The organism is Pseudoalteromonas phenolica (assembly GCF_005876835.1).
In the GTDB taxonomy this organism is placed as follows: Bacteria; Pseudomonadota; Gammaproteobacteria; order Enterobacterales; family Alteromonadaceae; genus Pseudoalteromonas; species Pseudoalteromonas phenolica_B.
The window spans coordinates 173,015-230,685 of record NZ_PPSW01000007.1; the positions used below are offsets into that span (position 1 = coordinate 173,015).

Genomic DNA, 57,671 nt, shown 5'->3' on the forward strand with positions numbered 1-57,671 from the left:
AGCTCATTATTTGAAAGTGAGCTATTTGGTCATGCCAAAGGCGCATTCACCGATGCCAAAGAAAACAAACAAGGTCGCTTTGAGTTAGCCGACACCGGCACCCTCTTTTTAGATGAAATCGGGAATATTCCGCTCGAATTACAAGGCAAGCTGTTAACTGCCATTCAAAACCGTGTGATCACTCCAGTTGGCGGCAGCAAAGAAATCTCGGTCGATATTCGTTTGATCACAGCGACCAACATGAATTTATACGACATGGTGCGTGAAGGCTCGTTCAGACAAGACTTGTTGTATCGCATCAATACCGTCGAGATCACACTGCCGGCACTGCGCGATAGACCGCAAGATATTCCCTTGCTGATAGAGTTTTATGCTGACCTTTACTGCAAAAAATACAAACTAGATCATAAAACGGTGAGCGATAAAACCATGGCGCAGTTACTTGCCTATGATTGGCCGGGCAATATTCGTGAGCTACAGCACTTAGTTGAGCGCTCAGTAATTTTGTCAGACGGTGAACAACTGCAATTTCAGCTCATGCCTAACCAAGAGACGCAAAGCGGTGCTGCGCAGCTCGACACCTATAATCTTGCTGACATTGAACAAATGACCATAGAGCGTGCTATTGCTGACTTTAAAGGCAACATCAGCCATGCAGCTAAAGCACTCGGTATCACCCGTGCGTCGTTATATCGCAAAATGGAGAAGTACGGTGTTTAATAAAAACAGCGCGGCGGTGTTAGGTTACTTTGTCTCGGCGGTTGGTTTTGCTTGTATTGGACTCTATGGTTTTACATTCAGTCATGCCACCTTGCTCAGCATTTTGGCTTTATTTGGCTCTGCCCTATTTGCAGCCCTAACACTCAAACTTTTTGCCAAACAGCAACAGCAGTTCAACGAAGTCATCAACGCACTGAAATATCAAGACTGTAGTTTTCGCCTCAGTGAAACCCACACCCTAGGTGCTAAAGAGCAGCAAATCTGCAATGACTTGATCAAAAAAGTACAAGACGATAAATTCAAGCAAGCAGAGCAAGTCGCTATTTTTGAGACCATGTTACAACACATTGATGCTGGGGTGATCCTCATCAAAAATCAGCAAGACGTAGTAGTGTGTAACAATACCGCTAAGCGAAGCCTAGACATTCGAACGTTTAGCGATGCGAAAGAACTCCTAAGCGCAAAGCCTATTCTTGAACAAACCAAACAAGGTGCCAGTGTCGAAGACGACATGTTGTTTAAATATTTCGCCTTTAATTATCATAACAATCGCTACGAGCTTTGGCTGTTTACTGCCATTTCAGAGCAAATAGAAAGTACGCAAATGGATTCCTGGCAAAAGCTTATTCGTGTATTAATTCACGAAATTGGTAACTCTGTCGCCCCAATTTATTCGCTCTCAAACACCCTAGCCACCATCACAGAGCAACAACTTGCAAACCATATAGATGACCAAGATTTAGTCGACGATTACCTGCAAAGCCTGAACGCCATTGGCATTCGCAGCCAGTCTTTGCTTGGTTTTATTGAAGACTACCGTAAGCTCACGCATATTCCTCATTTAGAGTTGCAACCGATTTCAGTGCAAAACCTGTTTGATGATTTACAACCACTAGTGAAACCACAATTTGATGAGGCTAATATCGCTTTAACGATTTCGATTGAGCCCGAAAACTTAACTGTCTCAGGCGATAAAAAGATGCTTGAACAGGTGCTGGTTAACTTAATCACCAATGCTCTAGATGCCTTAAAATTGAGTCAAAAAAATGAGAAAGCAGTGAATATCACTGCGAGTATTAACCGTTATGGAAAATGCGAAATTGCCATACGAGACAGCGGCGATGGCATCGAACCGAGTGCACTTGAGAAGATTTTCGTGCCTTTCTTTACCACTAAACCTAAAGGCTCAGGTATAGGCTTAGCGCTTAGTCAGCAAATTATTCATCGCCATAAAGGGCGTATAAAAGTGGCCTCTGAGGTAGGCGAAGGGGCAAGATTTACACTGGTTTTATAATAGCTTCTAAGCGGAATCTGAGTGAAAAGCGTTAGAAGGCGCTAACGCTTTCTCTTTTAATCAGTTTTGTGTTGGCTGATAAATCAAAGTGCTTGATAGAGTTTCTTGCGGACCAATTTTAGCAGCACCACCGAGCACATATACTTCTCCGTTTAGGCTCACTTTACCGTGACCATGACGCGGAGCCGGTAAAGGTTCAATTTCCTGCCACTCGTCAATGTTAGGATCATACAAAAACACAGAGTTAAACACTTTGCCATCTTGCCAATTGCCGGTGTTTGAAAAAGCTTCGCCGCCCGAGACAATAATCTTGCCATCGATTACGGCAGCAGCAAGGCCCGCCGCGGCAATAGGTAAAGGTGCGCGAGTTTGCCAAGTTTCGGTTTGAGCATCGTACACTTCAACGGTGTTTAAGTTTTGTCGGTTTTCACCGCTAGTGCGACCACCTATCACATAAATATTATTCCCAATCACCGCACCAGCCGCTGAGGCGCGGGCTGTCGGTGCTGGCTTTGCTTTTCGCCAGTATGCATTATTCACCAACACATAGTGGGCGTTGGTGTCGATGTTTTGCGTCTCACCTCGTTTACGCGTTTTCCCGCCAATCACATGAATATTTTTACCGACATTTGCATAAACTGACTCGGCCATAGGAATAGGTAAAGAAGACGCACTCATCCAGCGACTCTTTCTGCTGTCTAGACGATACACAGCCCGCTGCGGCTGCCATGCATCCTCTTTAGGACCAGTAAAACCACCGATGGCATATACATAATGAATATTGCTCGTCATCCCCAAATGATGCCGTGACTCTGGTAAATCGGGCGCTTTTTCCCAAAACTGCTCTGAGGGATTTAAGATAAATACCTTTCGTGTCGGTCCTAAACCATAAAAACTGTCAGAATCTGTCTTGGTAAAGCCACCACCTATGAACACTCTATCCATAAATACTGCCGGATAGACTTCTTGAAAAGTAATCGGCAAGTCTGGTGCAGACTTCCACTGCGAAGGCGTGGGAGAGTCAGCCGCTAATGACTTTGCGCCTACTAGCATGCAAGTTAACAGTACTAATTTGTTTAAAAGCCTCACTAAAACTCCTTCGTCTCTGATCTGTTCATACATGATTATCACAAACATAACCGTCAATGTATTTATTTGGGTCCAACAACCAAATAAGTCATACAGAATTCTTTCATCTGAATGATTATAGAGCGAAATTTAGAAAACAGATCTCAATGAATGCAAACTCTAAGGTACAATCTCGCCTAATACAGAATGAGGAACTTTTAATGCAAGATGCTATTTATTTAATTTTGCCGACAGACCAGGTGGCAGTAACACTCAGTAAAGCTTTTTACACCACGCCTTCAGTTGACACTGAAGGTTTTATTCATGCATGTTCGGAGACGCAAATTAGTTACGTGTTGGCGCGCTTTTATAAAGACCAAGGTCCTTTATCATTGTTGAGAGTTGACCCAAACCTCATCAAATCTGAAGTTAAGTACGAAGGGGCTACTAATAACCCTGAGCTTGGGCTTTTTCCACATATTTATGGCCAGCTCAATACTGATGCGATTGTTGAAGTCACTGAGATTTAAGCTGTACAGTAGTAACGTGTTTGCCAGCCTCATATTTTTAAAACAAGTTTAGGAATAACATGAAAACCTTAACGATCGCGCTTATTATTTTGGGCTTTTTTCTTTCACTAAAATTTATCGACTCTTTGATCCATCGTTATGGCAATAAAAAAGGCGTCAGCATTTTCCGTATTAAATACATCAGTAAAACCATTTATATCGTCGCGCTGCTGTTTATTATTCCGCTAATTGTGAGTATTTCGGGGCTAGCCTACTCGCAAGTGGCGTTATTTATGTCGTCAGTGTTTGCTGTATTAGGTGTGGCACTTTTCGCCCAGTGGTCGATTTTAAGTAATATCACAGCCAGCTTAATCATCTTCTTCGGCTTTCCATATCGTGTTGGTGACAGAATTAAAGTCATGGACAAAGACGACGATATTTCAGGTGTAATTGAAGAGATTTCGCTGTTTCATATACTTATTCGCCGTGAAGATGAACTGATCACCTATCCAAATACACTGATTCTGCAAAAAGGGGTGATTAAAAACCCAAAGAAAGTAGAAGTTAAAAAACCGACGAGTTCAGATCAAAAGCTTGAAGATAAAAAGTCGGTTGATTCTAAAAGCTAATTAATCCGTTGAGAAATTAGTGTAGTGAACAAATTAGTTTGTTCACCACAAAAATACTTCATTCATAATGAAACGTATTGCTCTATAAAAACAAACTAACCTTTAGGCTTAGCTACAAAGGTCTTGTTTACGATTTTCCATGCATCATTAAATTTATAAAGCACCAAATAATCTATGTAATGGGTTTTTGATGTTTCGAAATTCAACTTAACCATGGCCATATGTTGGTCAACAACATCAATAGAAAGAATATGGGCTTGCCAATGGTCTTTAGTCGGCTGCTTAAATATCTTGGCAAAATCACCCAAAGTTTGACTGCGAATGCTTTGCTTGCCAGTTTCTTTATCTGTCACGATAGACTTTATATGACCATTTTCTAGCTCAAAAGCTTGCGCGATTAAGACTTCATCAGACTCTGCGATGCCTTTAAAGTAACTGTTTACCGTTTTAACAATATCGTTATGTTCAGCATTAAAGGTGGCTTTTGCACTACTTGCGCCAGAGAAAGACACCATAGCTACAAGCGCAATCGCTTGTAGACTAGATTTTAAATTCAACATAGGTGTTCCTTGAAAGTTAAGCACCTAGCCTCTCTCACCCTACTTACTATGTAAACGGCTAATAAGTAACAATTTATGTGTTTCTTTCTACAGAAGCTTGGTACAAATACTCAAAGAAAATAAGACGCACCAATGCTCACTAATAACAGCAATGCAAACGCAATTCTCAACCATTTTGCTTGCTCGGGTTTTGCAAAGAAAGGCCTGAGTTTACTGCCGATTGCCATCCATAATCCATCAACGATAACAGCAACAACAAAGCTAACCGTAGCAGTTAACATAGCACTGTAAACAGGAGAACTTGCTGGGATCATAAAGTTTGCAAAAATAGCTAAAAACGCGGCGTACGCTTTTGGGTTGATTAAATTTAATATAAAGCCATCTTTAAAGCTTGGCGCTGTCCCTGCTCTTTGCTCTATGCCGCTGGTGTTACTCGCGATCTTATACGCCACATAAATTAAGTAAGCGGTTGCGATACCTTGGCAGATGAGTTTGACCGTTGCGAATTGCTCAAACAAGCTACCTAACCCCAATGCCACTAAGCTAATTGCCACCAGCAAGCCGAGTAGAATACCAGCAAGAAATCCTAAACCTTGCTTAAAACCAAAACTGGCACCGACACCAGCGAGGGCAAGCGGTGCTGGCCCAGGTGAGCCTAATAGAAGTGCGGTAGTGAGTGCGAGGGTGGTAACTGCTTCTATCATTTATTCCTAATCCCTTTACTTTTAAAATATAAATACGGAGTGATTCAGTCATTAAAAAAGGCCCTCTCGGGCCTTGGGAGTATCACAACTCATGAACAATTTGCTTAAATTAACTTGAGTTCGAATTAACCTGAACTTGGGTTAAGAGATTTACCAATGCATAGAAGATTAAATAAACCTTTTCCAACTAAGTCTCCAGCCGGAAACTTTTAGAGATAACAAGGCGAATTTACGCGTCAATAGCTAGCCTATTGCAAGTGAATTCAACGCAGTTAGCATTAAAAGTAGCCGCTGGAGATAAGTTTATTATTCCTAGTTCAGGTTAACCTAGTCCTGCGGTACGCGTACTGAGCCTTCCATTAGCACTCTTGCGCTTCGGCTCATGACCGCTTTTTCAGCTAGCCATTTACCATCAACAGGTTTTGCAGCTGCACCGACTTTTAATGTGCCCGATGGGTGACCAAAGGTGACGCTTTCACGCTCAGTGCCACCAGCAGCCAAATTCACTATGGTGCCAGGAATTGCAGCAGCCGTCGCAATTGCAACAGCCGCTGTGCCCATCATGGCGTGGTGAAGCTTGCCCATAGAAAGTGCACGGACACACACATCGATATCAGACTCAGCAATCGCTTTACCACTTGAGGCGGTGTAAGCCTGAGCAGGTGCAGCAAACGCAATTTTAGGCGTATGCTGACGCACTTTTGCTTCTGCGATATCTTTGATCAAACCCATTTTCACTGCACCATGAGCACGAATGGTTTCAAAGCGTTCAAGCACGGCTGCATCGCTGTTAATGGCTTCTTGTAACTCTGTGCCTGTGTAACCTAAGTCTTCTGCATTGAAAAATAGGGTTGGAATACCTGCGTTGATCATGGTCACAGGAAAAGTACCAATACCTGGCACTTCAAGACTGTCAATCAAGTTACCTGATGGGAACATATCGCCTTCACCGTCAGCTGGGTCCATAAACTCAACCACGACTTCGGCAGCAGGGAAAGTCACGCCATCTAACTCAAAATCACCGGTTTCTTGCACCTCACCATTGGTCATAGGAATGTGCGCAATAATGGTTTTTTTGATGTTGGCTTGCCAAATACGCACAACCGCGATGCCGTTTTCAGGCACACGTTCAGCGTCAACTAAGCCGTTACTGATCGCAAATGCGCCTACCGCAGCGGTTAAGTTACCGCAATTTCCGCTCCAATCGATAAAAGGCTTATCAATTGCAACCTGACCAAATAGGTAATCTACATCGTGATCTGGCACATCACTTTTTGCCAGAATCACAGTTTTACTGGTGCTTGACGTTGCACCGCCCATACCATCGGTGTGTTTTGCGTATGGATCAGGGCTGCCAATCACGCGCAGCAATAAATTGTCGCGTGCCTCACCTGCAACTTGCGCCGCGGCTGGTAAATCAGCAAGGTTAAAAAAGACGCCCTTACTGGTGCCGCCACGCATATAAGTTGCAGGCACTTTAATTTGTGGTTTGAAAGCCATTTAAAAATCCTTCAAAAGCGAATGAGAAAGCCTCATTCACTTATTTATTAATTATTAGCTTCTAAAAAGTCTTGTGCGAATCTTTGAAGAACACCACCTGCCGCGTAAATTGATACTTCTTCTGCTGTATCAAGACGACATAGCATAGGCACTTCTACACGCTCGCCATTTTGACGATTAACCAATAAAGTTAATGTTGCACCCGGGCTTGGCTCACCAATAACGTCATAGGTTTCAGTACCGTCAAGACCCAGTGTTTTTCGGGTTGTACCGGCTGCGAATTGCAGAGGTAATACACCCATTCCGATTAAGTTTGTACGGTGAATACGCTCAAAACCTTCTGCTGCAATCACTTCAACACCCGCTAAACGCACACCTTTGGCCGCCCAGTCACGTGATGAACCCTGACCATAGTCCGCACCTGCAACAATAATCAACGGTTGCTTGCGTTCCATGTAGGTTTCGATGGCTTCCCACATGCGCGTTACTTTGCCCTCAGGCTCAATACGTGCCAGTGAGCCTTGCTTCACTTCACCGTTTTCGTCTAACACCATTTCGTTAAACAATTTCGGGTTTGCAAAGGTTGCACGTTGCGCCGTTAAGTGGTCGCCACGGTGGGTTGCGTAAGAGTTAAAGTCTTCTTCTGGCAGACCCATTTTCGCCAAGTATTCACCAGCAGCACTACTTGCCATAATTGCATTTGAAGGAGATAGGTGATCGGTGGTGATGTTGTCACCTAGTACGGCAAGTGGACGCATGCCTTTCATGGTACGCTCAGCTGCCAATGCACCTTCCCAATAAGGAGGACGGCGAATGTAGGTACTCATTTTGCGCCAATCATATAGCGGGTCGTTCTTCTCGCCATAATCGACGTTTAAGTCAAACATTGGCTCATATACTTGGCGGAATTGCTCTGGCTTCACGCTTTTAGCGATAACTGCATCGATCTCTTCATCCGTTGGCCACAAATCTTTGAGGGTAACAGGGTTACCGTTTTGGTCATGTCCCAGTACATCTTTTTCGATGTCAAAACGAATGGTTCCTGCAATCGCATACGCCACAACCAGTGGTGGAGACGCTAAGAAAGCTTGTTTTGCATAAGGGTGAATACGACCATCAAAGTTACGGTTACCCGACAGTACCGCCGTTGAGTATAAGTCACGGTCGATGATCTCTTGTTGGATTTTCGGGTCTAACGCACCGCTCATACCGTTACAAGTTGTACACGCAAATGCCACAACACCAAAACCAAGTTGCTCTAATTCAGGTAATAACTCTGCATCTTCAAGATACATTTTTACCGTCTTAGAACCTGGCGCCAGTGATGATTTAACCCAAGGCTTACGAGTTAAACCCTTTGCGTTGGCATTACGTGCAAGTAGGCCAGCGGCAATTACGTTGCGCGGGTTAGAAGTATTGGTACAGCTGGTGATAGCTGCGATGATCACCGCGCCATCTGGCATTTTGCCTTCTTCGTTTTCAACTGTGCCTGCAATACCCGCTGCAGCAAGTTCTGAAGTAGATACACGGCGGTGTGGGTTAGAAGGGCCTGCGATATTACGACCAACTGTTGATAAATCAAAAGTTAAAACGCGCTCATATTCAGCGGTTTCTAAGCTGTCTGCCCAAAGGCCAGTTTCTTTCGCATAGCTTTCAACAAGCTGAACTTGCTCGTCGTCACGACCTGTGATCTTTAAATAATCGATGGTGTGTTGGTCGATGTAGAACATCGCCGCTGTTGCACCATATTCTGGCGTCATGTTTGAGATGGTTGCACGGTCGCCAAGTGTTAAGCTTGCCGCACCTTCACCATAAAACTCTAAGTAAGCGCCGACTACTTTTTCAGCTCTTAAAAATTCAGTGATTGCGAGTACGATATCCGTTGCGGTTATGCCCGGTTGTGCTTTACCTGTTAGCTCAACACCGACAATATCTGGTAGGCGCATGTAAGAAGCACGACCTAACATGACGCTTTCGGCTTCAAGACCACCTACACCTACTGCAATTACACCGAGTGCATCAACGTGTGGCGTATGGCTGTCAGTACCAACCAGTGTATCTGGGAATGCTACACCGTCGCGGGCATGGATAACCGGCGACATTTTCTCTAGGTTGATTTGGTGCATGATGCCGTTACCCGGTTGGATAACGTCAACGTTTTTAAATGCAGTTTTTGTCCAGTTAATAAAGTGGAAGCGGTCTTCGTTACGACGGTCTTCAATGGCACGGTTTTTCTCGAATGCATCTTTTTCAAAACCAGCGTGCTCAACCGCCAGCGAGTGGTCGACGATAAGCTGAGTCGGAACCACTGGATTAACTTTAGAAGGATCACCGCCTTTTGCAGCAATTGCATCACGTAAGCCGGCAAGGTCAACAAGGGCGGTTTGGCCCAAGATATCGTGACACACAACACGTGCAGGAAACCAAGGGAAATCAAGGTCACGCTTTCTGTCAATTAACTGAGATAAACTTGCATCTAGCTTTTCAGGCTCACAACGGCGAACTAGGTTTTCTGCAAGTACACGCGATGTGTAAGGGAGTGTGGCGTACGCGCCCGGTTTAATGGCATCAACAGCTTCACGGGTATCGTAATAAGCGAGTTGTGAGTTGGGTAAGATCTTACGGTATTTGGTATTCATAACTTTCTGACTTCTTTATCCCATCGTCTTTCAAATTACATAGGTTTTAGCTGCCTACGTGAAATATAAAATCCATAGGGTAAAACTTAAACACTTGGCTTAAGTTGGAGTGACGGTAGTGAGTGACAAAGTCAAACTCTGTCACTCGAACTTTAAATTAACGCTCTGAAATTGGCGTTACAGGGCGTAGCTCTTCACCTGTATATTCCGCAGAAGGACGGATAATACGGTTGTCAGCACGTTGTTCCATCACGTGTGCAGCCCAGCCAGTTAGACGAGACATTACGAAGATAGGCGTGAATAGCTTAGTCGGAATACCCATGAAGTTGTATGCAGATGCGTGGAAGAAATCAGCGTTACAAAAAAGCTTCTTCTCACGCCACATGACTTCTTCACAACGTACTGATACAGGGTAAAGTACGTCATCACCCACATCTGCCGCTAGCTTTTCAGACCAGTCTTTGATGATTTCATTACGAGGATCTGATTCTGAGTAAATCGCGTGACCGAAGCCCATGATTTTTTCTTTACGCTCAAGTTTACCCATCATTTCAGCTTCAGCATGATCTGGTGAAGTAAAGCCTTCAATTAGCTCCATCGCTGCTTCGTTAGCACCACCGTGTAGTGGACCACGAAGTGAACCAATCGCACCCGTTACACATGAGTGCATATCAGAAAGCGTCGATGCACACACGCGCGCTGTGAAGGTAGACGCATTAAACTCATGCTCTGCATAAAGAATTAAAGACACATGCATAACTTGCTCGTGTAATTCTTTGGCTTTTTCGCCGTGTAGCATTGTAAGGAAGTGACCACCAATTGAATCATCATCGGTTTCAACGTCAACACGCACGCCATCATGGCTAAAACGGTACCAATAACAAATGATACTTGGGAAAACCGCTAGCATGCGATCAGTTACTTGGTCTTGCTCATCAAATGTTGCTTCACCTTCAAGGTTGCCTAGCATTGAACAACCCGTGCGTAACACATCCATTGGGTGTGCATCTGCTGGAATGCGCTCTAGTACATCTTTAAGGGCTTGAGGCAGACCGCGCATTGCACGTAGTTTGTCTTTATACGCGTCTAGCTCTGTTTGAGTTGGTAGGTGACCTTTTAAAATAAGGTGCGCCACTTCTTCAAACTGACAATTTGCTGCTAAATCTTTTACGTCGTAACCACGGTAAGTTAGGCCAGAACCTGATACGCCTACTGTTGATAATGCTGTTTTACCCGCTACTTGTCCGCGTAGGCCTGCACCGCTTAGTACTTTTGCCATGATGTTGTCTCCTGAAATTTTTACCTGCTAATGGTGAATTTTTTTGGGTAAGCCTCATTGTGCTCACCTCATAATTACTGCTTTTAATTATTTATTTTTGCCTTCGGCGAACAACGCATCAAGCTTCTGCTCGTAGTCGTGATAGCCAAGGTAATCATAAAGATCCATACGCGTTTGCATGGTATCGATAACAGCTTTTTGATCGCCGTTTTGTAAAATGCTTTGATAAACTAACTCTGCCGCTTTGTTCATTGCACGGAAAGCACTTAATGGGTAAAGCACCATATCTACGCCCCACTCACCAAGCTCTTCTTTATTCCAAAGCTCTGTTTTACCAAATTCTGTGATGTTCGCTAAAATTGGCACATCAAGCGCTTCGCTAAATGCACGATAGTGCTCTTCCGTTTGTACGGCTTCTGCAAAAATGCCATCAGCACCCGCTGCAACATAGGCTTTTGCACGCTTAATCGCCGCATCTAAGCCTTCTTGTGCGAATGAATCTGTACGCGCCATGATGAAGAAATCAGGATCGGTACGCGCATCGACTGCCGCTTTAATACGATCAACCATTTCTTCTGTTGAAACGATCTCTTTATTTGGGCGGTGACCACAACGTTTTTGTGCAACTTGGTCTTCCATATGCACGGCTGCAGCACCGGATTTTTCCATATCACGAACTGTTTTTGCGATATTGAACGCACCGCCCCAGCCGGTGTCGATATCAACCATCAGAGGCAGGTCACATGCAGAGGTAATACGCTGTACGTCAGCAATAACGTCGTTTAGAGAAGTCATACCTAAATCAGGAAGGCCATAAGAGGCATTTGCAACACCGCCACCTGATAAGTAAATTGCTTGGTGGCCAATTTTCTTCGCCATCATTGCACTGTAGGCATTAATTGTGCCCACGATCTGCAGTGGTTGGTTGGCTTTTAATGCATCGCGGAATTTTTTACCCGCACTGATAGTTCCTGTTGTCATCTTGATGATCTCTCTGGTTATCCTGAAAATGTGTGTAAGAAGCTCACTGGTTTAGCTTGGCTTCGATATTATTTTTTGAATACATAATGTGTCGGCGCATCAACATTTCGGCGAGCTCTGGGTCGCGATTGCTGATGGCTTGCACTATATGTTTATGCTCATCAAAAGCGGTACTCACACGAGGACCCGCCATGCCTAACTGCACGCGATACATACGCACTAAGTGATATAGGCCATTGACCAACATATTAATTAAATGATTATTTTTGCTGCCGAGAATAATGCGGTAATGAAAATCTAAATCGCCCGCTTCTTGATAATAGCGCTCAGTGGTTTTGATATTTTCTGATTGGCTATTTAGGAGTAATTTCAACTCTGCCACTTCCTCATCAGACATATTAGTTGCAGCAAGGCGCGCCGCCATGCCCTCAAGTGACTCACGCACTTGGTAAAGTTCAATTAACCCCTCAGGGCTTAATGCCACTACACGTGCACCCACATTTGGCTTGCGCTCAACCAAGTTACAGCTTTCTAAACGGTTAATTGCTTCTCGAACTACTGCACGGCTCACTTCATATTTTGTCGACAACTCAGTTTCACTGAGTTTTGCTGATGCTGGGATTTCCCCCTCTACAATCTCTTTTCTTAAGCGAAAAAACGCTTTATCTGAGGCTGTTACAGCATTTTCTTGAAAAATCGACATAGTAAATCTTAAAAGCCGTGTTTAATAAGTTGTAGACAATATAGTAGTGCTTTACGTGCACGTCAACCTAGAAACGACAAGATTGTCGACAATACTTGGGTATAGTGTTTATAAGTTTGGTGAATATTGGGGTGGTGGGGGGTGTATAGATTAGATTATAGGTAAAGAGGTTTTTGTTGGGGGTTTAAGTTAAGAAGCTAAGTTCACTCTATTGAGAAATGAAATAAGTGAGTTTAATGTTGTAATACATCCATGTAGCTACGCCCATCGGGTATCCATACCCTCACTTCCTCGTGCTGCGAAACTTCGTTTCGGTCTTGATAAGAGTTGATTTGTAATACTTCCATGTAGCTTGGGTTGGGTCCGGTTCGGCCATCCGAGGCCTCACGCTCAACGCTAGTCTTGCTGCGCGCACTATAAATGAAAAATTTTGGATGCTGTGTTGTTTTACATCCATGTAGCTACGTCCATCGGGTATCCATACCCTCACCTCCTCGTGCTGCGAAACTTCGTTTCGGTCACTCGTCGCCCTTGCGCAAGAGTAACCTTGCTTCGATAGGGTGTCTGGTTCTAATGTAGTTAAATCTGCTCTTTTCACCTTGAACTTCTGATCTGAGAAAAGCTCAAACCCGGCTAAAATTGCTCTCTTCACCTTGCGCAAAAGTAACCTACTCCGTAGGTATATTTTGCACGGACATAAAAAAAGCAAGCTAGTGCTTGCTTTCTTGTTAAGTGATTAACACTTAAAGTACAGTGATGTTCTCAGCTTGTGGGCCTTTTTGACCTGTAGCTAATGTGAACTCTACTTTCTGACCTTCAACTAAAGTGCGGAAACCGTCACCTTTGATAGCGCTGAAGTGTGCGAAAACATCTGGACCATTTTCTTGTGCAATGAAACCAAAACCTTTTGACTCGTTAAACCACTTAACGGTACCAGTAACTGTATTAGACATAATATGTATATCCTGATCTTTAAAATTAACTATGCCCTTGTGGGCGCATAGAGCAAAAACTAGACGGTACTTAAAAACTTCAGGACGGTACTACAAGTATGACTCATACAATAACGTGGTGGAAATTTATAAACACTGACAAATTTTTGTCTGTCTTCATAGTAAAGCCCTCTCAAGCTAAGTCAAACGATTTTAGGTCAAAAAATGATTAATTTTTAATTACAGGTAGATCTCTCACACAGTATAAGGCATACGCTTACATGCGCTATTATTGTATATAAATCAATATAGTTATGATCCGTCAATTAAACCGGGTGATAAATTGGCTTAAGTCACAGGCGTTTTAAAGCTGAATACTTATTGAGCACATTAAGTTCTAAGCTTGCTTATTTATTTAGAGCATAAGGGCGGTTTAAGGCAAAATTAAATCTGATATCATGCCATTTAAAATAGCCTTAATTTTTGTGTATCCGATGACCTACCAGCATGACTTTATAGACTCTATTTCAAATATTTCGGAGCATACTTGGAACTCACTGACAAATGACCATGTATTTTCCGGTTATGCTTGGCTAAGTGCGTTAGAAAAAAGCGGATGCGTCAATCTACAAACAGGTTGGCAGCCTCAGCACCTTGTCATTAAACAAAGCGATCATATTGTGGCTATCTTACCTGGCTATTTAAAAGACCACTCTTATGGTGAATACGTCTTTGATTGGGCATTTGCTGAAGCCTATGAAAGATATGGGCTAGAGTATTACCCTAAATGGCTATGTGGTGTGCCTTTTACCCCAGTGCAAGGTCCTCGCATTCTTTGCAAACACATCACGCCTGAATTAATAAGTTACATAGAGACAGCATTACTTGCGTTAAGAGAGGAACACTTCAGTGGCATTCATCTTAACTTTTTATCTGAACACACACATTTTACCAATACCACATTGATCCCAAGACGCAATGTGCAATTTCACTGGCAAAATAAAGGTTATCAAAACTTCAGTGACTTTTTATCAGCGCTTAATGCTCGAAAGCGAAAAATGCTCAGTAAAGAGCGATTAAAAGTACAACAACAAAATTTAACCATTCGCTGGTTTTCTGGTGACGAGATTAATGACGCCTTACTTGACGCTTTTTACTTAAGTTACCGTCTCACCTATTTAAAACGCTCGGGTCATAACGGTTATTTAAATCGCGAATTTTTCGCCTTGATAATAAAAAACTTACCGCATGACGTTCGTTTATGCTGCGCGTTCAAAGATGATGCTATTGTCGCCACAAGCCTTTATTTTGTTTCAGGCGACACTTTGTACGGCCGCTATTGGGGCGCAATTGAATCTCAGTATGACTCTCTACACTTTGAGCTCTGTTATTACCAAGGCATTGAACTTGCGATAAAAGAAGGCATTGTTACTTTTGATGCCGGCGCGCAAGGCGAGCATAAGCTCGCCCGTGGCTTTGAACCCGTTTGGCGCCACTCTTACCACACCTTGTTTAGACCTGAGTTTAAAATCGCGCTACAAGACTATTGCGAAAGAGAAACCCAAGCCTTACAGCAGTACTTTATTGAATGTGAAGCGAAATTACCGTTTAAACACCAATAGTCGGTTATTCGCTGGCATTTCATGGTCTTGAACTAACTCAAAGCCTTGTTTCTTTGCCAAAGACACAACCCATTCTTGATCTCGAATACCACTTTGTGAGTCTCTTGCCCTTAACATGGCATCGAAGCCTTGATTGCTTTCACTGGTAAACTGCCCATTGTAGTTAAACGGGCCATAAATGAATAAATGACTTTGCGAATGACTGTGTTTAGCGGCACCTATGATTAGCTTTTCAACCAAAAGCTCAGACACAATATGAAGTGTGTTCGCGGTGTAAATTGCATCGTACTTTTCAGTCACAGGCCAATCATGGTTTAAATCTAGTGTCATTGGTGCAATTAAATTACTCAGCTTAGCCTCATCTAACCATGCGTTAATCCCTTCATGATGTATGGCTTGATCTGCCGTTTGCCAAATTATATTCGGTAGATGCTTTGCAAAATGCACCGCATGCTGTCCGGTACCGCTTCCTATTTCTAAAATATCTTCTTTGCCAATTAGATAAGATTTTAACTTACTCAGAATTGGGTCTTTATTGTTTTCACACGCTTGAGAATATGGCTTTGTCATAGTCGTTTTGCACTAAATTGAGGAGTTATTGCCCGTTATTGATGCAATTAATTTAAGAAATAGCAAGCGAGATCAATAAATCTTTTCTATAACTACTTAAAGTGTCTACATAAGTTTTTCTTGGTACAACTTCTGCAAAACAAACTACACAGAAATACCAATACTTCAAAGCGTGCAACTCGAGGAGAGATAAGATGAAGATTTCAGAGATCACCCAAATGCCATCTGAATTAAAAAGCCAAGGCGTCATTAAAGAGAATAACGAAGAAGACTTAAAGAAAAGTAATTCTTACAAACAAGAAGTCGCGAATCTTATGCAGCTCGAAGAGCAAGAGAAAGAACATACAGAGCAAAGCTTTTTGTATGGTTATAATTAATACCATTACGCCAAATCAAAAAAAGCGCAGCCAATTGGCTGCGCATTTAGGTTGGAAGAAATTTAATACTTGCTAATAAGAATTAGCCAACAAGTGCTAGCAGAATACCTGCTGCCACGGCACTTCCGAGTACGCCTGCCACGTTTGGTCCCATAGCATGCATTAATAAGAAGTTATGCGGATTATTCTCTAGGCCCACTTTGTTCACTACACGTGCCGCCATTGGTACCGCTGATACCCCTGCCGCACCGACGAGTGGGTTAATTGGGTGTTTAGAGAACTTATTCATTATTTTAGCCATGAATACACCCGACGCTGTACCTATTGAGAAAGCCAAGGCACCAAGCACTAAAATACCTAACGTCTCAACCGTTAAGAATTCAGTCGCTGATAACTTAGAGCCCACCGCTAAGCCTAAGAAAATAGTCACGATATTGATAAGCTCATTCTGTGCTGTGTTGCTTAATCTATCAACTACACCACACTCACGCATTAAGTTACCTAAACAGAACATACCAACCAGCGGCGATGCTGACGGTAAGAACATAATCGCTAAACCAAGTACCGCCAATGGGAAGATAATTTTCTCTCGCTTAGTTACATGACGCAGTTGTGGCATTTCAATCTTTCTATCTTCTTCAGACGTTAGCGCACGCATGATCGGTGGCTGGATGATTGGTACTAATGCCATGTAAGAGTATGCTGCTACTGCAATCGCGCCCAGAAGTTCTGGTGCAAGCTTTGAGGCTAAGAAAATAGCTGTTGGGCCATCTGCACCACCAATGATGGCAATTGCTGAGGCATCCTGTAGGGTAAACTCAAAGCCCGGCACAAAATTCAGCGCAATAGCGCCAAATAGTGTCGCGAAAATACCAAACTGCGCTGCAGCCCCCAGTAATAACATACGTGGGTTTGCAATCAGTGCACTAAAATCTGTCATCGCGCCCACGCCCATAAATATCAACAGCGGAAAAACACCACTATCAATACCGATATAGTAAACGTAGTACAACAAGCCACCTGGCTCTGCTAAGCCTGCAACTGGAATATTCGTTAAGATTGCACCAAAGCCAATTGGCACAAGGAGCAAAGGTTCAAACCCTTTTGCTATAGCAAGGTAGAGTAAACCACAGCCCACCGCCATCATGACTAGAGCTGGCACGGTAAAGTTGGCAAGGCCCGTTGCTTGCCATAAATTTAACAACCCGTCCATGTGACCTCCTATGCAAGCTCAATCATGGCATCGCCCGTTGCGACAGAGTCACCTTCAGAGACTAAGACATTTGCAACCGTACCGCTGTGCGTCGCACGCACTTCTGTTTCCATCTTCATGGCTTCCATGATCATGACTACATCGCCTTCAGCGACTGCATCACCTGCACGTACCAATAACTTAAAGATGTTGCCAGCAAGCGGTGCATTCAGTGTTTCGCTCGTACTGACCGATGCTGACTGTGGAATAAGCTCACTATCTTTGACTTGTACTTCTTTAAGTTCACCACCTGGTGCAACGACAACATCATAAACTTTGCCGTCAACTTGCACGCTGTAACGCTCTGTTGATTGTTTTTGTGGAGAAGCCAGTTTTGCAGCAGGCGCAGGCTTTTCAGTGGTAACTAGAGTTGGTTTCGGCTCAAATGCATCTGGATTATTGCGATTCTTAAGGAACTTAAGACCAATTTGCGGGAATAACGCATAAGTTAACACGTCATCGACTTGCTCTTCAGCCAACTCAATGTTGTCTTCTTTGGCTTTCGCAACTAGATCAGCCTCAAGGCTATCAAGCTCAGCATCGATTAAATCAGCAGGGCGACACGTGATCGCTTCTGCACCATCTAATACGCGTTGTTGTAATTGTGAGTCAACTTCAGCTGGTGTCGAACCATACTCACCTTTTAATACACCTGCAGTCTCTTTTGTGATGGTCTTATAACGCTCACCTGTTAGAACGTTTAGTACCGCCTGAGTACCGACAATTTGCGAGGTTGGAGTAACGAGTGGAATAAAGCCAAGATCTTTACGAACAGCCGGGATCTCTTTTAGCACTTCATCTAGTTTATCGCCCGCGCCTTGTTCTTTGAGCTGGTTTTCCATATTAGTTAACATGCCGCCAGGCACTTGAGCGAGTAAGATACGACCATCAACGCCTTTTAAGCTACCTTCAAATGCCGCATATTTCTTTCGAACTTCACGGAAGTAACCTGCAATTTCTTCAAGCTCACCAAGGTTTAAACCTGTATCACGCGCTGTACCTTCAGTAATTGCGACCATTGTTTCTGTAGCGCTATGACCATAAGTCATACTCATAGACGAAATAGCGGTATCAAGCATATCAATACCCGCATCGATTGCTTTTTGGTATGTCGCTGTGCTTAAACCCGTGGTCGCGTGACACTGCATGGCAATTGGCACTGATACGGTATTTTTAAGTTCAGTGATCAACTCTTCTGCATCATACGGCTTTAATAAACCTGCCATATCTTTAATACAAATTGAGTGACAGCCCATGGCTTCAAGCTTTTTCGCCTGATCTAACCACATTTCTAAAGTGTGAACCGGGCTGACGGTATAAGAAATGGTGCCTTGCGCGTGCGCCCCTACTTTAATGGCTGCTTTAATCGCAGTTTCGAGGTTTCTGACATCATTCATGGCATCGAAAATACGGAAAACATCAACACCATTATGATGTGCACGTTCTACAAACTTCTCTACCACGTCATCGGCATAATGGCGATAACCCAGTAAATTTTGACCACGCAAAAGCATCTGCTGCTTGGTATTTGGCATGGCTTCTTTTAAAGCACGAATGCGATACCAAGGATCTTCGCCCAAATAACGAATACAAGAATCAAAGGTTGCACCACCCCAAGACTCAACAGACCAATAACCGGCTTTATCTAGTTTCTCTGCGATTGGCAGCATATCTTCTAGGCGCATTCGCGTAGCAAGCAATGATTGGTGTGCGTCTCTTAAAACCAATTCAGTTAATTTTAACTTTGACATAGTGGACCCCTTTATTATTTTGATCTGTACTGAGCGATAGCTGCACTGATTGCAGCAATGTGCGCGTTAGATACGCCTGTTGATGCTGGGCGTTTAGTAGGTTGACGTTGTGGCTTTGCTGGTTCATCACCACCTGCGATAAGTGATAACTTGCTTACGGCAAAAATTAAGATAGATAAGAAGGCAAAAACCCCAACCATGCCGGTAAGCATTAAGCTGGCTGCCTCTAGCAACAATGCACCTATATCCATGTTCTCCCCCTTTTTCACAACGCGCTTTGCGTCATTAATCATTTTTTATAAATATTTATTCAACATCATAACAAACGAGCTCAACTTGTAAACAACATTGTAAATTGGTAATACCAATATTAAAAGTTGAACAATAGCAATAACTTAACTGTAAAACACTGATAAAACGAATGAATTACTGAGATAAATATGAAAAATATTCAAAATAGCGCAGGCTTATTTAAATACTTTTAAATAAAAGTGATAAATAGGTTACAAAGATAAGTTTTAAAAACGGAAGCAAAAAATGGTAAGACCAAGGGAACACTAAACAAAACAACGTTATGACTGAATAAAAAATGTATATTCATACTTAATGCAAGTCACATTAAAAAATTTCAAATACGCATACACCATTCTTTTTTGATAAAATTGGCAGCAAATAAAGATTAATGAGTTGCTATGTATAAACACGAATTTACCCTTGATAAGCCTTACTATCAGGAATGCTTTGATGAGTCCGAAAAATTTGAGAAAGCTAACAAACCTAAGTATGCGTTAGTCGGTTTTCTAACCCTGCTCGGTTTAGTGTCTATTTATGGTTTAGAGAATGGCTACCTGGGAAATTTCTTAATCATTTTGGCAGTCATTGAATGCATTTCATATTACTATCGCCGTCCTTGGTGGGTTGCCAGACAGATGATCAGCAGAGCAAGTGGCTCCAATGTGATTGTTGAGATTGACGAAGAAAAAATTAAAGCAGCTAACCCATACAAATCGTTTGTATTTAATTGGCAAGACATCACCAAAGTTATAAAAACAGACAGAGGTCTACTGATCTATTCACTAAGAGGTGCACAATATTTATCTTTAAGTGCATTGGATGAGAAGACAGTTGAATTTATCTTAGCGCAAAAAAAAGCCACTAATGAATAGTGGCTCCTTAAATCATTCGCTAAAAGCTGATCAGATGTTACCTGTTGCAGGACCAGACTTTTCAGCCTGAATTCGCATGTAAATCTCTTCACGGTGAACTGAAACATCTTTAGGTGCATTAACACCAATACGTACCTGGTTACCTTTAACACCTAGTACAGTTACAGTTACCTCATCACCAATCATTAGGGTTTCACCCACTCGACGAGTTAGTATTAGCATTCTATTGCTCCTGTTATTCCAAAAATTAGAAGATTCCGCGTCAATTTCATTTTAATGAAAAGTATTCATAAAAGTAAGCAAAAAAACCATTTTACTCAATACTTTCCAATAAAAATGTGCTGTGCAATGCTCTAACAGCCAATTCTAAGTACTTTTGTGGCAGTAAAACCGAAATTTTCATTTCGGATGTTGTCACTAAGTCAGTTCTAATATTCTCGTGAGACATTGCCGTATAAAACTGTGCGATAACTTCCACATGAGATTTTAAGCCGATCCCAATAACAGAAATTTTAGCCATTTCAGTATCACACGTTAACTCGACAAAACCGAGATTTTCTTGCTGGTGTGTCAAAAGCTCAATAACTTGATGATGATCATTACTGTGCACAGTAAAAGCATAGTCTATTTTATCAAGTTGGTGATTTAATTGACTCAACATATCTACCGCAATGCCTGCATCAGCCAATACGTTGAGCAAGCTTGCAAAGATCTGTGGCTGGTTTGGTAACTGTTTTAAGGTAATTAGTACCTCGTCTTTACTGGCTGCCACACCTGAAACAGGGGCTTTATTCATATCTGGCTCCTCGTAAGTAATTAACGTGCCTTTTGAATGGCAAAAACTCGATAGCACTCTAAGTGGTAAGCGATAGTGACCTGCAGCTTCAACCGAGCGTAAGTGTAAGACTTTCGCACCAAGGCTTGCCATCTCTAACATTTCATCAAAGGTAATTTGCTCTAAACGACGCGCATTCGGCTCAATGCGAGGATCTGTGGTGTAAACACCATCTACGTCTGTGAATATCTGACATTCAGCCGCTTTCAAAGCACCCGCTAACTCAACTGCCGTTGTGTCTGTGCCACCACGACCTAACGTTGTAATATTGCCTTCCCGATCTCGCCCCTGAAAACCTGCCACAATCACGATACGGTTATGTTCCATTTCTTGATTTAAGCGGTCGGTACAGATGGACTCAATTCTTGCTTTACCAAACATGTTATCGGTTTGAATACCAATTTGATCGGCAAGTAAGCTAATTGCAGGATGTCCACGACGAATGATGGCCATAGCCAAAAGCGACGCAGTCACTTGTTCGCCAGTAGTCACCAAAACATCAAGTTCACGGCTGCTAGGACGGCTGTCAATTTCGTGTGCGAGAGAGATTAAACGATTGGTTTCACCAGACATTGCAGAGACAACAGCAACGACTTGATGACCCTGTTGTTGGGTTTTTATGATGATATCGGCGACAGCCTCGATACGCTCAATTGAGCCTACCGAAGTGCCACCAAATTTTTGAACAATTAATGCCACGAGTTACATCGCAATTATTGCGTCTTTTCGCTCACCCATGCATTAACGCTTTGCAGCGCAGCGTCAAGGTTTTCAGGCTGTGAACCACCCGCTTGAGCCATGTCTGGACGACCACCGCCTTTACCGCCAACTTGTGCAGCCATGTGATTTACTAGTTCGCCTGCTTTTACTTTGCCAACTAAATCTTTCGTCACACCTGCAATTAGACTTACTTTATCGCCATTCGCAACACCTAGCGCGATAACACCAGAACCCATCTTGTTCTTAAGGTCATCAACCATGCCGCGAAGCGCTTTCGATTCAGTACCAGCTACATTAGCAACTAATAATTTCACGCCATTTACGTCAACGGCAGATTCAATTAATGAGGCACCGGCTGCACTTGCAAGCTTGTCGTTAAGCTGAGTAACTTGCTTTTCAAGGCCTTTAGATTTCTCAATTAGGGCTGCCACTTTTTCAAGTACGTTACTTGCATCACCTTTCACAAGCGCTGCAATCTCGCTTAGCTGTGCTTCTTGCTCAGACACATAGTTTACCGCATCTTCACCAGTTACTGCTTCGATACGACGAACGCCTGCTGCGATACCGCCTTCAGACACAATCTTGAATAGGCCTATGTCACCAGCGCGCGATACGTGAGTACCACCACACAATTCGATAGAGTAATCACCGATTGAAACAACGCGTACTTCATCATCATACTTCTCACCGAATAACGCCATCGCACCTTTTGCTTTCGCTTCGTCGATGTCCATTAATTCAGTTTGTAGTGCGAAGTTCTTACGGATCTCAGCGTTCACCAAGTCTTCTACTTCACGAAGTTGTGCTTTAGTCACGCCTTCAAAGTGTGAGAAGTCAAAACGTAAGCGATCTGGCATCACTAATGAGCCTTTCTGTGCTACATGCTCACCAACGACTTGACGTAACGCTTCGTGTACTAAGTGAGTCGCAGTGTGGTTCTTCTTGATGTTTTCGCGACGCTCAGCATCAATGTGTGCATCGGCTTTATCATTAACACCAATGCGACCAACTACTTTACCATGGTGTGCAAATGCATTACCAAGTTTCGTCGTGTCTGTAACAACAAACTCGCCACCAGCTACTTTTAATGAACCAGTATCACCAACTTGACCACCAGACTCTGCATAGAATGGTGTGCGGTCTAATACAACAATACCTTCTTGACCATCTTCTAATACATTAACAGCTTCACCTTGGCTGAATAGTTCAACCACAGTACCGCTGTAATGAGTTGCATCGTATCCTTTAAAGTCAGTCGACTTTTCAGACTTAAGCTGCTCATTGTAGTCAGCACCAAACTTACCCGCTTGCTGCGCTTTCTTACGCTGAACTTCCATACACTCTTGGAAGCCTCGCTCGTCGATTGTCATGAAGCGTTCACGCGCAACATCGGCAGTTAAGTCAGCAGGAAAACCATAAGTGTCGTAAAGTTTGAATACTACGTCACCCGGGATCACATCACCTTTAAGGTCTGCTAGGTTTTCTTCAAGAATCACCAAACCGCGGTCTAGTGTTTTACCGAACTGCTCTTCTTCAATACGCAGTACTTTTTCGATGATCTCTTGTTGTTTAGCAAGCTCTGGATACGCTTCGCCCATTTCTTGCACAAGCGCAGCTACCAGCTTAAAGAAGAATGCGCCTTCTGCGCCTAGCTTATTACCGTGGCGAACTGCACGACGAATAATGCGACGCAGTACATAACCGCGACCTTCGTTTGAAGGCATTACACCATCTGCCACTAAAAAAGCACATGAACGAATGTGATCAGCAACAACGCGAAGTGACTTATCTTCTAAGTCTTGCGCATTTGTCACAGAAGCTGCAGCTTTAATTAAGTTTTGGAATAAGTCGATTTCATAGTTTGAGTGAACACCTTGCAAAATTGCAGCAATACGCTCAAGACCCATACCTGTATCAACAGATTGCTTAGGCAGTGGCTCCATCGTGCCATCGGCATGACGGTTGTATTGCATGAATACTAGGTTCCAGATTTCGATGAAACGGTCGCCATCTTCTTCAGGAGAACCTGGAGGACCGCCCCAAATATGTTCACCGTGATCATAGAAAATTTCAGAACATGGACCACAAGGACCTGTATCACCCATAGACCAGAAGTTATCAGACGTATCAATTCTAATGATGCGGTCTTCAGGAATACCAACATCTTTTGCCCAATATTCGAATGCTTCGTCATCAGTGTGATACACAGTAACCAGCAGCTTTTCTTTTGGTAACTGAACAACTTCTGTTAAAAACTGCCATGAAAATTGAATCGCTTCTTTTTTGAAGTAATCACCAAAGCTGAAGTTACCTAGCATTTCAAAGAAAGTATGGTGACGTGCAGTGTAACCTACATTTTCAAGGTCATTGTGTTTACCACCGGCACGAACACAACGCTGTGAGCTTGTCGCTCGCGTGTAAGGGCGTTTTTCGCCACCTAAAAATACGTCTTTAAATTGCACCATACCCGCGTTAGTGAAAAGTAACGTTGCATCGTTACCTGGCACTAGTGAGCTTGAAGGGACGACTTGGTGTTGTTGTTTGGCAAAGAAGTCTAAAAACGATTGCCTTAACTGTGCGGTAGTCATTTGCTGCATTTGTTCAGTCACCTATTGTTGCTTGCATTGCAAAATTAATTTCTTCGTAGCCAAATCCACGGTACATCATATATCTGACTCGTTTGGCTTTTTCTTTATAATCGAGTTGTTTATCGCCTAAGCCATATTTTCTTTGGTAGGTCTCTAGGGCTAATTCAAACCAATCTATTTCTTGTTCTTCGATTAGCGTCATTAATTGGGCCCGATCAACCCCTTTATTTGTCGCTTCGGCCAAAACACGTTTTTGGCCTAAGCCTTTATTTATTTGTCTGCGTAAAAAGCTCTCGCAGTAGCGCTTTTCATCAATATACCCTAAGGACTCACACCAGCTTAGAAGCTGTTCAATATAGTCTTCACTCGCATCTTTCATTCTCAGTTTTTGTGCGAGTTCTTTTTTTGAATACTCTTGACGACCTAACAGCCACAACACGTAGTTTTTAAGCTTTTGCTTTATTTGCTCATCCATTAAGCGTCAAATCGACCAGTGTTGATAGCGCTTGATTGCGACGCTTGTTTTTCGCCCTGCCCGTTATTGTCACTGATATCATCAGCAGGGAATATCGCCTGATATGAACAGAAAAAGCCGATATAAGCCACCGGCATGATAACCAGTAAAGGCACAAAACTTAATGGCATTGCTGCCAACATTAATACAGCGATCACTAAGCTAAATACTGTAAGCGGTGCCATATTCGTTTGAAACACCTTTAAAGATTGCCCCAGCGCTTTGAAAATGCGGTTTTCACCTTTAAAAAAGACCAAAGGGAGTGCAAAGGCAAAGGCCATTAAATTCACTGCATGAGCTAATAAAAATATACCAATGTTGCCAATCGACAAGGTATTCACCACTTCAGCTAATAATTGCTCATGATTGTGGTTTTCTGTAGCCTGCTGCATCAGCGTGAACGTTTCAGAAAATAAACTGTCAGCCAATAATGTCAGTAAAATCACTGCGCCCATTTGATATAAGCCAAGTCTAAATAAGTTTAGGCGACGGCCTTTGATCGAAAACGGTTTAAGTATATCGGCAAGACTGATGGTTTTCCCTTGCTGCTTGCTAATAACGGCCAAATAAAAGCCTATCGTCAGAAAAGGCGCCGTAAATGCTGCAACCAATTGCAATGGAGGAAGCACCAAGGGGATCAATGCAACAACAATCATAAAGATGTACATAAACATAAAAGTCATCGGCTGGGTTTTAAATATATTCCAACCTTGCTTTAACCACTGCAAACCCGCAGAAGCACTAAAAACATTTATCTTTGAAGACATAAAGACCTAAAACTAATCAAAACACTGGAATTATACCTATCAAAACACAAAATGCGACCATAGTGGGTCGCATTGTGTTCTCGAATACAAAAGAAGGTGAAAAAGCTACTTTTTCTCAGGTACTTTTTCCATATCTAACATGTGTGAACCATGCTTCACTTTCGCTTCTAAATAATGACGGTTACCGTCTTTTATGTGTGCGTGAGTGCCGACAACTTTATCAACTTCAATGCCTGCATTGTTTAACGCATTAAGTTTACGTGGATTATTCGTCATCAGCTTAACGTGATTTAAGCCCATTGCCTGAAGCATCAAAACAGCGTCTGAGAAATCACGTAAGTCGTCATCAAAACCTAAATGGTTATTCGCTTCGTAGGTATTCATACCTTGCGACTGGAGAACATACGCATCGATTTTGTTGTAAAGGCCTATGCCACGACCTTCTTGGCGCAAATACAAAATGATGCCACCTTGCTTATGCATGGTTTCGATACATTCATTTAACTGTTCACCACAGTCACAACGCGAAGAATGGAAGACATCTCCCGTTAAACACTCTGAGTGCATACGAATAAGAGGTACCTCATTCTTATCAGCTTCATTAAAGATTAAAGCAACGTGCTCTTCACCATCTTGTAAACCATGAAACGATACAATTTCTGCAGGAATATGACTGTGCTGTCCTACATTCAGCTTCACTCTCGCTCTTACTTCTGCCACGACTTTTGCGAACCTAATAATTTTAAAATGTTATACTATCACAATTTTGATAGCTTGAAATTTAGGAGCCCATTAAAACTTAGCTAAAATGCGCTCGTCGTATTTAGTAATATCCAATTCAACTTGATATTCACGCGCCAATGAATCTAATTCAGCTTGCCACATACTCAAGTCTTCCATAGTGATGGTGTTATCATCTAGCGTCCAAAGTTGCTTAGACCCAGAATAACTAAACTGCATAGCTAACATCGCATCAATATCGCCCTCTTTGGCGGCTTTTTTAATAGCCATCATCTTGCGAGTGATGCGATTAAGTGCTTGTTTTAGATCCCACACATACGCAACTTCATACATAAATGGGTGCGACTTAACTTTTTTTAAAGTCAGACCTATAACAATTGAAGTCACTACCACGCCCAGTAAATTCCAATGAAAGTGACTACCATCTGCATCTGGGAACAATAAAATCAGCAACTGTGCTATCCCTAAACTGCCCACTGTAAGCGCGGCAATACAGGCAAAAATCACTTTATTAAGATGTTTTCTATAACGCGTTTTATCAATTTCTTGTAACTGCATATTACTTCCTCGGCAAACCTATACGTATTGTACTGTGGAACGGTTGATAAAAAAATTTAAAATTTTTTCACCCCTTTTTTCATGCTGTGTCGTTTTAGAGGTAAGCAAACAAAAAAGAGGCGCTTATTATGATGACCTACACCATGCCAACTCCAGCTCAAACCATGACTAAAGTATCTGCATCAATTGTAATCGGTGCCATAGTGACCTTGGCTGCTTTTGCCTTTATGGATTATTTAATCAGCAGTGAAGAAAGAGCCCCTATTGAAGTTAAAGCCCCCTTTGAATTAGAGATCATGCAAGACAGACCTGACTCCGAGGTACAAACTAAAACAAGGCCTTTACCACCACCGCCGCAACCTAAAGCACAACCGCCAAGACCACAAACATCGGTACCGTCTGAGGTAGCTGGGCCACAAATTGGTATAGGCGGCCCAGTGATAGAATTAGATAGCACGCCAATCAACACGCAAATATTTGCACCACAAGATGGCGATGCAACCCCGATTGTCAGGGTGGACCCTAAATATCCAGCCGCTGCTGCTCGTGATGGCAAAGAGGGCTGGGTTGAAATGGCATTTTCAATCGATAAAGCAGGCAATGTAATTGATGCACAAGTTATTAATGCTGAGCCAAAACGTATTTTTAATCGAGAAGCATTAAGAGCACTAAAAGGCTGGAAGTACCGTCCTAAGATGGAAAACGGTCAGGCGATAGTGCAAACAGGTTTACAAGTTGTGTTAGAGTTCAAATTACAGCAATAAGCTAAATACCACTCCTCTTAATTAAGAGGAGTGGTATAAGTTAAGTTGATTTGCTTGTCAGCGAGATAAGCCAATCAATAGGGAAAAGAACAATCGGGAAAGTGCCTATGCTGATAGCATTAAAAACATGGTTACATAAGGTTTCACCCAGCAGAGATCCACTAGAGGCGTATAAACAGACTGGCGAAGATATTTATATTGAGATTTTAATCAATACTTATAGCCAAGACCTGTTTCATTTTTTGAGTGGACAAAGCGATCGTGAACTGGCAAAAGATATTTGCCAAAAAACGTGGCTCACCGTTGTAGAAAAAAGCCATCTATACCGTGATCAGCAAACACCAAAAGCATGGCTATTCTCAATCGCTCGTAATGCTTTACTAGACGAATTTAAGAAACAGAAGCGTCTATCTTCACTAGAAGAACATCACTATGAAGCTGCGAGTGGCGAAACTGAAGCAGATGAAAAAAACACACTTTATAATGCACTCCTCACTCTGCCTTTTTTGCAAAGAGAAGCGCTCAGCCTACAATTAGAAGGCTTCAGATTACAAGAAATCGCAACGATCACACATAGCGAAGTTGAAACCATAAAAACCAGATTACGCTACGCCAAGCAAGCTTTAAAACAGCGTTTAGGAGATACCCATGGCGAATGATGATGATTTTGATAAGACCTTGAAACAAGCTTACCAACAGCGTAAGCAACATCAGGGTTTAACCAAACAAGACCTTGAGCTAATGAAAGCAAAATGTCGCCAGCCAAAACAAAACAAATTTTGGCAACAAGCACAATGGGCAATGGCTTGCGCTGGTTTACTATTTTTAGGTGCATTATGGATACAACCTGAAAATGAAAGTACCCAGATGTACGCGCTTGACTTGACCCAGTATGAACATATAGAGCACCACAGCAAAGAAGATGGTCAATATAAAGTGCAGATCACTCGAAATCACTCATTACAAAGTCCTGAAAGCATACAAGCAAAGCATTCTGAGTTACTCGCACAAGCACGTTCATTCCATGGTCGGATCATTGATAACAACTCGGAGTTTTTGCTAATAGCGGACTGTAAAGAAAACACTTTGCTAGAGATTGAAAAGTCATTGGTGAGAGATTTATCAGATCTCAACCTTGAAGGGCAACTTCGTCAAGGTGAGCTGCTAGCCCTTACTAGCAATAAAAAAGGGCTGTTAGTTAACCTAACAGCCCTTAATCAAAACCAAGGCATTTATAGCTGCCCTTAGTTCATATTGCTTAAATCATGATAAGGCTTGCTACAAAAAAACTTAACAATGCGAGTAACCCACCGACAAGCGCATAAGGTAATTGTGTTTTAACATGCGTCAATAGGTCACACCCTGATGCCAGTGCTGAAACCGCACTGGTGTCAGAAATAGGCGAGCAGTGATCACCAAAAATACCACCACTTAAAATCGCGCCCACCACCAGTGGTGCAGGCAAGCCTAATGCTTGAATTAACGGCACACCAATAGGGATAAGAATGGCGAATGTGCCCCAAGACGTCCCCGTAGTGAACGACATTACCGCGCCAGTCAAAAATAGAACTGGCACAATTAAATAGATAGGTAAGTAGTCACCAACCAATGAAGCAACGAATTGTCCTGTACCCAGTTCTTTTAAACTCGCGCCTAAGGTCAAAGACAATAAAACAATGCTGACTAACGGTAATAGCTCCCCCATACCTTTGAAACCAATATCAACAAGCTGGTGATGGGTGAACTGCTTGTGCGCAATTAACTGTAAATAGGCAACCATAGAGGCTAAAACCGTTGCATAAAGTACCGACTTAGAGCCACTTCCACTGGCAAGCTCGCCATTGCCGGTCCAAAACATAAAGCCAATCATACTGACAATTAGAGTCAGTAAAGGGATTAACATAAACCGTGCTTTACTCGCAGCAGGACCCGCATCAATTTCTAAGTTTTGCTTTTCAAGTTGTTGTTCGGCTTCTTTCATTGGGCCGTGCACTTTATCGAATACAATGGTGTAAAGCACAATTAATAAAGCAATAATGGCGTAAAAGTTAAAGGCCACAGAGCTCCAAAGAATACTCACTGCCGACTGCTCAAGCTCATAGTTACTTAATAGTCCGAGTACATAAGCCCCCCAGCCGTTAAGTAAAATCAAGATGCAAACGGGCGCACTCGTACTATCTATGATGTAGGCCAAACGAGCTCGACTCATTTTAAATTTATCGAACAAACCTCGTGAAACAATACCTGACGTCAACACACTCATATTTGATTCGATAAATACCGAAGTGCCAGTAAACATGGTAAGTAACCCAACTTGCCGTTTGCTTTTGGCCACCCCAAGATTCATCAATTTATTGACCGTCGCTGCGACACCACCCGATTCTCGGATATAAGCTAATAGTGCACCAATCACAATACTAAATATAAGAATTCGGCTATTTCCTGCTGACGTTGCCACAGAAATGACACGTTCAACACTGTTAACAAAAGTAAGTAACCCAGACTGCCCTTGCGTATATAGCAATAAAAACTCTGAGCTTATTACCGCTAATAACAAAGCCATAATGACTTCTTTACGCCAAAACACCACCAATATAGCTATCAGCGGCGGTAAAATTGAATACCAAGACATAAATTTCCTTAAGTGCGGTTTATTATTTTCTACAAATTACTGTAATGAAGTGTAATTCGCTATGCACGATTAAACGAGTAAGCTTAAAGAGTAATATTTGAAAAACCAAGCTTTTGCGTTTTAAGAAAAAACACGTATGTGACACTTTCACCAAAAGTGGTACACTATATCGAAAATAACAACAATAAACGTACTACCTTTTTTGAGATAAAACCCTATAATAGGTACAACGTTATCTAAGAAGTAAACATCATGTCATCATTTTCGAAAATTAAAGCCTTATTGCCTCAGCTTTCTACCAGCGAAGCCAAGCTAGCAAATTTTGTTCTAGACAACGCACAGCAGATCAGAACACTATCATCTATCGAGCTTGCTCAAGCTGCAGGCGTGAGTCAATCAAGTGTCATCAAGTTTTCGCAAAAACTAGGCTATAAGGGCTTTCCTGCCTTTAAACTGGCTATCGTCGATGACCTAAACTTACAAAGCTTAAAACAACTTAATACGAATGAGCGACTACCGACAAACAGCGACGATCCTATTGCTGATTTGGCAGCTAAACTGATCCAACGTCAAACCACGGTTTTAGAGGAAACATTACAATTAAACCACAGCGAAGATCTTAATCAGGTTATTGCAAAAATCAAAAGTGCACGCAAAATTTTGATTTGTGGTATTGGTAGCAGCAATCTAGTTGCAAATGACTTTGCTCTGAAACTACAACAAATTGGCTTACCGGCGCTATCACAAGTGGATGAGATCAGTGCATCGGCTTATTTAGCAACCATGCATAAAGACGACTTGTTTATTGCGATTAGCACATCTGGCGACAGTAAGAGTATAGTGACATTAGCAGAGCAAGCTGCAAAGAATGAATGTTGTGTAGTCTCAATCTCTAAATACGGAAACAATGCATTAACTGAGCAAGCTGAATTAAACCTGTTTACTGCTTTCGAAAAAGAACCTGTAGAACATGTCGGTATTCTCACTCGTACCGCAAGCACACTGATCACCGATGTGTTATTTTTGGGCTTAACCCAGTCTCACAGTCGTTGGCAAAAGCGCGCTAGCCTTGCCACAGACAATATGCGTGCGATTCGTCACAACTAACGCTCATAAATCAAATAAGGTTGGCGGCGCAACTTAAAGTGTTTAAGTTCAGGCTGCCAGCTTTTTTCAATCACAGTTAAAGACTGCCCGGACAGTATCGCTTTTCTTAACTTATCAGTGCCAGCCAGCTTATCCATAAACTTTGGATATTTAAAGAACACCTTATTTTCTAACTTAAATTTATTGTAAGCGCCCACAAACCAAGCTAAGTCAAACCCAGTGCCTTGATGAGTTCTTAGGTCTTTACCATAAGCGACTGTGTCTTTTAGTTTTGGATTTAGTGCAGCACCCGGCGTCGAGACGGGCGTAAATTGAAACTTGCCCAGCTTCACGTCATTGTGACCGAATACTTGAAATGGAAAATCGGTACCACGGCCAACTGATACGGGTGTCGCTTCAAAAAAGCACAACGAGGGATAAAGCGCTATAGATTGACTATTCGGCAAATTCGGACTTGGCTTGATGGGTAGCTCAAACGGCTTTGATAAGTCGTAATCAGATACTGCGACCACGGTTAATTCAGGTTGATTTTCAGTGTTTAGCCATCCCTCTCCCACTATCATCTTTGCCAGCTCTCCAACTGTCATGCCATGCAATACTGGGATTGGGTGCATACCAACAAATGATTGAAACTCTGGCTCTAAAACTGGCCCATCAATTAAGTTGATGTTTGGATTAGGCCTATCTAGCACGATGACCTTTTTACCGGCTTCAGCGGCAGCTTCAAGTACATAATGCATGGTGCTGATATAAGTGTAAAAACGAACGCCCACGTCTTGAATATCAAAAATAATGACATCCACATCAGCCAAATCAGTTAACTTTGGTTTTTTCGATTTTCCATATAAAGAAATAATTGGCAAACCCGTTTTGCCGTCTATTTGATCATTGATCTTAGCACCTGCGTCCTGTTTTCCGCGAAAGCCATGCTCCGGAGAAAATACTTTTTTCACGTCAATTTGCTTCTCTAATAGCACATCAAGCAAGTGCTGCTCATTTATCTGCGCTGATTGATTCACAACTAAGGCAACGCGTTTGTCTTTTATTAATGGTAAATATGTTTGCACTTGCTCCGCACCGACTTCTAGTGCTTTTAATAAAGGACTAAATAACAAGATGAAGATCAATAATAGCTTGGCTTTCACAACAAAACCCTTTCAGACATAATATGTGCATCATACCAATTTGCGCTAAAAAACAATGAAAAAACCGACCATTACCATACATTACTGTGTTTTATGCCAATGGCTTCTGCGAAGCGGGTGGCTTGCCCAAGAATTACTCTCAACTTTTAGTGATGATTTACAGCAAGTCGCTATTGCACCAGCTTCTAAAGGTGTGTTTGAAATTTACTACAATGACGAGTTAATTTGGTGTAGAAAACAAGATGGCGGTTTTCCTGAGGCAAAAGAGCTAAAACGCCGTGTCAGAGACAAACTCGACCCAAGTAGAGACTTAGGGCATATAGACAAATAGCATAGCTTAAGCTCAGCCTAATTAAGTCATCTTTCTGTGTATTTGGCTCATCACTGTGCCCAGCTCAACCATATTACTAATTGTATCTATGGGCATAGGCTTGGCAAAACAATACCCTTGAAGTTGGGAACAGCCCGCATCAGCTAATCGCTTTGCCTGCCCGCAATACTCAACACCTTCAGCAACAGTACTTACCCCTAAACTTTTCGCCATGTTGATGATCACCACAGCCAAATCATCATCTTCGCTTTCAAAATTAAGATCATCGACAAATTTTTTATCTATTTTTAGCGTGTTAAACTTCAAATGCTTTAGGTAAGTTAAACTCGAATAACCCGTGCCAAAATCGTCGATAGCGACACTGAAGCCCTTTTCTTGCAAAACCTCTAAAGATTGTCGCATCTCATCTAAATTTGCAATCAGCGATGTTTCTGTTATCTCAAGTTCAATATTTTTAGGGGGTATTTGATATTTATCTAGTAAAAGCTCAAAGTCACACAAAAAGTCATTATCTAATAGCTGCTCCGCCGTTAAGTTAATACTGAGCTGCAAACTCACCGATGTTGTTATCCAGCGCACTAACGACGTCATGGCTTTTTCTAATAACTGCAGCGTGACTTTATTCATCAACCCCGCTTCTTCAGCAACAGCAATAAACTCATGGGGCCCTTTTAACTTTTCCTGAGTTTGCCAGCGAGCGAGCATTTCAAGCTTCTCCAGTGCAAAACTCTTCGCATTGACGATAGCCTGAAAGTAAGGCTCGAACTGACCATGCTTGAGACCCTGAACCAACTCAGCTTCTCGTTCTATACGTTGCTCGACCTCTTTGTCTAATTGGGAGTTGTAAAACTGGTAATTACTTTTATTGACCTTTTTAGCTCTATACATAGCCGTATCAGCATGCTTCATCAGCATTTCAGAGTTAGTACCATCATCAGGATAAACAGCAATCCCAGCGCTCAAGGTCACATTCAGTTGAATACCTTTTAACTCGTACTCGCCGCTACAAGTCAGTAATACTTTCTCAATCACTGTATGGATGTGTGCACGTTCTTTAATACTGTCGACCAAAATTACGAACTCATCGCCGCCCATACGCGCTACTGTATCGCAGCTTCTTAAGCCTCGGTTTAATCGATGTCCAACCTCTTGTAGCAACATATCCCCAGCATCGTGACCCAATGAATCGTTAATATTTTTAAATTTATCAAGGTCAATAAAAATGACAGCAAATGAATGTTGATTTCTGTCTGCACGTTTACAAGCTTGCGCCAACCTATCTTGTAATAACAAGCGATTGGGTAAGCCTGTTAAAGCATCATGATGAGCCAGATGATTCATTTTTCGAGTCATCATTCGAGACTCTGTGACATCTTGAAACACCATGACAGAGCCAATGATTTCACCTGATTTACTATAAATTGGTGAGATAGAGTCTTGAATAGCAAACACCAAGCCCAAATGATTCTTAATACAAGTAAGTTCAGGTAACCCTAATGTCGCACGCTGCCTCATACAATGATCTGTCACTTGATCAATGGGCTCCAAGGTTTCCTCATTGAATAAAGGCATAACCTCAGAAAATGGCTTACCCTTCACTTCTTTAGTTAATTTCGCCAAAACCGCTTCTGCAACGGGGTTCATATAGGTAATTCGGCTGGCTTTGTCGGTACAGATAACACCATCACCGATCGAGCTTAAGGTGACTTCTAACAGCTCTTTTTCTTCAGACAGTGCTTGGGTTAGCATCAATTTGTCAGAAATATCCTGGAATGAAATGATTGTTTGTGTATGTGTGTCTTTGTCATCTATCACATCTGCAAATAGACTTAATGACAGCTTTCTTTGTGAGAAAGTCGTTAGTTTCACTTCTGGTAAATAAAAATGTGACAGCCCTTGTGCACCACATTTCAGTAAATCACTGGCATTTTCTTCGCTCAAATACTCGCTCAGATAACGCCCTTGTAAGTCTTCGAAATCACATTGCATGGCATCTAAAAAACCCTTGCTTGCATGAACAATTTGCCCTTGTTCATCAATAGTGACTAACATTACCTGACTGTACTCGAAACTATGCTGAAAACGCGCATGCTCCAATAAGACAGTTAACAAAAATAAAGATGTACACACTGCAAAAAGTAACTCAACACTGCCATTTATACCTAAAGGCGAGATTTGCTGGGCGTGCTCCGATAGAACTATCATCGAAGAAAACAGCATCGCCAACACCACATTTAGCGAAGCAAACTGTTTGCCGTTTAACAGCAAACGACTGGCAATAAAGAGCAACAAATTAACCAAGAAAAAACTACTTAAAGAAAATAAGGCTATCGGCATTGTCGCTAAACATACTGCACATGCTAGCAGCCAAGACCTAGAAAATACTTGGCCCTCTTGCTCTTCATCATGAGACAAAATGTGTGAAGCAAATAGCAATATTGAGAAGGCTTGTAGTAAATGTTCTACCTCTGGTTCCATACCGATAAAATAAGCGCTTCCCTTAGATAAAGCTAACGCTACACTGACAAACGACACCACACCTATAAGGTATGCAAGCGCAAGCCGCTTTAGTCCAACACTCTTTATTTTATAGTGACGAATTTTTCCAGCTAGGAAATAAACCTGTCCCACGATCAAGAGATGAAATGCCACATTAATAATGAGTGACTGAGGCAGAGACAATAGCCACATACTCGCGCTAAGCAAAGTCGCTAATGCAGGAAAAATAAAACGGTTTAAGCCTTGCCAAAAACGATGAGCAATTAACAAGCAAACAATATCTGCCAAGATGATTAAGCTTGGAGAGGTAGGATCAGCTAGAGCAAAGGTTTCACCCAATAAAGCTGAACTAAAATAAACAATAAACACAATAAGAACTGTTAAAACCATGTTGTTGCGATGCATCCATTCTTCCCAAATCAACATTGACCAACTTTAAGTGTTTATGATGAAGCTCAAATAATCAAGGTAACTTAGCAACTATAATAAAATCTAGAAACTTTTGAATTTATTATCTATGCTCAATAAAAATATTCATCAGAGCGAAATAATGCTTAAAGCTGCTCAATCAACTGATGCGGTTGGAAATTTTATCCGTGTTGCCAATATCATTGCCAACTTAGATATCATCTTAACCGAGGCAAAAAACCTATCACTCACCGCAAAGAATGCGCGCGTTGTTGCGCTACGTGCTGGCGATTCGGCGTTTGGTTTTAAGCCCATTACCAATTTTATTGATGAGTTTTCAGATCAAACCATCAAAACGACAGCCGAGATCTCTACCTTATCTAATCAGCTTTTTACCTTGGCACTTGCCGTGGTTCGATGTAGTAACTTCATAAACCATATTCAAAAAGCAAAGAGCGCCTCTAGCGATAAAACCTTAGACTCACTGCTCTCAACTGGCTGTGATGACCTTATGGTTAAGTCTAAAGCCCTAGAGCACGCGATTTTTAATTTAGAAAGCTACTTTGAAGACATACAAAAACAAATGCGAAGTGCCGAATACATTGCTGTTACGAGCCGTGTAGAAGCCTCAAATGCAGGAGATTTCAGTGAAAGCCTGCAAGGGGTTTCTGACTTTATAGCCAGTGCTGCCAAAAGAATTAAAGCAGCTGTGACTGATAACCTCAGTGAAATATCAAAATTAAGAGGAGTGATGCGTTGAAATCAACCGAACTATACTCAAGTACGAGTCACACATGGATAGTCATGGGGCGGGATGAGAGCAAGCCAGAAAAAATCATCGATACCAACCAATATCTAATAAAAAGTGCACAAGATGCGATAATTCTTGATCCTGGCGGCGTCGAACTATTCTCCCCCATGTTGGCCAGTATTTTAAAACATGTTGACCTTGAGCACGTCACAACCTTGTTTGCCTCTCACCAAGATCCTGACATTATCTCGTCACTGGGACTTTGGGATAAAACAATTCCAAACGCCAAGCTTCATGCCCCTTGGTTATGGGAAGGCTTTATACGCCACTTTGGTATGGAAAATATTGAATACGTGCCAATTAAAGATGAAGGTGGTGAAGTCAGAGTCGGCTCTGCCACATTAAAGTTTGTGCCCGCTCATTACTTGCATTCATCGGGTAACTTTAATGTTTATGACCCGCAAGCAAAAATACTGATGAGTGGTGATATTGGTGCCTCTTTAGAGCACGGAGAAGTCCCTATTTTTGTCGAAGACTTTGCTGCACATGTAAAACATATGGAGTACTTCCATCGTCGCTGGATGCCATCTAATAGCGCCAAAAACAATTGGGTTGCACGGGTAAAAGAACTCGATATTGAGATGATGGCACCGCAGCATGGTCGCATTTTTAAGGGTGAAGCTGTACAAGAGTTTTTGGAGTGGTTTGCTAAATTAGACGTAGGTATCGCTTCTTAGAAGCTCAGTCATACAACACTTTAAAGCATAAAAAACCCAAACATCACGTTTGGGTTTTTTAATTAAAACGATTAATAGAATCGTGAATGAATGGTTTAGTTACTTATCAGACCAAATTGCCAGCTCATTACCACTGGGCTCTAAAAAGTGAAAACGTCGCCCACCGGGAAAAATAAAAATGTCTTGGCAAATTGTCCCGCCCGCCTTTTGCACTTCCTCCAAGCTGCACTCTAGGTCTTCACTGTATATCACCACCAGTGCACTACCAGAATTAACATTCGCCATCTTGTCAGCTTGATAGAAACCGCCCTCTAAACCTGAACCACTAAAAGCAATATATTCAGGGCCATAAGGGGTAAAATCCCAACCAAAGACACGATGAAAAAACGCCTCGGTACTACCTAAATCCTTCGCTGCAAATTCGACATAATTAATAGCATGATGTTTCATCTTTCAATTCCTTTAATAATTCAAGTAACTTACAGTTTAAGCCAATGAACGTAGCAATTTTTGGGTATTCTGACGCATGGTTTTTGCTACCATAAAATAACCAATGAATGCCACAAAGCTCGCACCTGCTAACGGTCCTAAAATCCAAATATAAGGGTGTAAACGGCCATCAACACCAAATAGCTGCTGCTGAATAACTAACAGAGCAATATCACTCACCAGTGCAGCAACTACGCCAGCTATCGCACCTAGTAATAAAAACTCATAAAGTGTCGCAAGTTTAATTAAACTGCCTTTAGCACCGAGAGTTCTTAATATCACTACTTCTTGCATACGCTCAGCAAGACTAGCTTGAACTTGAGAAATAAGCACAAGCGCGCCACTAAACAACACAATCATAAGCACAAAACCTATCGCTAATGACACTTGGGATATCATCGATTGTGCCTGTTGAATACGGTTTTTGATATCAATCATGCTGATTGTTGGGTACTGCTGTAACAGCTTGCTAATCCCTTCGGTATGTTGTGCTTCAAGCTTCGCAGCACTGAAGTAAGTAACTGGAATTTTACCGGCAAAATTAGGACTTAAGATCATCACAAAGTTTGGCTTGAGCGTACCCCAATCTACGGTTCTGAAACTGGTTACAGTTGCCGTGAATTTCTGTTCATTAATTAAAAACTCTATTTCATCACCCAGTTTTAAATCAAGGCGCTCTTTCCAGCCATCGAATACAGAAACTTCTAAACGCTCTGAGTCGCTAAACCATTCACCTTCAACGATTTCATTGCCTTCTGGCACTTCGTCTAACCACGTTAAGTTAGGCTCACGGTTAACCCCTTGGCGGGCATTCTCGTCTTGCTCTTCACCTTCTTGCTTAGATACGCGACGGGCAAACTCTTCACCATTCACCGCGTTCACACGGGCATTAAATACCGGGAAAAATGCTTCATGTGTGATTTGGTTCTCGTCAAAATACTGCTTAATGGGCGAGATTTCATCTTCAGCAATGTTGATTAAAAACATATTCGGCGCATCTTCTGGCACCTGCATCTGCCAATCTGAGATCATGTCGTTTTTCAGTACCACTAAAAACAGCATCAGCTTGATAGCAAGCGCAAACGTGATCAATTGCACCGCATTGGTGTTTGCGCGTTTTTGCAGTGTTGCAATTGCAAGCGACCAGCTAGAGCCTGGGCGAAGACCTAGTTTACGACCTGCAGCGAAGATTAAGCGAGAAATACCAAACAGCACGCCAATCACCAGTAAAGTAGATACAAACAGCACAAGTGTTGTGATGATTTGCCCGCTAAACAGCCACATTAAGACGAAAATAGTCAAAATCGACACACCTATATGCACTTTACTCAACGCAAGACTATCGCCTAAATTACGACGTAAAACGCGCAGTGGCGGAATATCAAATAAATCTAACAACGGCTTCAGCGAGAACATCAAAGCACATACAAGACCTATAAATACCGCTAATAACCAAGGCTTAGCCCCTGCTTCTGGCAATGTAGTATCCATAAAGTTGGCCAGATAATCTGCAGCAACACTTTGCAGCACAGAGCCAATAACCAGACCTATCACAATCGAAAATAACGTCACCAAAGTTAAGTGAGTAAGAAAGATTTTGCGCACTGTTGCGCGGCTACCACCTAAGGTTTTCATCATAGCTACCGGGTCGTATTGGCGCTCACAATAACGCTTGGCTGAAACCGCCATAGCCACTGCCGCTAGCATAATCCCAAATAAACCTGCAAGTAATAAGAAACGTTCTGCACGGGCTAAATTCTCGCCAAGTGGCGATTGCCTATCTTTGATCCCCTGCCAGCTTTGATTCGGTTTTAGTTGCGGTTTTAACCAAGCATAGTAATCAACTAAAGCTTGCTCAGAGCCCGAAAATAATAAACGGTGGAATACACGGCTGCCCGGCTGTACCGCTTGCGTTCTTTCGATATCAACATAGTTCAGCAAAACGCGCTTGTTACCCGCCAAAGAAAACAAAGGCGCATCAGGTTCACTCATGAGCACTTTAGCCACGGTAAATTCACCTGCACCAAGCTCAACAGTATCACCCACTTTTAAGCCCATGCTGTAAAACAAGCCTTCACTTAGCCATAAAGTGCCCGGATCTGGTGCGCCGCGAATTGGGTAACTTTGACCTTCCAGATTATCTTTTAACTCGACTTGACCTTTTAGTGGGTAAGCACTAGATACTGCTTTTACAGAACCAAGCACCAGCTCGTCATTAGCAAACAACATAGAATCGAAAAACAGCATTTCTGCTGTTTCTAAGCCAAACTCTTCTGCGGTTTTTTGTACGATTGGTTCAAACTCATGGTTACTTGAAAGACGGCGATCAGCAGCAATAAAATCTGCGGTTTTTTGCTCTATGTTTAAACCGATTCGCTCCGTCACCGATGCCAAACTAAACACTGTCAGCACTGCAAGCGCAATCGCCGCAAAAATAATGCTCAGTTCACCGCGTCGAAATTCTCGAGAGAATAACTTAAACGCTAATTTAACCCACATTCGCAGTCACTCCTTCTCGAATTTGCTCCAACATACCGCCTTCAATATGAATAATACGATCACACTGCTGAGCCAATTGCTCATCATGGGTGACAAGAATAAGCGTTGTACCATTTTGTTTATTTAAATCGAATAAGAGGTTTTCAATAATATGACCGTTCTTAGTATCTAAATTAGCCGATGGCTCATCTGCAAAGAGAATTTTCGGGGTGCCAATAAAAGCTCTTGCGATGGCGACACGCTGCTGCTCACCACCAGACAACTGCGATGGATAATGGCCTAGACGGTGCTCTAATCCTACTTTTTTGAGTAATTCTACGGCTTGCTCTTTGGCACTGTGATCGCCTGCAAGCTCAGCGGGTAACATCACATTCTCAAGCGCCGTTAAGCTCTGTACTAACATGAAAGATTGAAAGACAAAGCCGACTTTTTCGGCACGAATTCTTGCTCTTTGCTCCTCGTCTAGCTTACTTAATGCTTCACCGTCCAAGTGCACATCACCGCTACTGGCAACATCAAGACCGGCCAACAAACTGAGTAAGGTAGACTTACCTGAACCCGACGCGCCGACAATCGCAACTGACTCACCGGGCTTGACAGCAAAATTGATATCACTAAGGATAGTAAGCTCACCTTCAAGGGTGTTTACGCGTTTGCTGAGTCCCTCGACATTTATAATATTCAACTGAGAAAGTACCGACATGTTACGAGAATTCCTTAAGTTAGCTGTATTTCTTGCATTTTCACTTATTTCTTCTACGAGTTTTGCAAAAGACAAGATCATGATCATTGGAGATAGCTTAAGCGCTGGCTACGGGCTTGAACAAGAGCAAGCATGGGTTTATTTGTTACAAAATAAATATAAACAAGAACAAAGCGATATCGAAATCATCAATACCGCCATTAGCGGCCAAACAACCGATAACGCGATTTTGAAAATAGATGCGTGGTTACAGGCTCACAAGCCTACTCATGTATTAGTTGAACTAGGCGGGAACGATGGTATTCGCGGCTTTCCAGTGAAAATTCTTCGTAAAAACCTCACCACCCTCGTTGAGAAAAGCCAAGCGGCGGGTGCTAAAGTCGCCGTGATGGCCATTCAAATTCCGCCTAATTTAGGTCCTCGTTACACCAAGATGTTTGCAGACACCTACAAAAAGGTAACTGACACAACAGACAGTTATCTAATGCCATATTTTATGGTTGAAATAGCAACAGATAAGTCATTGATGATGCAAGATAACCTTCACCCGAATGCCGAAGGACAGCCGATTATTCGTGATTTTATGTATCGTGAATTCAATACTTGGTTAAAACAAAATTAGTGGCCTATACACCTATTACACATCAAGTACTTTTGTGATCTAACCAGCGGGATAGTGTGTTGCATAACTTGACTATCTCGACTGGTTTAGCGATGAAGTCATCCATTCCTGCTTGAAAACAACTTTCCATATCAGATTTTTGCGTATTCGCGGTTAACGCAACAATAGGTAAGTTTTGCCATTTAGCTTGTTGGCGAATGAGTTTCGTTGTTTCAAGACCGTCCAGCTTAGGCATCTGCATATCCATTAATATTAAATCAAAAGACCTTTGCTCGAGAATATCTAAAGCAACTTCACCATCTTGTGCGAGTACGACTTGCAATCCAACTTTTTCTAGTAATGCTTTGATAACAATTTGGTTAACTGGGTTGTCTTCAACGAGCAGAATATCGCCATTAAGCTTAGGTAAGCTATTCTCCAAGGGCTCTGGTGGGGTTTCTATTGATTCTGTTACAGCAACGCGAATCGGGATAGTAAAAGTGATCTTCGTCCCCTTTGCTGGTTCAGACTCAAGTTTTATGTTTCCTCCAAGCAAGCTGACGATTTGTTTGCAAAGGCTCAGCCCCAGGCCTGTCCCACCAAACTGTCTAGAATGGCTCTCATCAACTTGCGAAAACGGCTCAAATACGTGTTGCTGCTCACCGCTATCAATCCCAATACCCGTGTCTTCAACACAAATAGATAATTCAGAAACGCCCTCTTGCGAGCCAGTATCAATATGAATAAAGATGTGACCTGACTCTGTGAACTTTATGCTATTACCAATTAGATTTACTAATAACTGCTCCAAACGAATTTTGTCTGTTTCAATAAAATCAGGTGCCCCTTCACCCCAACAAGCCTTAAATTGAATATACTCTTTGTCAACCATTGGCGAGAGCATGTTGATGACATGCTCTACAGAGCCTTTCAGAGAAAAAACCGTATTCTCAACCTTTTCACTACCCGCCTCTAACTTAGCTATATTTAGAATGTTATTGATAATTTCGAGTAAATGTTCGCTCGATTTTATGCCAATATCTAAATATTCTTGCTGCTTTCCAGACAAAGGCTCCTCTAACTTAAGTAAATTTAACGTACCGAGGATCCCATTCATCGGAGTTCGAATTTCATGACTCATATTCGCCAAAAATCGGGATTTCACATTCAGCGCATCTTGCGCTTGATCAATCGCTTTTTGTAACTCTTCAGTGCGACTATCTACTCTGCGTTCAAGCTCTGCATTGCGCAAAAAAACTTGCTCTTTCATTACCATAAAAGCACGTGCTAATTGTCCAATTTCGTCCTTTCCTTTGGTGTTTACTTTAAAATCATAATTCCCCTTTGAAATACACGTAGCGGCATTGATAAGTGAATTAATAGGTTGATAAAAACGGGTTGATAACCACCGAGCAAGAAAAATAAGCGCCAGAATCAAAATACATAAAATCCCCCATAGCTGCATTTGCAGCGCTTTTACAGGTCCAAAAATGACTTCATTTGGTAATACCACGGCAATGGCATATCCCGTGCTGGGAATAGGTGAGTAAAAGTAGTGTTTATTTTGCTTTGATATCGGATCATAAACCTCTCTAACGCCACTATGGCCTGCAAGCATGTGAAGCCCTATCTCCTGAAGTTGCGGGTCAGATTCTTGGGTGATTTTTTTTCGAATACTGATCTTTTCACCAATATCATTGAGTACCCATTTGTTATTTTCTGACTTTAACTGTATCACTTTGTCAGGCTCCCAGTGATACATATAAATACCACTTTTTGAAACCAGTAAGAACTTTGCTTCAGACCAAAAAGAACTCATGACCTGACTTTGTACTTGCTCTACTAATCGGTCTACCTCTTGCCATGGCACAGCTCCACCTAGCAAGCCGACCAAATTTGAACTTTTATCAAAGATAGTGCTCGCAATGACAATTTGTCTAACGCCAGTAGTATAAGAAATCATAGGTTCCGATACATAATTAACCTCTCTTTCTGCTTCATTAGCGCCGACTGTTGCTTGCCAGTAGTCTCTTTTAATGATTGTTTTAGGCGTGGCTGATGGTGATTTGTCATCAGATGTTCGACGAAAACCTTGGTAAGGGTTCCCGCCTTCTGTATTGTAAAAAGTACCATCAAGTGTACCCACAATAAATTTTTCAAACGAATGCGTTTGCCGAAGCTTTTCTGCAATTAAATATGAACGCATCGATGCAAAGTCCATAGATTTAACTCGAGGATCTTGTGACATCAATGCAACTTCGGCCACTTTAGCGACAAAATACTGCTCAAATACTGCCGCTACGTTTTGAGATTTAGCTTGCGCAGCATCTAGACTAAATCGCCGAGCTTGCTGGCTGCTATGGGAAATAACCACCACAAATACAACCAACAATGGCAGTAAAGAAGATAAGAAGAATACTAAGGTCAAACGAGCTTTTAATCTCATACAAAACAAGCAAATGAATCCAACTCTTTTAACTGTAGACTACGAATAATGGAAAAACTCAAAAGCTCGCGAATATTCAGTTATTAACAATGCACTCCAGATTAATTTAAAAACAATACAAAAGGATTAAATAGTCTTGTTGTGGTTAATCATTTTTCAGTTTCTTAACCCACATCAAAAACCTAAAACAAAACCAGTGCTAATTTTCACTTAGATTATTTGTGATAAGTAGCTCGTTATGACTTTAACTCGGTCGTTTGTAGTTTTAATGTCTGTTTTATTTTTTAACCTGTCATTTGCCAAAGAGCCAATTACACCCATTGTGACGCCTTCCCATTTAAATAAAGAAAAAATAGCTTTGGGTAAAGCCCTTTTCTTCGATAAGCGTCTATCTAAAAATGATGAAATTAGCTGTGCAAGCTGCCACCAGCTTACGACTAATGGCGCTGACAACAAGGCGTTGTCTGATGGCGTAGATGGCCAGAAAACCACAGCTAAAACGCCTACTGTGTACAATGCGGTCTTTAACATTCGACAGACTTGGAGTGGCGCTCGAACTGATTTATTTGATCAAGTCGATGCACCAATTACAAATCCGAAGGAGCATGGCACGACTTGGGCTAAGGTCATCGCAAAGCTGTCGGCAGATAAAAAGCTAGCGACAAAGTTCAAGCGAATTTATCACTCTCCCATCAGCCAACAAAACATTCAACATGCCATTGCTGAGTTTGAACAATCTTTAGTGACGACTAATTCACCTTTTGATCGTTGGTTACAAGGCGATCAGAACGCCATTGATAGTAGAACAAAGCAAGGTTATCAACTATTTAAGCGCTATGGCTGCATTAGCTGCCACCAAGGTAGAAATGTCGGTGGCAACATGTTTTCAAAAATTGGCCATTTTGGTGATTACTTTCAAGACCGTGGCGGTGAAATCACAGAAATCGATTTAGGTCGCTATATGGTGACAAAGAACCCTTATGATAAACATGTTTTTAAGGTTCCAAGCCTCAGGCTAAGCAGTTTACAAACACACTTTTTTCACGACGGCAGTCAAAACGATCTCAGTGATGCCATTAGAGTAATGGCCAAATATCAATTGGGTCGTGCTATACCTGAACAAGATATTCAATCAATTCGTGCTTTTTTAACTAGCCTAGTCGGTCAGCATCCGGAATTAATGAGTCCTTATGAAGCAGAGTAGTTTTTTTAGTAAAATAATTAACTTGTCCATATTTTTTATGCTGATTTGGGTCGCTTATGCACTAATCAGTAGTGCGCAGGATGACAATAAAGCGCATCAAAACAGAGTTCAGTTTTTATTCTCAAGTAATGCCGTTGATGCACAGCTCAATCAATTTGCGTTAAAAATCATTGCCGTAGATATGCCGGAATATGATGAACTTGTCACGCTGACGCAAAGGCTGGATAGCCTTAAGTCTCTTGTTAACTCTCAGCACTCGCCTTTTGCAGCCACAACCTCAGACTTGCAGCAAAAAATATCTCATTACTTTGCACTCATTGATGACAAAATGCTGCAACTAGAGCGCATAAAAACTGCAGCCTCTTTGATGCGCAACACCTTACTTTACTTACCTCAGTTGAATAAAGAGCTACAACTCCAAGGCAGCAAAGACGCATTGATTGCCCAGCAGTTATATAGCGACGTGTTGTCGTATAACTTTTATGCTGATGAAGTAAAGCTGGTCGAAATACAAAGCAAACTAGAAGTTATTGGCGATAGAAAGCAAAGCCCATTAATTAAAAACTTAAAACAACACTTACAGGTTCAGCTAGTACAACAACACGATTTAAAAAACCTTTACAACGCCTTTGTCGCAACCCCCAGTAAACCGGCTTTTAACACGCTCAATAGTAGCTACAATCAGTATCACTTAGAGAAACTTCAAAGCAGCAAAGAAAATCGTCAACTGACTTTAATACTCAGTGCAGCGCTGTTGCTCGCCCTGATCATTATTTACAGACGTTTAAACCATGCCCGATTTAGCGCCTTTAGATCTGGCAAGTTACTAAAAGAAGCACTCACGTCCATTGAAGAAGGATTTGCGCTGTTTGATAAAAATAACCAGTTGGTGCTTTCGAACACAAGTTGGTTTAATCATCATGAAATAGACCCAGATAATGCCCCAAAAACGCTTGAGCAATGGCAAACATTACAAAGCAATCAACTCATCAATCAAATTGAATCACATAATCAAACCTTGCATTGCAGCTTGGCTGGCAAATGGATCAGAACCACACTAAACCAAGCGCATGATGGTGCGATGGCGTGTGTCAGTGTCGATGTCACCTCATTTAAACACGCTGAAGCGACCTTAAAAAAGTGGGGCCATGCCATAGAGCAAAGTCCAGTATCTATCGTTATTACCGACACCCGTGGCAAAATTGAATATGTGAACCCTAAATTTGAGCATATTACCGGTTATCAATTAGAAGAAGTGCAAGGCAAAACCCCAAGGATCTTAAGATCACAAGTGACCACCACTGACTACAGAGCACTTTGGCTAGAATTAAAAGAAAAAGGGCAATGGCGCGGTGAATTCCATAACCAGAAAAAAAATGGCGAACACTATTGGGAGCAAGCAAGGATCTCAGCGATAAAAGACCAACAAGGCGAGGTCACACACTATATTGCTGTAAAGGAGGACATCACAGAGCAAAAACACGCCCATGCGAAATTAAAAACGGCAGCAGCGGTGTTTAATGCCACCCAAGAAGGGATTATGACCACCAATAGCGAGCTCGAAATTACTGCTATTAATCCAGCTTTCACACGCATCACAGGTTACAGTGCTGTCGATGTATTAGGCAAAAAACCATCAATACTCAGTTCAGGCAAGCATGATAAAGCTTTTTACGAAAAAATGTGGCAAACCCTCAAAGAGCAAGACCAATGGGCTTCTGAGATTTGGAATAAACGCAAAGACGGCTCACTTTATCCAGAATGGCTTTCAATCAGTGCAGTGCGTGATGAAGACGGTCATATTCAACAATACATTGCGGTAATTTCAGATATTACGGAGCGTAAAACACAAGAAGAAAAGATCCAGTACCAAGCCTACTACGATGCGTTAACAGGCCTGCCTAATCGCAGCTTACTGCTAGAGCGTATTTCACAGAGTTTGCTGTATAGCGAACGCTATAAACAACTGAGCGCTTTATTATTTATCGATTTAGACCGATTCAAACGTATCAACGATACCATGGGCCATGAAGCTGGTGATGCGCTGTTAATTGAGGTGTCAGCACGATTAACTCAAATCGTACGTAAAAGCGATACAGTGTCACGATTCGGTGGCGACGAGTTTGTGATATTACTCAATAACATCGCATCAATAGAGCATTGCACGACCGTGGCTCAAAAGATTATCAATGAGCTATCTAAACCCTTTATGATCCATGGCTTTGAAATTTTCTCAGGGGCTAGCATAGGGATCACTTTGTTGCCTGAAGACGCTGACAATGCCAAAGAATTACTCAGACTGGCTGATTTAGCCATGTACAAAGCCAAAGAAAATGGCCGTAACCAGTTCCATTTTTTCGCAAAAAGTATGCAACAGCAAGTTAATCGTCGTGTTGAATTAGAGCACAAACTCCGTAATGCCATTAAGAATCAAGAGTTAAGCCTTTTTTATCAACCAATTGTTGATACTCAAAGTGCCTCTTTGTATGGTGTTGAGGCACTGATGCGCTGGCAACTCAGTGATGGCAGCTTTATTTCTCCAGCAGAATTTATTCCAGTAGCTGAAGAAAGCGGGCTCATCAGTGAAATGGGCGAGTGGCTCATAAAACAAGCTTGCTCAGATATTCAGTCACTCAATTTAAATTGCAACTGCCAGTGTATGCTCTCGGTTAATGTCTCTAGTCAACAATATCGCTTAGGGTTTAATGCTGAAATACTCTCAACGATTCTCAAAGATACGCAATTTAATGCCAACTTATTAAATTTAGAAATAACCGAAAGTATCTTACTTGATAACGATCAAGCCGTGATGAATTGGCTACAAGACTTAAGAGCCACAGGGGCACAGCTTGCCATTGACGACTTTGGTACAGGTTATTCATCGCTTAGCTATCTTCGCCGCTTCCCGATAAACACCATTAAAATCGACCGCAGTTTCATTTCAGATCTGACTGCCAGTGAAGACTCCGCAGTACTGGTTAAAGCGATTGTCTCAATGGCTGACAGTTTAAACCTTAAAGTCATTGCTGAAGGGGTCGAAAACAAGGTGCAATTAAAGAGCCTTAACGACTTAGGCGGGCAATACGTACAAGGTTATTTTTACGCTAAGCCGCTGCCGATAGAAGCGCTACAAACTTGGGTAAATGAACACATTTGTCGTTTTTGTTGCAAGAAAAGTAAGTTGATAGAAAGCCAATGTGATTTTGTAATATAAATAACTGTAGATAGATAAGTTGAATTTGAAAAAAACGGATAAATAGGAAAAGCAAAGCAATAAAAGTAACTTTACTGCTTTGCTAGTCACATCTATTTAAGGGCAGGGGCCCTCAAAAGAAAACAATGGCTCTCCGTTTAAGTCGTAATATGTGTGTTTACATGTATCTCTTTGCAAGTTTCCTCCACCTCTAGAGTTAAGAGGTATATTACGCCAACTTGGCGCAGCGCCACTTCCTGGGTTACTGCCAGACGATACCGTCTTTTTGAACTGCTTATCTATAGCATCAGCTAAGCAAGGTGAGATGTCACTTGCTTTGAGTGTTCCAGCAGAGGCGCCACTGTTTTTAATTAGATGCAATGGAATCCCACCTACATGAGAAAGCCTCTCATCAGTGCTTACATCTATTGAGCCCTCAACCATTTTAAGCTTAAACACCACATTATTTCTGGCTGCAGCTCCAAGATGCCATGAATGGCTTACCGTAAAGTCAGTAATCACGTTTTTAGTTTCGTCAAAATACTCAACTGTTCCACCAACCCCAAAACCACCTAAAGCAACTTGAAAGTTTGCTCCTGTTATACGATAACCTTGGAACGAGTTTTTATATTTTTCATCACGCCTAGCTTTGTCATTTGCATGCGTCATTATCTTACCTTTCGCAATAAGATTATGAGCTAGTTCCATAGCCTTACTTTCTGGACTATTAGAACAGTCTGTAGCCATAAGCAATATATCATTTTCGACTCTTTGCTGATTAAACATCGAAAATGAGTTGCGAGATTGTTTTTTTATAAGAGCATTAAGGTCAAAGTTAGCTCTAAGATCACGAGTGACATTAGTCATAATCTTATAGCCATTTCCGGTGTTAATAAGCATTTCCTTTATTTGAGCTGGGACTTGCTGCATTTCTCTAATTTCAACAGACATCTCATGAAAAGGCCGACCTTGATTGGTGTAACCGATGTAGAAGCCATAAAACTGTTCTTGTTGAAGATCATAAACCACTAACTTAGTTGTTGATGATCGACACTGCTGATCATCGGGTGTACCTCCCCAATCAACAAAACACTCAAGCTCAGGCTGATATTTATAACGCCTTGCAATTGACTTTGCTTCAGTGTAACTACAGTCATCACAAATAACTGATTCATAGTTAATACGAGCGTGTGCTTTATCAAAAAAGCAAAAGAATAAGACTAAAAAGAAGTAGATTGGTAATTTCATTAATATATCCTTATGTTAAAGCAAAAAATTAACACACCCCCCCCCCAAAAAACAACACCCTTGTTACAAACACTTTTTACTCCACACTAAAAAAGCAATAAATTAGTATTAAAAACTGGTTTAGATGATCATCTAGAATAGAGATATTCGACCATGCCTAACTAGCCAACGCTTTTTTAGGTGTTTGCTTATAAAACACATAGGCTTAGTTTGTTTCGAGCAATGCAAACTCACTCGTTCTCGAACGCTGACATAATAAAATGCTAATTGCTTAAAATGGGTTGATAAATGCTGAGCTTGCTGCAATGAGCAGGGTACAAATATGCTCAACTCGCGATAGCTCATATCCTCATTACCGCCCCACAATCTTTTGTAAGCAATGCCTTGCGCTCGAAGATAACGCATCGCCGCTCTTTCGAGCCGTTTATTATGCGCCAAAGTTAAATTCTTCCCATGAGGGTTCCATAAGCTGATAATCGCGCCAGCTCTATGACCTGTTACTGTCTGACAAGGCATAACTCGACAAGTACTTTGAAAGTAACTGTGCTGATAAATTTGCCAGAGTGTTTCTTCGATCATGCAGTCTCCTTAAACGAGTTAACTTGAGCCCTAGTTAACTATTCAGTTTAGCTAACTGACTAATATAGTGAGGAAAAAAGCTAACTTTTCGTTAAATTGAAAAACACGCTTTACACGAAAACTTACAATTCATTACAAATCAAACACTTGCAAATTGGTCATTATATTGCTTTAACTATAATAACAAAAAAGCACATGTAGGAATTAAGATGCTAAAAACCCTTTTACCTCTAAGCGCAGCAATTTTATTAAGTGGTTGTATTGTTCATGTTAAAAATGGCCCGGGCAGCGCACCTAAGTATTTTGATAATCAACAACTCACTCTAAGTGCCGCAAACCTAAAACTATTAGAAACCGAAGCTGGCGCTGGTAATTTATCAATTGTTGGTAGCGACAGCGCCACTGACATTACCGTAGATGCAGAGATTTTTGCTTACAGCGCTGATGACTTCACACTCACACTAGAAGACAAAGGCAGCAGAGCCGAGCTGGTTGCAAGAGCAAGTAATTCAAATAATTGGCAAGTAAATAGCCCTGGACCTAAAATCAATCTAACTATTACAGTACCGAGTAGCTTGGGTCTGATCATTGACGACGGCTCTGGCAGTATTGATATCAAACAAGTGAATGGTGACATTGAAATCGACGATGGTTCTGGCAGCATAGAAATCTCAGGAGGTAAGCATATCGAGATTGAAGATGGCTCAGGCAGCATTACCGTAAACAACACTCAGGGCGACCTAAAAGTTGATGATGGCAGCGGCGATATTTATGCTAATGAAGTATTAGGCACAGTCACCATTGACGACGGCTCAGGCAGTATCAGTGTAAATGGTGCTGGTGCTTTAGTCATTGAAGATTCAGGTTCAGGCGGTTTGCAAATCAAGAACATCAAGGGCAAAGTTGAGATTGACGAGTAACCTATAAACTTAGCAACCAGCTCTCTTATACCAATCCTTTTAATTAAGAGAGCTGTTTTGAGGATTGGTATGAATAGTCTGGCCATCCGTCGCATTGACTGATGGCCCAATAACAAACAATTAAATATATCAGCGATACAAGGAGCAAGCATGGAAGTTATCATTGAAGTACGTCAAAAGTCAGTGTCAATAAAACAAATCTTAATGGTGGTTGTGTCTATTATTTGTATGACATTAACCGCTTACATATCGTCTTTGTTTATGGCTGACTTTGATAGATTTAACCTGCAAGCAAATGAAAAGCTCGCATTTGTGTTCGGCAGCGCTCTAGCACTTCCTTTAGCAAGCTTAATTATTTCGCAATTATTAATTGAATATCGTGGCCTAAAAAATGCGATTAAAGCTGTATTTTATTCTTCGGTACTGGTTTTAGCAGCCCAAACCCCAGTTGTATTTCAACTTATCAGTAAGGTTTAGCACTTTTTATAGACAGTGTAGCAAAGTGAATGTCACTTCGTTGTTGCTGCCTGTTCAGTTAAATAGCTCAATTTGGCTTTTAAGCAATCCATTAATGTTTCGGCTCTTTTTCCAGAGTCAGACTCAACATAACAGCGCATTTCAGGTGCATTACCTGAACAGCGAAAATGCACTATGTCTTTGTTACTCAGAATCAATCGAGTACCGTCAGTATTATCGAACTCAATGACACGATATTTAATATCCAATTCGGCAAGTAAACGTGCTGTATCGCTTTGTAGCGCCTTTAAGAAAGCAAGCCCAACATGAGAAGGCACATGTTCTACTTTGCCACTGGCAGTATAGCGTTTTGCTAAACCCGACATCATTTTAGATATTGGCTGCTTAGCTAATTGAGCTAAAACAACTAAAATAGGTAATAAGGCATCTCGGGTTGGCAGCGCAGATAATAACTTACCGTCTTCATCAATATCGCTTGCAAGTAAATACCCGCCGTTTGCTTCAAATCCAGCTACTTTTTTGTGCTGCTTTTGTAATTGTACAAATGCCTCAATAACAAACGGAGAGCCTATTTTTGTTCTCGCCACTTGCTTAAAACAACCACTCAACTCAATCGCTGAATTGCAATTAATGGGCACGCTTAGAGCTTCTATTTTTAAAAATTGACTAACCATTAAACCGAGTACATCGCCTCTAAGCCAATTACCACACTCATCCGCCACAAGTGGTCTGTCGCCATCACCATCAGTAGAAATAATGGCATCTAGATTGAGTTCATTAGCCCAAATTTTGGCTGTTTGCTGATCTTCTTTACTTACCGCTTCGGTGTCGATTGGCACAAAGGTGTCGCTCCTGCCAAGCTCAACAACGGTTGCATCCAATTGCTGGAGTAGTCTGAGGTATAGATCTCGACCTGCACTTGAATGGGTATAAACGCCTATTCGCTTAGCTGTTAAATTCAGCTCAGAAAAGTAATTTAAATAACGATTGATATAGGTATTTGTAGCTGACTCACATTCAATTAACTCTGGAGCACTCAGTTCATCAGGAAGCTCGATGTATTGACTTAAAATACCTTGCTCATCAAACTTGCTGATCTCGCCTTCTGGGTAATAAAACTTCAAACCATTTCGATCAAACGGAATATGACTGCCTGTTACCATGATACAAGCCTCCCCTCTCTGCATTGCGGCATAGGCTAAGGCAGGTGTAGGTAAGACCCCATGAAACTTATAATCCAGACCCAATGCTATTAGACCCGAAGCAACACCTTGGGCCATCTCGTAGCTGCTAGGGCGATTATCAATACCAATAGCGACACACAGGTTGTCATCGCTTAATTTATCGCAACGCTTACCATGCTCAATGAAAGCCATTGCGAACGCAACACACACATTTTGCGAAAAATCTTCGGTTAAACCACGCGCACCACTGGTGCCAAATTTAATGGAAGTATTTTGAATGAGCTTTGAGACATTCACTTTTTATGGTGCCTATTAATAACTTTTCTATTGGGAAATAGCGCCTTATTCACGCCCATAATCATCTTCAAAACGAACAATATCACTCTCATCTAAATAGCTGCCCGACTGAACTTCTATCAGCTCTAAAGCTGTTTTACCTGGATTTTCAAGGCTATGAACGGCTGTAATAGGAATATATACAGACTGATTTTCGGTCACATACTGAACTTTGTTATCTATTGTAACTTTGGCAGTGCCACTTACCACCACCCAATGCTCTGCTCTATGGTGATGCATTTGCATTGATAAACGTGCACCTGGATTTACTGTGATCCGCTTCACTAAAAAGCGCTCACCTTCGTCAATGGCATCAAATTTTCCCCAAGGACGGAAGACTTCACGGTGTTGATGAATTTCAGCACGAGATTTTTGTTCTAGCTGAGCAACCACTTTTTTGATCGCTTGAGTATTATTCTTATCAGCAATTAACACTGCATCTTTGGTTTGTACTACCACCACGTCTTTTACACCAACCGTGGCTAATAGTTTATTTTCACTCAGCAACAGGCTGCCTTGAGTGCCGATTGCGATCACATCACCACCAATTACATTTTGCTCATCATCTTTATCAAGTAGCTCCCAAAGCGCATCGAAACTGCCTACATCGCTCCATTTAGCTGCCATGGGTATCATCACCACAGCATCATTTTGTTGTGCTGTTAAAGGCTCCATGATCGCATAATCTATTGAATCACTTGGGCAAGCTAGAAAGGCTGAGGCATCTACACGCGTAAAATCTAGGTCATCTTGTTGCTTTTGCATGGCGTTAAAGCAAGCTTCAAATATGTCATGGTTAAAACGCTTTAACATGTTTAAATATACTTGGGCTTTAAACATGAAAATACCGCTATTCCATACAAACAGGTCTGATTCAACATACCCCTTTGCAGTTACTTCATCGGGCTTTTCAACAAATTGTTTAACTGTAAAGCCCCTTTCCAAAGGCTGGTCTTTCTGGATGTAACCATAGCCAGTATGCGCAGAGGTAGGTTCGATACCAAAGGTGACTAACTTACCCTCTCCCGCACTCTCTGTGGCCAGTGTTATCGCATTTAAAAACAGTTCAACATCGCCAATATCATGATCGGCAGGCATTACTAACAAAGTTGCATCAGGATTTGTCTCTAATGCTTTAAATGCTGCCAATGCAATCGCGGGCGCTGTATTGCGTCCCTCTGGCTCTAAGATAATAGGTAAATGTGGTATCTCACTTAATCGCACTTGCTCAGCGGTTAAAAATCTATGCGCTTCATTACTAATAATAATCGCGGGGTCATGTTCGAGGCCTTTTAATCTCAGCAAAGTTTGTTGCAACAAAGACTGCTCGCCAGTCAAAGGCAAAAACTGTTTGGGGTAATGAGTTCGAGACAAAGGCCACAAACGTGTGCCTGAGCCACCAGCAATAACAACGGGTACGATCATAGTATGAATTTGGCTTTTAGATGAGGTTCACCTCGCCATTTTAAAAGCCTTTGTGCTTAATCGCAAAACCTTAACTTTTAAAGTTTAAATTCGTCGATAAGGGCTAAATTTAATCGTTTATGTTTGTCGAAAGCACGCTGAAATGCGTTGATGACCACATCGGGAACGTCTTTACTAAATGCAAAATAATCTTCGACGGTGTCTAGTAGAAACACCTCATCAAAATCATCGACTTGTAACATTTTTCTATTAATGGCTTTACGTAACCCAGCTCGAGAGATTGCCATTAACTCAACACGTTTAGCCTTAAACATTGCCAGTGCTTGATACATATTGTTTGTTTCTACAATTTGCTCTTCGGTAAAGTGAGCATCTAATACGATTTGCTCTGTGGCATCATGGCGTATCACCGCAACCGAATGGCTATGTAGCTCAGATAGCTGCTTGGCTTTGAGTATTTTTCCTTTTTTAGCAATTAATATGTAATCAACAGAATAGATGGGACCTACCCACTTAAACTTCTCAGCTCTTTGAGGTGTTTTCGACATGGCAAATAAGACGGTGCTTGGCTTGCTGATGATTTCTTTATAACCGCGTGCCCAAGGCACTACTTTTATGGGCTGTGCTTTAATTCCTAATTCTTGCCATATTGCCCGCAGCATTCTCACAGAGATCCCTCGCAATACCTCCCCCTCATAAAATACCGATGGCGGATAATCTTCAGCGTAGTAGGTTAAAGATGTAGGTAAATCTACCTGCTTTTCAGGCTCGGCCCATAAAGAAAATGAAACGCTCAATAAAACAACAAGTACTCGAATATACAAATCAGATAGGCCCGTTTAAAAGGAGTATGACCGACAAAACAAGAGGCAATAAGTTCGCTGCAACAACGTTTAACGCCATACTTTGGGGATGTTTTGCTATATCATGTTTCAACTTTGCTAATTTAGGAATAGCCAAAAAGTTTAATAGTAAAATAGGCGTCAACCAGATGGCATTAAGAGGCAAGACTGACAAATACAATGCTAAAGCCATAAAAAGTAATGCCAAAGCTGCTGATACCGAAAAACAGATAATAGCCGCGCTCACTGAGTAAGAAATTGCAAAATGCTTACGACCTACTTGTTGATCAGCTTTAATATCAGGTAATTGATTCACTAGCAGCAGGTTATTAATGGTGAAGAAAGGAATAAGCGCTATCAACAACACTTGCCAATTCAGTGTTAGTCCTTGCGTAATGTAGCTGCCCAATACCATCAGTAATGCAAACCCTAAGCCCGGTGATATTAAACATAACCAAGGGTGTCGATTTAAGGTGTTTGTGTAAGTAACAATAACTGCAATCCCCAGTAAACCTATCATCAACATAGGCAAACCGAAGCGATACACAAAATAAATACCAATAAGAAACAAGCTACCTAATGCCAGTTGGAAAAGACTTAAAACTGACTTTTCCAATGCGCTATTTTGCTTAAGTAAGCCACTACCGCCACTAAATGGCGTTCGCTCAGTTATTAAATCTAAGCCGCTATGAAAATCTTGATACTCGTTTAATGTATTCACTGCGACCGCAGACAACACAGACCCCATGCAGGCTAAAAGAAAATGCCAGCCATGAAACTCTGCACCATGATATTGCGCAATCGCATTACCTAAAAGCACACACAGCGGTGCTAATAGCAAGAAAGGTGGCCGTGTACTTGGTAATGCTGAGATAAAGTTTTTCATGACTTGCCCAGTTAAGAACTAGAGTACTTAGATTAGCAAGTTTCTTTTTGTGAACATTGATTTAGCACAAGTTAATCAATAGCAGAGGTACAATGAAGTGAAGCAATCAAAGCCTAGTAGCATCCTATTTAAACATTTATACAAGTAATTTCTCATGCACCTTTTCGACTGTGAATCTAAACTTTGCCCCGCCAAGTTCAGAGCGCGCACAATTGATTTCTCCACCCAAAACCTGTGATACCAGGTTAAACACAATATTAAGCCCAAGACCAACATGGCCTCTGTGACGCGCTAGTGTGTAGAAAGGGTTGAATATCTTCGTTAATTCGTTTTCAGCCACACCAATACCATTATCTTCAACAAGCACCTCATAAAAATTATTATGCTCATTACAAGATACGCTAATACTCAACTGACCATTGGGTTCAGCATGATTGATGGCGTTACTGATCAATAACTCCAAAACCTGCATTAACGGATCACTATAAGTAGTAATATTCCCGCCAAATACCCCAAGAAGCTCAACATGCTTGGGGGCTCCAGATGCTTGCCAAGCAGTTTTAAACGCAGCATTAACCAAATCAGCAAAGCTTTCATTTGCGCGCCCTTCGCCTCGTTCAGAAACAGACACTCGCTTAAATTGCTCAACCAAAGCGGAGGTGCGATTAACACCGCTAAATATTAGGTCCCCACTTTCAGCCAGAACCTTAAAACCTTCGGTTAGTTCTGCTTTAGTGATTTTATTTTCTTGTATCTTGGTATTAAGCTGCTGTAATTCAGCATGTAAATGTGTTACTGCCATCATTGCTGTACCAAGCGGTGTATTGAGCTCATGCGCAAGCCCTGCGACTAAAGAGCCCAATGCGGCCATTTTTTCAGCTTCGACCAAACTTTGTTGTGTTGCTTTTAAGTCATTCAGTGCAACCACTAAGTCTTTGGTTCGTTGCTGAACTCTTTGCTCTAACTCAGTATTTAACACAACTAAGTCAGCCTCTTGTTGCTTCAGGATTGTAATATCGTGTTGGATCCCAGCTACCCTTAAAGGTCGGCCTTCGGAGTCAGACTCTACAACTTTGCCTTTGTCTTGTACCCAAGCCCACTCACCGGCTTTATTTTTTACACGATATGCAACTTCGAAAGCCTCTTCTTGCTGATTTTGTATTGACTCTAAATGTGCTGTTAAGCGGTGAAAATCATCTTGATGCACGTGAGCTTTTAAGTTTTGCCAGGTTGGATCTACTTTTCCATCGGGTAATGCACTCAAGTCATCAGCATTCTCTCTCGAT

53 protein-coding genes (2 of these 53 running past the window's edge) are annotated in these 57,671 nt (G+C 41.8%); 19 read left to right on the top strand and 34 right to left on the bottom strand.

Translation table 11 applies throughout. The features are described from left to right. Together C1E24_RS04560 and C1E24_RS04565 are read left to right on the top strand one after the other, a co-directional pair. Positions 1-720, top strand: partial view of a sigma-54-dependent transcriptional regulator gene (locus tag C1E24_RS04560; protein ID WP_138479164.1) — the 3' portion only. The gene continues 651 nt to the left of window position 1, outside the view; 720 of the gene's 1,371 nt are visible here — the last part of the coding sequence; its start codon lies off the left edge, out of view; it ends in the stop codon at positions 718-720. Next, complete coding sequence (locus tag C1E24_RS04565; protein WP_240721942.1) at positions 626-2,014, top strand: sensor histidine kinase; 1,389 nt, start codon at positions 626-628, stop codon at positions 2,012-2,014. Before C1E24_RS04560 ends, C1E24_RS04565 begins: the two co-directional genes overlap by 95 nt. A 60-nt stretch (positions 2,015-2,074) precedes the next feature. Here C1E24_RS04565 and C1E24_RS04570 read toward each other — a convergent pair whose 3' ends face one another. Beyond that, positions 2,075-3,103: a Kelch repeat-containing protein gene (locus C1E24_RS04570; RefSeq protein WP_138479166.1), complete on the bottom strand. Its 1,029-nt coding sequence runs from the start codon at positions 3,101-3,103 to the stop codon at positions 2,075-2,077. A 200-nt stretch (positions 3,104-3,303) separates the two neighbouring features. On the opposite strand from C1E24_RS04570, the gene C1E24_RS04575 reads away from it, so the two are divergent. Together C1E24_RS04575 and C1E24_RS04580 are read left to right on the top strand one after the other, a co-directional pair. After that, complete coding sequence (locus tag C1E24_RS04575) at positions 3,304-3,612, top strand: DUF952 domain-containing protein (protein WP_171040781.1); 309 nt, start codon at positions 3,304-3,306, stop codon at positions 3,610-3,612. Between the two features lie 59 nt (positions 3,613-3,671). Further along, positions 3,672-4,220, top strand: coding sequence for a mechanosensitive ion channel family protein (locus C1E24_RS04580; protein ID WP_138479169.1), 549 nt, complete (start codon positions 3,672-3,674; stop codon positions 4,218-4,220). A 95-nt stretch (positions 4,221-4,315) separates the two neighbouring features. On the opposite strand, the gene C1E24_RS04585 is transcribed toward C1E24_RS04580, so the two are convergent. From C1E24_RS04585 to C1E24_RS04620, 8 genes are all read right to left on the bottom strand, one after another. Continuing rightward, positions 4,316-4,780, bottom strand: coding sequence for a nuclear transport factor 2 family protein (locus C1E24_RS04585; protein WP_138479171.1), 465 nt, complete (start codon positions 4,778-4,780; stop codon positions 4,316-4,318). A 110-nt stretch (positions 4,781-4,890) separates the two neighbouring features. Next, the gene (locus C1E24_RS04590; protein ID WP_138479173.1) at positions 4,891-5,484 is read right to left on the bottom strand and encodes a LysE family translocator; all 594 of its coding nucleotides are present in this window, start codon (positions 5,482-5,484) and stop codon (positions 4,891-4,893) included. Between the two features lie 327 nt (positions 5,485-5,811). Beyond that, the gene (gene prpF, locus C1E24_RS04595) at positions 5,812-6,984 is read right to left on the bottom strand and encodes a 2-methylaconitate cis-trans isomerase PrpF (protein ID WP_138479175.1); all 1,173 of its coding nucleotides are present in this window, start codon (positions 6,982-6,984) and stop codon (positions 5,812-5,814) included. A gap of 47 nt (positions 6,985-7,031) precedes the next feature. Next, a complete protein-coding gene (acnD, locus tag C1E24_RS04600) occupies positions 7,032-9,623 on the bottom strand; it encodes a Fe/S-dependent 2-methylisocitrate dehydratase AcnD (RefSeq protein WP_138479177.1) in 2,592 nt (863 codons plus the stop codon). Between the two features lie 157 nt (positions 9,624-9,780). Beyond that, a complete protein-coding gene (gene prpC / locus C1E24_RS04605) occupies positions 9,781-10,902 on the bottom strand; it encodes a bifunctional 2-methylcitrate synthase/citrate synthase (RefSeq protein WP_138479179.1) in 1,122 nt (373 codons plus the stop codon). An 87-nt stretch (positions 10,903-10,989) separates the two neighbouring features. Further along, positions 10,990-11,868 (bottom strand): methylisocitrate lyase, encoded by an 879-nt coding sequence (prpB, locus tag C1E24_RS04610; protein ID WP_138479633.1) that lies wholly within the window; start codon positions 11,866-11,868, stop codon positions 10,990-10,992. A gap of 58 nt (positions 11,869-11,926) precedes the next feature. After that, on the bottom strand, positions 11,927-12,586 hold the full coding sequence (locus C1E24_RS04615) for a GntR family transcriptional regulator (RefSeq protein ID WP_138479181.1): 660 nt from the start codon (positions 12,584-12,586) through the stop codon (positions 11,927-11,929). Between the two features lie 743 nt (positions 12,587-13,329). Continuing rightward, positions 13,330-13,539: a cold-shock protein gene (locus C1E24_RS04620; protein WP_058031834.1), complete on the bottom strand. Its 210-nt coding sequence runs from the start codon at positions 13,537-13,539 to the stop codon at positions 13,330-13,332. A gap of 437 nt (positions 13,540-13,976) precedes the next feature. Between C1E24_RS04620 and C1E24_RS04625 the strand changes: the two genes are divergently transcribed. Beyond that, positions 13,977-15,140: a GNAT family N-acetyltransferase gene (locus C1E24_RS04625; RefSeq protein WP_240721943.1), complete on the top strand. Its 1,164-nt coding sequence runs from the start codon at positions 13,977-13,979 to the stop codon at positions 15,138-15,140. On the opposite strand, the gene C1E24_RS04630 is transcribed toward C1E24_RS04625, so the two are convergent. Continuing rightward, positions 15,120-15,710, bottom strand: coding sequence for a DUF938 domain-containing protein (locus tag C1E24_RS04630; RefSeq protein WP_138479183.1), 591 nt, complete (start codon positions 15,708-15,710; stop codon positions 15,120-15,122). The two genes, C1E24_RS04625 and C1E24_RS04630, sit on opposite strands and share 21 nt — an antisense overlap. A 194-nt stretch (positions 15,711-15,904) precedes the next feature. Between C1E24_RS04630 and C1E24_RS04635 the strand changes: the two genes are divergently transcribed. Next, on the top strand, positions 15,905-16,087 hold the full coding sequence (locus C1E24_RS04635; RefSeq protein ID WP_138479185.1) for a hypothetical protein: 183 nt from the start codon (positions 15,905-15,907) through the stop codon (positions 16,085-16,087). Between the two features lie 82 nt (positions 16,088-16,169). Here the strand turns inward: C1E24_RS04635 and C1E24_RS04640 are convergent, their stop codons facing one another. From C1E24_RS04640 to C1E24_RS04650, 3 genes are read right to left on the bottom strand one after another with little or no spacing between them, the layout of a single operon-like run. Further along, complete coding sequence (locus tag C1E24_RS04640; RefSeq protein WP_138479187.1) at positions 16,170-17,300, bottom strand: sodium ion-translocating decarboxylase subunit beta; 1,131 nt, start codon at positions 17,298-17,300, stop codon at positions 16,170-16,172. A gap of 8 nt (positions 17,301-17,308) precedes the next feature. Then, entirely contained in the window at positions 17,309-19,090 is a 1,782-nt protein-coding gene (gene oadA / locus C1E24_RS04645) for a sodium-extruding oxaloacetate decarboxylase subunit alpha (protein ID WP_138479189.1), read from the bottom strand. 14 nt (positions 19,091-19,104) lie between these two features. After that, the gene (locus tag C1E24_RS04650; RefSeq protein ID WP_138479190.1) at positions 19,105-19,341 is read right to left on the bottom strand and encodes an OadG family transporter subunit; all 237 of its coding nucleotides are present in this window, start codon (positions 19,339-19,341) and stop codon (positions 19,105-19,107) included. Positions 19,342-19,782: 441 nt separating this feature from the next. Here C1E24_RS04650 and C1E24_RS04655 point away from each other — a divergent pair, with 441 nt between their 5' ends. Continuing rightward, positions 19,783-20,256, top strand: a complete 474-nt coding sequence (locus C1E24_RS04655; protein ID WP_138479192.1) for a YcxB family protein — start codon at positions 19,783-19,785, stop codon at positions 20,254-20,256. Positions 20,257-20,286: 30 nt separating this feature from the next. On the opposite strand, the gene csrA is transcribed toward C1E24_RS04655, so the two are convergent. The 7 genes from csrA to C1E24_RS04690 form a co-directional block, all read right to left on the bottom strand. Continuing rightward, positions 20,287-20,478 (bottom strand): carbon storage regulator CsrA, encoded by a 192-nt coding sequence (gene csrA / locus C1E24_RS04660; RefSeq protein ID WP_058031817.1) that lies wholly within the window; start codon positions 20,476-20,478, stop codon positions 20,287-20,289. A gap of 91 nt (positions 20,479-20,569) precedes the next feature. Continuing rightward, positions 20,570-21,790, bottom strand: a complete 1,221-nt coding sequence (locus C1E24_RS04665) for an aspartate kinase (protein ID WP_138479194.1) — start codon at positions 21,788-21,790, stop codon at positions 20,570-20,572. Between the two features lie 14 nt (positions 21,791-21,804). Next, a complete protein-coding gene (alaS, locus tag C1E24_RS04670) occupies positions 21,805-24,408 on the bottom strand; it encodes an alanine--tRNA ligase (protein WP_138479196.1) in 2,604 nt (867 codons plus the stop codon). Between the two features lie 4 nt (positions 24,409-24,412). Next, positions 24,413-24,874, bottom strand: a complete 462-nt coding sequence (locus C1E24_RS04675; protein ID WP_138479198.1) for a regulatory protein RecX — start codon at positions 24,872-24,874, stop codon at positions 24,413-24,415. Next, positions 24,874-25,680, bottom strand: a complete 807-nt coding sequence (locus C1E24_RS04680; RefSeq protein ID WP_138479200.1) for a BPSS1780 family membrane protein — start codon at positions 25,678-25,680, stop codon at positions 24,874-24,876. Before C1E24_RS04680 ends, C1E24_RS04675 begins: the two co-directional genes overlap by 1 nt. Before the next feature lie 105 nt (positions 25,681-25,785). Then, on the bottom strand, positions 25,786-26,400 hold the full coding sequence (locus C1E24_RS04685; protein ID WP_138479202.1) for a GTP cyclohydrolase II: 615 nt from the start codon (positions 26,398-26,400) through the stop codon (positions 25,786-25,788). A gap of 72 nt (positions 26,401-26,472) precedes the next feature. Next, positions 26,473-26,979, bottom strand: a complete 507-nt coding sequence (locus C1E24_RS04690; protein WP_138479204.1) for a DUF3087 domain-containing protein — start codon at positions 26,977-26,979, stop codon at positions 26,473-26,475. 128 nt (positions 26,980-27,107) lie between these two features. Between C1E24_RS04690 and C1E24_RS04695 the strand changes: the two genes are divergently transcribed. The 3 genes from C1E24_RS04695 (at position 27,108) to C1E24_RS04705 (ending at position 28,991) form a co-directional block, all read left to right on the top strand. After that, positions 27,108-27,743, top strand: a complete 636-nt coding sequence (locus C1E24_RS04695) for an energy transducer TonB (protein ID WP_240721944.1) — start codon at positions 27,108-27,110, stop codon at positions 27,741-27,743. A gap of 107 nt (positions 27,744-27,850) precedes the next feature. Next, the gene (locus C1E24_RS04700; RefSeq protein WP_138479206.1) at positions 27,851-28,402 is read left to right on the top strand and encodes an RNA polymerase sigma factor; all 552 of its coding nucleotides are present in this window, start codon (positions 27,851-27,853) and stop codon (positions 28,400-28,402) included. Next, entirely contained in the window at positions 28,392-28,991 is a 600-nt protein-coding gene (locus C1E24_RS04705) for a hypothetical protein (protein WP_138479208.1), read from the top strand. Before C1E24_RS04700 ends, C1E24_RS04705 begins: the two co-directional genes overlap by 11 nt. Positions 28,992-29,001: 10 nt before the next feature. Here the strand turns inward: C1E24_RS04705 and C1E24_RS04710 are convergent, their stop codons facing one another. After that, positions 29,002-30,375, bottom strand: a complete 1,374-nt coding sequence (locus C1E24_RS04710) for a Na+/H+ antiporter NhaC family protein (protein ID WP_138479210.1) — start codon at positions 30,373-30,375, stop codon at positions 29,002-29,004. A gap of 252 nt (positions 30,376-30,627) precedes the next feature. Between C1E24_RS04710 and C1E24_RS04715 the strand changes: the two genes are divergently transcribed. Beyond that, the gene (locus C1E24_RS04715; RefSeq protein ID WP_138479211.1) at positions 30,628-31,482 is read left to right on the top strand and encodes a MurR/RpiR family transcriptional regulator; all 855 of its coding nucleotides are present in this window, start codon (positions 30,628-30,630) and stop codon (positions 31,480-31,482) included. Here C1E24_RS04715 and C1E24_RS04720 read toward each other — a convergent pair. Beyond that, positions 31,479-32,627 (bottom strand): exo-beta-N-acetylmuramidase NamZ family protein, encoded by a 1,149-nt coding sequence (locus tag C1E24_RS04720; protein WP_138479213.1) that lies wholly within the window; start codon positions 32,625-32,627, stop codon positions 31,479-31,481. The genes C1E24_RS04715 and C1E24_RS04720 overlap by 4 nt on opposite strands. Before the next feature lie 55 nt (positions 32,628-32,682). Here C1E24_RS04720 and C1E24_RS04725 point away from each other — a divergent pair, with 55 nt between their 5' ends. After that, complete coding sequence (locus C1E24_RS04725; RefSeq protein WP_138479215.1) at positions 32,683-32,958, top strand: SelT/SelW/SelH family protein; 276 nt, start codon at positions 32,683-32,685, stop codon at positions 32,956-32,958. A 21-nt stretch (positions 32,959-32,979) separates the two neighbouring features. Here the strand turns inward: C1E24_RS04725 and C1E24_RS04730 are convergent, their stop codons facing one another. Beyond that, complete coding sequence (locus tag C1E24_RS04730) at positions 32,980-35,883, bottom strand: sensor domain-containing protein (RefSeq protein WP_138479217.1); 2,904 nt, start codon at positions 35,881-35,883, stop codon at positions 32,980-32,982. 124 nt (positions 35,884-36,007) lie between these two features. Between C1E24_RS04730 and C1E24_RS04735 the strand changes: the two genes are divergently transcribed. Next, positions 36,008-36,625, top strand: a complete 618-nt coding sequence (locus C1E24_RS04735) for a chemotaxis protein (protein WP_138479219.1) — start codon at positions 36,008-36,010, stop codon at positions 36,623-36,625. After that, positions 36,622-37,353 carry an MBL fold metallo-hydrolase gene (locus C1E24_RS04740; protein ID WP_138479221.1) on the top strand — a complete coding sequence of 244 codons (732 nt, stop codon included), beginning with the start codon at positions 36,622-36,624 and terminating at the stop codon, positions 37,351-37,353. The genes C1E24_RS04735 and C1E24_RS04740 overlap by 4 nt, the downstream gene beginning before the upstream one ends. 99 nt (positions 37,354-37,452) lie before the next feature. Here the strand turns inward: C1E24_RS04740 and C1E24_RS04745 are convergent, their stop codons facing one another. The 3 genes from C1E24_RS04745 to C1E24_RS04755 are packed head-to-tail and all read right to left on the bottom strand — an operon-like array spanning position 37,453 to position 41,044. Further along, positions 37,453-37,803, bottom strand: a complete 351-nt coding sequence (locus C1E24_RS04745) for a VOC family protein (protein ID WP_138479222.1) — start codon at positions 37,801-37,803, stop codon at positions 37,453-37,455. Between the two features lie 36 nt (positions 37,804-37,839). Continuing rightward, on the bottom strand, positions 37,840-40,341 hold the full coding sequence (locus C1E24_RS04750) for an ABC transporter permease (protein WP_138479224.1): 2,502 nt from the start codon (positions 40,339-40,341) through the stop codon (positions 37,840-37,842). Then, positions 40,331-41,044 carry an ABC transporter ATP-binding protein gene (locus C1E24_RS04755; protein ID WP_138479226.1) on the bottom strand — a complete coding sequence of 238 codons (714 nt, stop codon included), beginning with the start codon at positions 41,042-41,044 and terminating at the stop codon, positions 40,331-40,333. Before C1E24_RS04755 ends, C1E24_RS04750 begins: the two co-directional genes overlap by 11 nt. On the opposite strand from C1E24_RS04755, the gene C1E24_RS04760 reads away from it, so the two are divergent. Next, positions 41,043-41,666: an arylesterase gene (locus C1E24_RS04760; protein ID WP_138479228.1), complete on the top strand. Its 624-nt coding sequence runs from the start codon at positions 41,043-41,045 to the stop codon at positions 41,664-41,666. The two genes, C1E24_RS04755 and C1E24_RS04760, sit on opposite strands and share 2 nt — an antisense overlap. Before the next feature lie 22 nt (positions 41,667-41,688). Here the strand turns inward: C1E24_RS04760 and C1E24_RS04765 are convergent, their stop codons facing one another. Beyond that, entirely contained in the window at positions 41,689-44,091 is a 2,403-nt protein-coding gene (locus C1E24_RS04765; RefSeq protein ID WP_138479230.1) for a hybrid sensor histidine kinase/response regulator, read from the bottom strand. Positions 44,092-44,359: 268 nt separating this feature from the next. Between C1E24_RS04765 and C1E24_RS04770 the strand changes: the two genes are divergently transcribed. Continuing rightward, complete coding sequence (locus C1E24_RS04770) at positions 44,360-45,295, top strand: cytochrome-c peroxidase (RefSeq protein WP_240721945.1); 936 nt, start codon at positions 44,360-44,362, stop codon at positions 45,293-45,295. Then, positions 45,282-48,509, top strand: a complete 3,228-nt coding sequence (locus C1E24_RS04775) for an EAL domain-containing protein (protein ID WP_240721946.1) — start codon at positions 45,282-45,284, stop codon at positions 48,507-48,509. The genes C1E24_RS04770 and C1E24_RS04775 overlap by 14 nt, the downstream gene beginning before the upstream one ends. A gap of 96 nt (positions 48,510-48,605) precedes the next feature. Here the strand turns inward: C1E24_RS04775 and C1E24_RS04780 are convergent, their stop codons facing one another. Together C1E24_RS04780 and C1E24_RS04785 are read right to left on the bottom strand one after the other, a co-directional pair. After that, positions 48,606-49,736: a hypothetical protein gene (locus tag C1E24_RS04780; protein WP_138479233.1), complete on the bottom strand. Its 1,131-nt coding sequence runs from the start codon at positions 49,734-49,736 to the stop codon at positions 48,606-48,608. 132 nt (positions 49,737-49,868) lie between these two features. Further along, positions 49,869-50,315, bottom strand: a complete 447-nt coding sequence (locus C1E24_RS04785; protein ID WP_138479235.1) for a DUF3293 domain-containing protein — start codon at positions 50,313-50,315, stop codon at positions 49,869-49,871. 209 nt (positions 50,316-50,524) lie between these two features. On the opposite strand from C1E24_RS04785, the gene C1E24_RS04790 reads away from it, so the two are divergent. After that, a complete protein-coding gene (locus C1E24_RS04790; protein WP_138479237.1) occupies positions 50,525-51,235 on the top strand; it encodes a hypothetical protein in 711 nt (236 codons plus the stop codon). 150 nt (positions 51,236-51,385) lie between these two features. After that, positions 51,386-51,712: a hypothetical protein gene (locus C1E24_RS04795; protein WP_138479239.1), complete on the top strand. Its 327-nt coding sequence runs from the start codon at positions 51,386-51,388 to the stop codon at positions 51,710-51,712. A gap of 32 nt (positions 51,713-51,744) precedes the next feature. On the opposite strand, the gene C1E24_RS04800 is transcribed toward C1E24_RS04795, so the two are convergent. From C1E24_RS04800 to C1E24_RS04820, 5 genes are all read right to left on the bottom strand, one after another. Continuing rightward, complete coding sequence (locus C1E24_RS04800; RefSeq protein ID WP_138479241.1) at positions 51,745-53,193, bottom strand: phosphomannomutase; 1,449 nt, start codon at positions 53,191-53,193, stop codon at positions 51,745-51,747. 45 nt (positions 53,194-53,238) lie between these two features. After that, a complete protein-coding gene (locus tag C1E24_RS04805) occupies positions 53,239-54,657 on the bottom strand; it encodes a mannose-1-phosphate guanylyltransferase/mannose-6-phosphate isomerase (RefSeq protein ID WP_138479242.1) in 1,419 nt (472 codons plus the stop codon). A 77-nt stretch (positions 54,658-54,734) separates the two neighbouring features. Then, positions 54,735-55,454, bottom strand: coding sequence for a substrate-binding periplasmic protein (locus C1E24_RS04810; protein ID WP_171040783.1), 720 nt, complete (start codon positions 55,452-55,454; stop codon positions 54,735-54,737). Positions 55,455-55,482: 28 nt separating this feature from the next. Then, on the bottom strand, positions 55,483-56,385 hold the full coding sequence (locus tag C1E24_RS04815; protein ID WP_138479246.1) for a prenyltransferase: 903 nt from the start codon (positions 56,383-56,385) through the stop codon (positions 55,483-55,485). A gap of 136 nt (positions 56,386-56,521) precedes the next feature. Beyond that, positions 56,522-57,671, bottom strand: the 3' end of a protein-coding gene (locus C1E24_RS04820) for a tetratricopeptide repeat protein (RefSeq protein ID WP_138479248.1). 1,613 nt of this gene lie beyond the right edge of the window; 1,150 of the gene's 2,763 nt are visible here — the last part of the coding sequence; its start codon lies off the right edge, out of view — the gene reads right to left on this strand; it ends in the stop codon at positions 56,522-56,524.

Bases quoted from the DNA above. Each gene is read 5' to 3' on its own strand.
- C1E24_RS04575 (WP_171040781.1), top strand. From the start codon at position 3,304: ATGCAAGATGCTATTTATTTAATTTTGCCGACAGACCAGGTGGCAGTA.
- C1E24_RS04580 (WP_138479169.1), top strand. From the start codon at position 3,672: ATGAAAACCTTAACGATCGCGCTTATTATTTTGGGCTTTTTTCTTTCA.
- C1E24_RS04585 (WP_138479171.1), bottom strand. From the start codon at position 4,780: ATGTTGAATTTAAAATCTAGTCTACAAGCGATTGCGCTTGTAGCTATG.
- C1E24_RS04590 (WP_138479173.1), bottom strand. From the start codon at position 5,484: ATGATAGAAGCAGTTACCACCCTCGCACTCACTACCGCACTTCTATTA.
- prpF (WP_138479175.1), bottom strand. From the start codon at position 6,984: ATGGCTTTCAAACCACAAATTAAAGTGCCTGCAACTTATATGCGTGGC.
- acnD (WP_138479177.1), bottom strand. From the start codon at position 9,623: ATGAATACCAAATACCGTAAGATCTTACCCAACTCACAACTCGCTTAT.
- prpC (WP_138479179.1), bottom strand. From the start codon at position 10,902: ATGGCAAAAGTACTAAGCGGTGCAGGCCTACGCGGACAAGTAGCGGGT.
- C1E24_RS04615 (WP_138479181.1), bottom strand. From the start codon at position 12,586: ATGTCGATTTTTCAAGAAAATGCTGTAACAGCCTCAGATAAAGCGTTT.
- C1E24_RS04620 (WP_058031834.1), bottom strand. From the start codon at position 13,539: ATGTCTAATACAGTTACTGGTACCGTTAAGTGGTTTAACGAGTCAAAA.
- C1E24_RS04625 (WP_240721943.1), top strand. From the start codon at position 13,977: ATGCCATTTAAAATAGCCTTAATTTTTGTGTATCCGATGACCTACCAG.
- C1E24_RS04630 (WP_138479183.1), bottom strand. From the start codon at position 15,710: ATGACAAAGCCATATTCTCAAGCGTGTGAAAACAATAAAGACCCAATT.
- C1E24_RS04635 (WP_138479185.1), top strand. From the start codon at position 15,905: ATGAAGATTTCAGAGATCACCCAAATGCCATCTGAATTAAAAAGCCAA.
- C1E24_RS04640 (WP_138479187.1), bottom strand. From the start codon at position 17,300: ATGGACGGGTTGTTAAATTTATGGCAAGCAACGGGCCTTGCCAACTTT.
- oadA (WP_138479189.1), bottom strand. From the start codon at position 19,090: ATGTCAAAGTTAAAATTAACTGAATTGGTTTTAAGAGACGCACACCAA.
- C1E24_RS04650 (WP_138479190.1), bottom strand. From the start codon at position 19,341: ATGGATATAGGTGCATTGTTGCTAGAGGCAGCCAGCTTAATGCTTACC.
- C1E24_RS04655 (WP_138479192.1), top strand. From the start codon at position 19,783: ATGTATAAACACGAATTTACCCTTGATAAGCCTTACTATCAGGAATGC.
- csrA (WP_058031817.1), bottom strand. From the start codon at position 20,478: ATGCTAATACTAACTCGTCGAGTGGGTGAAACCCTAATGATTGGTGAT.
- alaS (WP_138479196.1), bottom strand. From the start codon at position 24,408: ATGCAGCAAATGACTACCGCACAGTTAAGGCAATCGTTTTTAGACTTC.
- C1E24_RS04675 (WP_138479198.1), bottom strand. From the start codon at position 24,874: ATGGATGAGCAAATAAAGCAAAAGCTTAAAAACTACGTGTTGTGGCTG.
- C1E24_RS04680 (WP_138479200.1), bottom strand. From the start codon at position 25,680: ATGTCTTCAAAGATAAATGTTTTTAGTGCTTCTGCGGGTTTGCAGTGG.
- C1E24_RS04690 (WP_138479204.1), bottom strand. From the start codon at position 26,979: ATGCAGTTACAAGAAATTGATAAAACGCGTTATAGAAAACATCTTAAT.
- C1E24_RS04695 (WP_240721944.1), top strand. From the start codon at position 27,108: ATGATGACCTACACCATGCCAACTCCAGCTCAAACCATGACTAAAGTA.
- C1E24_RS04700 (WP_138479206.1), top strand. From the start codon at position 27,851: ATGCTGATAGCATTAAAAACATGGTTACATAAGGTTTCACCCAGCAGA.
- C1E24_RS04705 (WP_138479208.1), top strand. From the start codon at position 28,392: ATGGCGAATGATGATGATTTTGATAAGACCTTGAAACAAGCTTACCAA.
- C1E24_RS04710 (WP_138479210.1), bottom strand. From the start codon at position 30,375: ATGTCTTGGTATTCAATTTTACCGCCGCTGATAGCTATATTGGTGGTG.
- C1E24_RS04715 (WP_138479211.1), top strand. From the start codon at position 30,628: ATGTCATCATTTTCGAAAATTAAAGCCTTATTGCCTCAGCTTTCTACC.
- C1E24_RS04725 (WP_138479215.1), top strand. From the start codon at position 32,683: ATGAAAAAACCGACCATTACCATACATTACTGTGTTTTATGCCAATGG.
- C1E24_RS04730 (WP_138479217.1), bottom strand. From the start codon at position 35,883: ATGTTGATTTGGGAAGAATGGATGCATCGCAACAACATGGTTTTAACA.
- C1E24_RS04735 (WP_138479219.1), top strand. From the start codon at position 36,008: ATGCTTAAAGCTGCTCAATCAACTGATGCGGTTGGAAATTTTATCCGT.
- C1E24_RS04745 (WP_138479222.1), bottom strand. From the start codon at position 37,803: ATGAAACATCATGCTATTAATTATGTCGAATTTGCAGCGAAGGATTTA.
- C1E24_RS04750 (WP_138479224.1), bottom strand. From the start codon at position 40,341: ATGTGGGTTAAATTAGCGTTTAAGTTATTCTCTCGAGAATTTCGACGC.
- C1E24_RS04760 (WP_138479228.1), top strand. From the start codon at position 41,043: ATGTTACGAGAATTCCTTAAGTTAGCTGTATTTCTTGCATTTTCACTT.
- C1E24_RS04755 (WP_138479226.1), bottom strand. From the start codon at position 41,044: ATGTCGGTACTTTCTCAGTTGAATATTATAAATGTCGAGGGACTCAGC.
- C1E24_RS04765 (WP_138479230.1), bottom strand. From the start codon at position 44,091: ATGAGATTAAAAGCTCGTTTGACCTTAGTATTCTTCTTATCTTCTTTA.
- C1E24_RS04770 (WP_240721945.1), top strand. From the start codon at position 44,360: ATGTCTGTTTTATTTTTTAACCTGTCATTTGCCAAAGAGCCAATTACA.
- C1E24_RS04775 (WP_240721946.1), top strand. From the start codon at position 45,282: ATGAAGCAGAGTAGTTTTTTTAGTAAAATAATTAACTTGTCCATATTT.
- C1E24_RS04780 (WP_138479233.1), bottom strand. From the start codon at position 49,736: ATGAAATTACCAATCTACTTCTTTTTAGTCTTATTCTTTTGCTTTTTT.
- C1E24_RS04785 (WP_138479235.1), bottom strand. From the start codon at position 50,315: ATGATCGAAGAAACACTCTGGCAAATTTATCAGCACAGTTACTTTCAA.
- C1E24_RS04790 (WP_138479237.1), top strand. From the start codon at position 50,525: ATGCTAAAAACCCTTTTACCTCTAAGCGCAGCAATTTTATTAAGTGGT.
- C1E24_RS04795 (WP_138479239.1), top strand. From the start codon at position 51,386: ATGGAAGTTATCATTGAAGTACGTCAAAAGTCAGTGTCAATAAAACAA.
- C1E24_RS04805 (WP_138479242.1), bottom strand. From the start codon at position 54,657: ATGATCGTACCCGTTGTTATTGCTGGTGGCTCAGGCACACGTTTGTGG.
- C1E24_RS04815 (WP_138479246.1), bottom strand. From the start codon at position 56,385: ATGAAAAACTTTATCTCAGCATTACCAAGTACACGGCCACCTTTCTTG.